Raw genomic sequence first — 57299 nt, 5'->3', positions numbered from 1 at the left:
GGAGTAACGAATCGGTCTCGGCGCGAGACCGCTTTGCCCGCCGGATTTGCGCGGACCGTAATCACCCGGAATAGCGAGCATGCATCGATGGCCGCGCGAAACCGGCTGTGCGACCTGATGATTCGAGATGGAAGCGTCGCCCCGAATTACAGGGAGGCGAGCGCGTCCACCTCACGGGCGAAGTGCGGCGCCCGGATTCCGATGTGCAGTAGACCGGCCGCCTTCAATGCGTGATAGCCGCCGACCAGATCGGTCGCCCGATGCAGCCCGAGTTGCTGCAGCGCGGCTGCGGCAAGACTGGACGTATAGCCCTCGGAGCAGGCGATGATCCATTCCACATCATGATCGGTGGCCAGCGCCAAACGGGCCGAACTGGTCGGATCGAGCCGCCATTCCAGCACATTCCGCTCGATCACCAGCGCACCGGGCAGCGCGCCTTCGCGCACGCGCTGGGCCTGCGGGCGGATGTCCACCAGAATCGCGCCCCTGGCGAGTGCCGCCGGCAATTCGAAGGCATAGATCCGGTTCAGCTGGGCGCGCGCGTTGTCCAGCATCTGGTCGATGGTCAAACGTTCGCTCATTACATATCACCTTCGGGCTGGTCGGTGAGAACGGTTCGGGTGCGCCGCAGGGTGCCGTGGCCGGTGACCTCGTAATAGGACATGGCGGTGAGCGGCGGAGAATAGGCGTGCACGCTGAGCGTGGGTTCGAGCAGTGCGGGGTCCAATGGGGAGTCGGTGGCGCTGTCGGCCACCGAATGCGCCGGGGCGCGCATCACGTCGTGCACCCAGCCGATCGGGAACGACGCTTGATCGCCCGCACCGAGCACGCGGCGGCGCAGTTCGGTTCCGTTCCAGCGGAATTCGGAGAGCGCGCCGCTGAGGACGGTCAGCGCGCCGAGCGAGCCCGCGTGGTCGTGCAATTCGGTCGATTTCCCCGGTGTCCAGCTGATCAGCCAGACATCCACTTCGTCGTCGGTGAGCAGGCGAGCCGCCCAGCGTTCATCGCAGGGCCAGATGCCATCGGCCGGGAGCAGGTGGTCGTAGCGTCCGGCCAGCACATCCTCGGCACCTTCGTCGGTCAGCCGCAATAAATCGGCGGGACGCAGACGCGTCGGCAATGCGGAGGCCACGGCACGGTCCAGCGGCGGGGCAGCCGAATAGGCATCCCGGGCCGAGGAAAGGGAGAGAACAGAAGAACGCATGAGCGAATCTCCAGGAGGTTGCGAACGGTCGAGGGCGATAGTCAGCCTCGATCGGTCGAGGCCAGGTCAGCCTCGACAACACTCCTGGGTGCGCACGCGGAAATACACAGCGGTGAGTGTAGCAGCATCCCGCGCGGGAGCGACAAGCACGATCAGACGCCGCCCTTGCGGCGCTGGTTTCGCTCGTAGACGAGACGCAGGCCGGTGAGGGTGAGGTACGGGTCGTGATCGTCGATGGTCTCCGATTCCGGGACGATCAGCGCCGCGCTCGGGCCCGTCGCGACCACCGCGACGTCACTGCCGGCGAACGCCTCGAATTCATCGCGAATCCGATCGATCAGCCCGTCCACCATCCCGGCGAAACCGAAAACCGCGCCGGACTGCATGGCTTCCATACTGTTCTTACCGAGCACCGAACGCGGCCTCGCCAGCTCGACGCGGCGCAGCGCGCTGCGCTCCACCAGGGCCTCGGTCGATATCTCCACGCCGGGGGCGATGATGCCGCCGAGGAACTCGCCTTTGGCCGAAACCAGGTCGACACAGATCGCGGTACCGAAATCGATAACGATCGCAGGCGAGGAATAGTGCTGATAGGCGGCGAGGCAGTTCACGATCCGGTCCGCGCCCACCTCTTTCGGGTTATCCACCAGCAGCGGAATACCCGTGCGCACGCCCGGCTCCACCAGTACGTGCGGCACATTGCCCCAATACTGGGTCAGCATCGTGCGCAGTTCGCGCAGCACCGGCGGCACCGTGGCCAGCGCGGAGACTCCGATCACCTCGTCGAGTTGCGCGCCGATCAGGCCACGCACCTGCATGGCGAATTCGTCGGCGGTCAGCAGCGGATTGGTGTGGATCCGCCAGTGCCGCACCAGTTTCGAATGCGCGCCGCTGCCCGAGAACAGGCCGAGCACGATACTGGTATTGCGGACGTCGATGGTCAGCAGCATGTCCGGCGCGCCCGCTCAGGCGAGCGTCAGGGAACGCGGCGAGGTCAGCCCGGAACCCTCGGGAGCGTGCGCCGGATCGGAACCGAGTTCGACCGGGCGATTGCGCTCGTCCACGAAAACGACCTTCGGGGCGTATTCCGCGATTTCCTGCTCGTTCAGCTGGCCATAGGCGATAAGGATGACCAGATCGCCGGGGTGGACCAAATGAGCGGCGGCGCCGTTGATACCGATCACGCCCGATCCGCGTTCGCCCGCGATGACATAGGTTTCCAGGCGAGCGCCGTTGTCGATATCGACGATGCAGACCTGCTCGCCTTCCAGCAGATCGGCGGCGTCGAGCAGATCCTGGTCCACCGTCACCGAGCCGACATAGTGCAGGTCGGCGTGGGTCACCGTGGCGCGGTGGATCTTCGACGTCATCATGGTGCGCAGCATTGCGTCGGCCTTTCGTTGGTGAGTCGCCTAGGCAGGCTGAGAGATCCGCTCGGCGGAGACGTTGGGGTGGCCGTCGATCGGCGCGCCGAGGGTGACGGCGACGTTGTCGATCAGCCGGGTCGAGCCGACCCTGGCGGCGACGAGCAGCCGGGCATTGCCGGTCGCCGGGGCGGGTTCGAGGGTGGTGGAACGCAATTCGAGATAGTCGAGGTCGAGGCCGGGCACCTCGGCGAGCACCTGGCGGGCCGCGGCGAGCACCGCGTCCGGGCCGAGACCGCCCGCGTGCCTGCCCGCCGCCAGCGCCGCCGACAGACCGAGCGCCGATTCACGCTGCTCCGCATCGAGAAACCGGTTGCGCGAAGACATGGCCAGGCCGTCGTGCTCGCGCACGGTGGCCACCGCCTTGACCTTCACGTCGAAGTTCAGATCACGGACCATCTGCCGGATCAGCGTGAGCTGCTGGTAGTCCTTCTCGCCGAAGTACACCTCGGTCGGCCGCGCGATCTGCAGCAGCTTCGCGACCACGGTCAACATGCCCGCGAAATGCGTCGGCCTGCTGGCGCCCTCGAGCTCGGCGCCGATCGGGCCAGGCTGCACCGTGGTGCGCGGGCCGTCCGGGTACATCTCGGCCACGCTGGGCGCGAACACCAGCCCGACCCCCTCCGCGCGCAGCAATTCGACGTCGGCGTCGAGGGTGCGCGGATATTTGTCGAGGTCCTCGTTCGCGCCGAACTGCAAAGGATTCACGAAGATCGAGACGATGACGACCTGGTTGTTCTTCTTGGCCAGCCGCACGATCTCCAGATGGCCCTCGTGCAGCGCGCCCATCGTCGGCACCAGCGCGACGGTGCGGCCGACGCCGCGCAATGCGGTGGAGACCTGGGTGAGCACGGCGGGATCGTGGTGCACGGTCAACTCGCCGGGCTTATACGCGCCGCGCAATTTCGGGTCGAACATCAGCGCCCTTTCAACAGTTCGATGACGGCGGGATCGGTGCCCGCCCGTTCGGCGGTCCGCAGCGACAGCGCGCGATAGCCCTCGGCCAGGCGCGAATCGACGGCCGCCAGTGCGGTCAGGTGAGCGGCGACGGCGTCCGCGTCACCGCGGGCCACCGGGCCGGTCAGCGCGGACTGCCCGCGCCGCAGCGCGTTGTCCAGCGCGGCGGAGGCGAGCGGCGCGAGCAGTCGTTCGGCCAGCCCGTTCGGCTGATCGTCGACGATCTGCTGCCCGAGCAGCCCTGGCCCGTCCAGCGCGACCCGCAGTGCGGCAACGGCATCCACGATCAGCGTGACCAGGTGGTTGCTGCCGTGCGCGAGCGCGGCGTGATAGAGCGCGCGGTTGTGCTCCTGCACCCGCACCGGCTCGCCGCCCATCTCGATCACCAGCGCCTGCGCGATGGCGTAGCCGATCTCGTCGGCGGCGGTGATGCCGAAGCAAGCGTTGCTCAACCGGGTGATGTCTTCGTTGTGACCGGTGAAGGTCATCGCCGGATGAATGGCCAGCGGCATGGCGCCGACCTCGGCGAGCGGGGCGAGCACGCCGACGCCATTGGCGCCGGAGGTGTGCGCGACGATCGTGCCGGGCCGGACCACCTTCGCGCCGGCCAGGCCGCGGGCCAAGCCGGCGAGCTCGGTATCGGGCACGGCGAGCACCAGCAGCTCGCTGCGCGCGGCCACGTCCTCGACCGGCAGAATCTCCGAATCGGGCAGGCGGCTGCGGGCGCGCCGCACCGAGGCATCGGAGATCGCGGCGACACCGAACACCACGTGTCCGGCGCGCTCGAGTGCCGCGCCGAGGGCGGAGCCGACGCGGCCCGCCGAGACGATGCCCACCGTCAGGCGGGCGGGTGCTGGGTCGCCGTTCGCCACCGATTGCGGGTCGTTCGACACGGGGAAGCCCGAAGGCGCGTCGTCAGGATTCACGCTTCTCGAGGTCAACAGTGTCCTCTCGATTTCGTTCCAGTCCCGCCGTGCGGGTACCGGACGTACGTCATCGAGAATATCGGCCCGATGTTTGCCAGTGCCACGGCCCTGGGCAGTGATTTACAAGACACCCATCAGCGCCGGTCGCGGCTCTGCTCCTCCGATTGCAGATTGGCCATGATCTCGGCCACCGACAACCTGCGCTCGGGCATGTCGGAGTTCGCCTCGGCCTCGGCGCGCCGCCGCCTGCGCGAGCTGGCGGTGCCGACGGTCGGGCCCTCGGTCGTCGGCCAGGCCGAGGGCCGGGTCGTCTGATAGGACGGGGCAGGCCTCGAGGTGGGCTTGGGCGCGGGAGTCGGCTGGATCACCGGGCCCTCGGTGAAGGCATCCGACCAGCCGGACTGCTCCGCGCCGTCGGTGCCCCGATCGGGCGCGTGCACCTCCGTGCTGTCGACCTTGGAGACCTCGGCGACCTCGGCGTCGTCCGCGTCGTCGACGGAGACCGCGGAGGTCTCGGCGGTGACCGGATCGTCGAAGGGACTGGCGAACTGCGGCGGCTCCGGATGATCGGGGACGAAGACCGGGGTGACACTGCTGCGCGGTTGCTGGTTCGCCGGTACGGACCAGGGTCCGGCATTCGCCGAGCTATTGTTCGCCGGGTCGCCGACCGTGCTGGTCAGCTCCTGAATCCGGGTCGCGTCGGCGCGCAGGGCGGGGCGATCCATCGGCAGATCGCCGTCGAACAGCCGCTGCAGACTGGTCCGGAGCACGGTGAGTTCGGCGCGCAGCGCGGCCAGCTCGGTGGCGTCGGCGCCGACCTCCTCGCGCACCCTCGCCTCGATACCGAGCTCGAATTCGCGTCTGGCGGTGACCTCACGCTCGAGCTGCAACTCGTAAACCGTCTGAAGATCGCGAACCTTGGCCTTGTCGATCGTCGCTTCCTTGCGATATCTCGTCGCAGCTAATGCGCCGATGACCGCCGCCCACAGGGCCGCGACAAGACCGATCCGGACGAACTGCAAGCTGTTGCTGAAGACCAGGAAAACGCTGGCAACCAGACCGAGCACAATCAATACGCCGATGAACAATTTTCCCGCGTCGTCCCGCCGTCGACGGGAAGTGCTGGTACGGGAGGGTGAAACCATGCAAGCCAGGGTAGCTTGATCGTCTCGTCGCGCCCACAACTCGGTGCGGCAATTCCGAACCGATAATTTGCTAAGTGGTTGCCGGATCGTCCGTCGGGTCGTCGGGAGCCCGGCAGCAATACTCGAGCCACAGCGCCGCAGCAACCAAAGCAACCCCCGCCAGCATCCCGACGATCGCGCCGGGACTGTCCGCCGCGGCCGCACCCGAGGTGCCGCGTTGCGGGAACACCCAACAGAGGAAGCCGAGCCACACGCCCGCGGCGATCGAACCGACTTGCAGCGACGCCTTGGCCAGCGCGACCGCACGCGCCGCGGTGATCGGATGCAGCTGGTGCCTGCCGTTGCCGAGCTGGTTGTCGTTCACCCTGGCCCGGATCACGAACGCCAGCACCGCCTCGATGGCCGCGACCGGATACAGCGACGCGCCCGCGAAGGTCGAGATCGGCGGAAAACTGTGGTAGGCCATCCGCGTCGCGACCCATGCGACGAGAGCGGCGATGATCACGTTCGCCGCCAAGTCCAGGATTCGGGTGGGTTTCAACTGCACGAGGCCGATCCTCCGGCACCGGACAACAGCGAAAGCTCGGTGCGCCGCACGCCGGTACGCTCGGCGACCGGCAGCTCATCGAGCAGGTCCGTGACCGCCTGGGCGCGGCCATCGACCTCGAGCACCGCGTCCGGCGCCACATCCAGCCACGGCACCAGGACGAACGCGCGACGATGCGCCTGTGGATGCGGCAACGTCAGCTCCGGATCGGTGCTGCGGACCGCGACGAACCCGTCGCCCACCCGCTCCGCGCACCAGACCACGTCGACGTCGAGTGTCCGTGCGCCCCAGCGCACTTCGCGGACCCGATCGGCGGCCTGCTCGAGCCGCTGGCCGCGGCGCAGCCACTCGGTGCAGTCGAGCTCCGGATCGTCCACCACGACAATGGCATTGAGGTAGTCGTCCTGTTCGACGCCGCCCCACGGCGGGGTCGAGTACACCGGCGACACCGCGACGACCCGGTCGCCGAAACCGTCCACCACACTGCGCAGATGGGCGAGCCGGTCCCCCATGTTGGAACCGATGGACAGGACGGCGCGTGTCACGAGCCCGCCTCGGCTCGCCCGTTCACGCGAGCTCCCCGCGATGACGCGAGGCGACCACGCGCACGTCGGCGAAGGTGTGTGGGATCGGGGCGGACGGCTTGTGCACCACCACCTCGACCGAACTGATGCGCGGATCGGTCATCACGTCGTCGGCGATCTCGGAGACCACGGTCTCGATGAGATTGCGCGGTGGTCCCTCGATGATCCGCACGGCGTTGCCGGCGAGCAGGCCGTAATCGACGGTGGCGACCAGGTCGTCGGAGGCGGCGGCGACGGCGAAGTCCACCCAGACGGTCAGATCGACGATGAACTCCTGACCGTCCCGGCGTTCGTGGTCGAACACGCCGTGGTGGCCGAACGCCCGCAGCCCGCGTAACTCGATGCGGTCGGCGCCGCGCCGGATCTCCTGTGCCGCGGCGGGCGCGACGTCGGCGGGGGTCGGATTCATCGGTGTGCTCCTTGCGAGCTGTGGCGGGTGGGTGCGGTGCGGGCGGCGGCCTGCCAGGCCTCGGTGACGGCGATGGCATCCAGCGAGGCGCGCACATCGTGCACGCGAACGCCCCAGGCGCCGTGCAAGGCGGCCAGCGCCGAGACGGTCGCGGTGGCGGTTTCCCTGCCGTCGGGCGGTCGCGGGCCCGCGTCGTCGGCGAGCAGCGCGCCGAGGAAACGTTTGCGGGACGCGCCGATGAGGATCGGCAGGCCGTTGCCGACCAACTCGGGCAGCGCACCGAGCAACGCCCAGTTGTGTTCGGCGTTCTTGGCGAAGCCGAGACCTGGATCGAGAATCAGCCGCGCCGGGTCGACACCGGCGGCGACGGCCAGGTCCACCTGGGCGGTGAGCTCGGCGAGCACCTCGGCGACCACGTCGTCGTAGTGGTCGGCCGGGCCGGTGTGGCGGTAGTCCGCGCCCGCGCGCCAGTGCATGAGGATCCACGGGACACCGGCGGCGGCGACGACTTTCACCATGTCGGGATCGGCACGACCGCCGGAGACGTCGTTCACCACCGAGACGCCCGCCGCGAGCGCGGCCTCGGCGACGCGGGCCCGCATCGTGTCGACGCTGGTCGGCACACCTGCGGCAACCAAGCCGCGGATCACCGGGACGACCCTGGCCGCCTCGGTGTCGGAGTCGATCCGCACCGCGCCCGGCCTGGTCGATTCGCCGCCGACGTCGATGATGTCGGCACCCGTCGCGTACAACTCGATGCCGTGCGCGACGGCGACCTCGGGATCGAGGTAGCGACCGCCGTCGGAGAACGAGTCACTGGTGACGTTGACAACGCCCATCACCACACAGGAGCGACCGCCGCGCGCGAAGCTGCTCCCACCTGCGGTCATCGGATCCTCGTTCACTTCCGCAGAATGAGATCGAGCGCCTCGGAGCGCGAGGACGGGCTGGACTGGAGCAGACCGCGCACGGCCGAGGTGGTGGTGCTCGCGCCCGGCTTGCGGATGCCGCGCATGGCCATACACAGGTGCTCGGCCTCGATTACCACGATGGCGCCGCGCGGGTCCAGCTTGCGCATCACCGCGTCGGCGACCTGGCTGGTCAGCCGTTCCTGCACCTGGGGGCGTTTGGCGTACAGGTCGACCAGGCGGGCCAGCTTGGACAGCCCGGTGACCCGGCCGTGCTTGCCGGGGATGTAGCCGACGTGCGCGACCCCGTGGAACGACACCAGGTGATGTTCACAGGTGGAGTACATGGGGATGTCGCGGACCAGCACCAGTTCCTGGTGGCCCTCGTCGAACGTGGTGTTCAGCACCGCGTCCGGTTCGACGTAGAGCCCGGCGAACATCTCCCGGTAGGCGCGGGCGACGCGAGCGGGGGTGTCGACCAAACCGGGCCGGTCGGGATTCTCACCGACAGCGAGCAGCAATTCCCGGATCGCGGCTTCGGCTCTGTCCTGGTCGAACACTCGACCGGTCTCCAGAGCGACGAGCTCCGGCCTGATTACGCCGTTGCCGGAGCCGTTCTCGTCAACACCGTCCGAATCGGCGAGCACGTGGCCGCCGACGTGATTGTTGGCCGACAATCGAGGACACCTCCAAAAATCTCGGGTCCCGGCAATTACTCGGCACCCCGATGGTCGAGCCTAATCGGCACTGCGCGCGGCGCGAGCAATAGGCCCGGAGGCGGCGGCTCGCGCGACCGCTGAGGTCACGCGAGCGCCGCCCTACTTCAGTGCCTGCCGTTGTTCGGTCCATCCCATTCGTTTTTGTCGCCCTCACCATTCGGGCTCGGGTGACCCGGCTCTTCGTAACCGGGGTGCTCGTCGTAGTTGCCTCGGTCGTAGCCGCCGTCCTGGGTACCGCCCTGCGGGCCCCAGGCCGGCTGGTAACCCTGGCGCTGCTGCGGCTCGGTCCAGCCGGTGGGCTGGCCGGGCTGCTGCTCGTCCCGCGGCGGCCAGCCGGGGGCCGACCAACCGGCGGGCGCGCCGTAGTCCGGACGCGAGCCGTGCGTGCCGCCGCGCTGCGGGTAGCCGCCCTGCGCGGGGTCCTGCGGCGTCGGGTAGCCGGTCGCGGGCGGCGCCGGGTAGCCGTACTGCGGCTGCGGGTGGTAGCCGCTGTCACCGGGGTAACCGTTGGCGGGCTGGTTCTCCCTGGCCACGCCCGCGGGCAGCGGTGCGGGGATCTGCTCCTGCGGCGGCCACGGCTCACCGCGCTCGAGCGCCAGCTCGCCCGGCGTCTTCACCGGCGGCTTGGTCGACGGAACGCGGTCACCGAAGTCGTTGAACGCGGTGATCCTCGGCCGCTTCTGCACCGAGGCCAGCAGACCCTCGAGTTCCTTGCGGTGCAACGTCTCCCGCTCGAGCAGCGCCGTCGCCAGCACGTCGAGCACGTCGCGGTACTCGTTGAGGATGGCCCACGCCTCGGTGTGCGCGGCCTCGATCAGGTTGCGCACCTCCTCGTCGATGGCACCGGCGACCTCGTGCGAGTAGTCCGAGCTCTGGCCCATCGAGCGGCCGAGGAACGGATCGCCCGCCTCCTGGCCGTAGCGCACCGCGCCGAGGCGCGAGCTCATGCCGTACTCGGTCACCATCGCGCGAGCGATCTTGGTGGCCTGGTCGATATCCGAGGACGCGCCGGTGGTCGGCTCGTGGAACACCAGTTCCTCGGCCGCGCGGCCGCCCATCGCCATCACCAGGCGGGCGATCATCTCCGAGCGGGTCATCAGACCCTTGTCGTCCTCGGGCACCGTCATGGCGTGGCCGCCGGTGCGGCCGCGGGCCAGGATGGTCACCTTGTAGATCGGCTCGATATCCGGCATCGCCCAGGCGGCCAGGGTGTGGCCGCCCTCGTGGTAGGCGGTGATCTTCTTCTCGTGCTCGCTGATGATGCGGCTCTTGCGGCGCGGTCCACCGACCACCCGGTCCACCGACTCCTCGAGTGCGTCGCCGGTGATGACGGCGCCGTTCTCGCGCGCGGTGAGCAGGGCGGCCTCGTTGATCACGTTGGCCAGGTCGGCACCGGACATGCCGACGGTGCGCTTGGCCAGGCCGTCCAGGTCGGCCTCCGGCGAGATCGGCTTGCCCTGGGAGTGCACCCGCAGGATGGCGCGGCGACCCGCCAGGTCGGGGTTGCCGACCGGGATCTGCCGGTCGAACCGGCCGGGGCGCAGCAGCGCGGGGTCAAGGATGTCGGGGCGGTTGGTCGCCGCGATCAGGATGACGCCGGTGCGGTCACCGAAGCCGTCCATCTCGACGAGCAGCTGGTTCAGCGTCTGCTCACGCTCGTCGTGGCCACCGCCGAGGCCGGCGCCGCGCTGGCGGCCCACCGCGTCGATCTCGTCCACGAAGATGATGCAGGGGCTGTTCTGCTTGGCCTGTTCGAACAGGTCACGCACGCGCGACGCGCCGACACCGACGAACATTTCGACGAAGTCCGAGCCGGAGATGGTGAAGAACGGCACGCCCGCCTCGCCTGCCACGGCGCGCGCGAGCAGCGTCTTACCGGTGCCGGGCGGGCCGTACAGCAGCACGCCCTTCGGGATCTTGGCGCCGAGAGCCTGGTAGCGGACCGGGTTCTGCAGGAAGTCCTTGATCTCGTAGAGCTCTTCGACGGCCTCGTCGGCGCCGGCCACATCGGCGAACGTGGTCTTGGGCATGTCCTTGGACAGCTGCTTGGCCTTGGACTTACCGAAGCCCATCATGCCGCCGCGACCACCGCCCTGCATGCGGGCCATGACGAAGACGAACAAGCCGAGCAGGATGATCATCGGCAACACGAACAGCAGGATCTGGGTGAGCCAGCTCTCCTGCTTGACCACGGTGTTGTACGGGGCGCCGGAGTTCTTCACGGCGTCGAAGACCTGCCCGGCGCTGGCGCTGCCGCCGGGGTACTTGGCGATGATCTTGCTCTGCCCGCTGGTCGCGTCGTTGCCGTTCTTCAGCTCGATGCGCAGCTGCTGTTCACGATCATCGATCTGAACGTTCTTGACGTTGTTCTTGTCGGTCAGCTGGCTCAACGCGACGGACGTATCGACGCTCTTCCAGCCGCGCGTGTCATCTCCGAAGTAGCTGAACGCATAGATCACGAGCAAGATGCCCGAGACTATGGCCAGGGTGCGAAACACAGTCTTGCGGTTCATAGAGCGTCGGCCGGTCCGGCCAGTCCTTTCCGGTGTCTCCGGTTCGTGCTAGCGATGCGTCGGGCGCGTCCGGCTCCGGGAGGGTTCGGATGCGGACATGCCACGTTACCGCGTACGGTCTAGTCGATACATCGCGCAGTTCGGCTGCTGGTGCAGTTAAAGAGGTAAACGGTCGAGGGACCTCGGTGGTTCCCGAAGACCCCGGTCCGGGTTACTCCAAGTGGTCACAATCATGGCATGTTCGGCCTATCGTGAGCGACGACACAACACCGCAGGGCGAGTAACAGGCACGAAGGCGGTCGCTAGCCTAACCACCGGAGTGCCCCGCGAGCACTGTGAATCCGAAGGCATGGGGCGAGCGACGAGCCCGGAGGAGGCAGCGAAGCATCACCCCGCACAGCACGGCGAGGACCCGCGAACGCAACCCGGCGGTGTGCCCGACGAGCTGGAGGAGGCAGCAAGCGTAACCACGGAGGCACCGTGAATACCGCAAAATCCAACAGAGCGCAGGGGGTATGGACATAGTTGAGCTACGGACACCCACAGCGATAGTGCGTCACGGGCGCGGACGATTGATCGTCCTGCGCCCTGGCTCCGATGGCGAGCGGGTGCTCGACGTACCGGTCACCGACCTGTTGAAGGTCCGGTTGAATCGACGCGCCGACGACGCCGTTGTCATCGAGATCTACCTGCGATACCCCACACCCGTGCTGACCGGCGTGCCCGCCGACCGCACCCCACTGCCCGTGTTGATCGCCGAGCACGACGTGCCTGCGGCCACCGAGATCGTGGACCGGATCAACGGCCAGATCCTGGCGACCCAGCGCATCGACGTGGCCGCCCCCGACTTGAACCCGCCGGCCCCCACCTGGGGCAAATCCGGCCCGACCCGGGCCGACGTGGACCGGGCCGTGCGCAGGATGGCTCCGCACCGCGAGGCGAAACCCGCCATCGCCGCGCTGCACCGCTACGTCACGCCCGACGAGTACGTGCTGGAGACCGCGATCGCGACCGCGCGTCCGCCCGCGGGCACCGGCCCCGGCCTGCTCGCCGCGACGACCGGGCGGCTGCTGTTCATCTCCATCGGCACCGGGGAGCGCTACGCGCACGAGCTACCCATCCCCGCCGTGCTGTGGGCCCGCAATACCGACGGCACACCCGCGATGGCGGGCGAGATCGGCGCGGCGCGCGGTGAGACGGGGATGGATGTGCACGACGGCAACATCACCCTGCACTTCACCGGTACCGACCGAGCCGACACCGAACGCGTCACCCTCGCGGTGAACTTCGCCGTGCGGCGCGACTCCGCCGACGGTGGCGCAGGCCCCGCCGATCCCGGTGTGGCCCAGCTGTACTCGGAGTGGGAGCTGCTCGTCGAGCGGCACTCGCTCGGCATGGTGGACGACGCGCAGTTCCAACGCTACGGCCGCGGCATCCTCCGCTCGCTGCCCGACGGGCTCTGACGGCTCAGGGTTGCACCACGGGCGGCACGGTCAAACTGATCCGCCGCCACGGGCTGGTCGGCCGAATCCACAGTCGCAGCAGCTCCATTCGGCGGTCCACTCCGCCGTTCTTCAGTTCGGCGAGGTCTTCGCACGCCTGCCAGTAGGTCCAGCCGGTCAGGTAGGCGTCGCCGAACTGGCGCCAGTTGCGGTACTTGGCCTGCGCGATGGGCAGCGCGCGGGCCAGGTAGTCCCAGGCCAGGTCGGCGTCGAGGTAGCCCGCGGTGAAGGCCATCCTGGCGACCGCGACCACCCGCGCCAGGTCCCACGCGTGGATGTCGCTTGGCAGCGGGCGGGCCAGGTGATCGGTGAAGCCGATCTTGATGGCCTGCGACCAGATGTCGTAGTCGCGGACCAGCGCCTCCGGGTTGTCCATGCCGCGGAACGAGCCGACCTGGCGCAGAAACGCCCGGTGTCGATCGGCGCGCTCGCCGAACCGGTCCCGCTCGCTGGCGTTGATCGAGGCCATCACCAGCGGATGGACCAGCGCGTACAGCGGCGCGTGCATGCCGTCCAGCAACTGCTCCATGGAGGCCTGGGCCTCGGTGGCGTCGGTGATGCCCCAGGCACCGGTGAGCGTGTCGATGGCGAGCTCGCGGCGGTCGCCCAGCGGATGCTCGCGCTCGGGGCCGAGCAGCAGCGCGTCGTGGAAGGCATCCCAGCGCGCGGAGTAGAACGCGCCGAGCGCCAGCGCGCGCAGTTCGTCATCGGCTACGGCGGCGCCGGACCAGTGGTCCTCTTCGCGCTGATCCAGCTCCTCGTACGGGAAGGTCGTCAACGTGGGTACACCGCGGGCAGGCATGACCCCGATTGTTCCCCATAGATCTTGGAAGAGCCTGTGTAATGGGACGAATTCTGCGTGTCTGTGCTGGCGCGCCGGAGTTTGCCCGCTCATGCCCGAGCCCCGGACGCGGCGCCACACACCTGGGCGGGCCGCGCGATTTTCGGTCCGGGTGATTTCTTGCTCTGCCGCGCAGCGTGCGCGAGAGCTACTGTGCTCGCATGAGTAGTAACATCACCCTCCTTCGCGGCCTGGAACCTGCCCCGACCGAGCAGGAAATCTATGCTGCCGCACTGCAGTACGTGCGCACGGTCGGTGGTGTGTCCGGCCTGAGCTCGACCACCAAGGCGGCCGTCGACAAGGCCGTCACGGCCATCGCCGCGGCCACCACCCAACTGCTTGCCGACCTACCCGATCGCCCGGCCGTAGCGCCCGCCGATCCGCCGCTGCGCCGGGTCGCCGCGGGCGAGGCGACGGCCGACTGATCGCTGATTCAGGGCAGCGCGGCCACCCCGTATGCGGCGACGCAGGCGAGGGCGAGCTCCAACGGCAGGCTGCGCTGCTCGATCGGATAGCCGAGCAGTTCCTCGATGCGCTGGATCCGGTAGCGAACCGTGTTCTTGTGCACTCCGAGCAGTTTCGCCGTGGCCTCCGGGCTGCGATGACTCTTCAGGTAGGCGTGCAGCGTCTCACGTAGCCGCGCCGCGTTCGGGTCGGTACCGGACAGCGCGCGCAATTCCCGCCCGATCAGACCGCGCATCGCCGCGTCGTCGGCGCCGGCCAGATAGGCCACCTCCACCTCGCGATAGCCGATCACCCGTGGCGTGCCCGCCGGACCGCGCTCGGTCACCTGCCTGGCGGCCACCGCCTCGCGATGGCTCTGCCGGAATCCGGCGACCTGTCCGGCCGGCACGCCGAAGGCGACCCGGACCGGGGCTTCGACCAGCCCGGCGGCGAGGCGCTCCAGCGCGCCGGACTCCTGGTCGATCCGGTCCGCATCGGGGAGGTCGTCGAGCCCGGCCCACGCCCACATGCCGCTCGACCCGGACGCCACGGTGAGCAACCGGCCGTTGCCGATCCCGGCCGCCACCCTGGTCGCCACCCGCTCCAGCACACCGATGACTTCGCCGTCCCCGCTGCCGGATTCACTCTCGTCGGTCCACAACACGAACGCGACGTGCCGCTGCGTGAGCCGGTAGCCGAGCCGGACCGCGGCCTGGTCCATGTCCAGCTCGTCCCCGGCCAGCAGCGCCCGGATGGTCTCGGTACGCCGATTGAGCGCGGCCCGCAGGACCCGCTCGCGCTCCTCCATGTAGGTGTCGGTGAGCAACTCGACCGACAGGCTGACCCACTTCGTCGCCCGCTCGAACATCCGCAGCATCACCGCTCGCTCGATCTCCTGCGGTGCCTGCCGCTCGTCGACGGCCTCGGTCATGTAGTCGAGCACCGCCTCCATGCCGACGTGGTAGGTCCGCAGCAGCATGCGCAGCTCGAAGCCGCGCCGGGCGATCGTGCGCGCGAACGCGTGCGCCTCTTCGGGCAGCGTGTATTCGAAAGTGTCGCTGGTGATTCCGCTCAGCACGACCCTGGCGTGCGCGCGGGTGCTCGCGGCGAGGTCGCGGCGCACGTCCCGGTCGGCGAGTTCCGGAACGCGCGCGATGATGGCACTGTCGAGGCGGGCGACGATCTGCTCGAGCGTCTCGGTGCGCATTGTCTCGATGACGTAGTCCGCCAGCCAGTCGCGGACCACTTCGCTGTTCGGTCCGATCCGGTCCGGTGATGCGGCCGGCACAGCGCCTCCTACTTGTTCCCTGAGCACAAATCGACTCGCGACAATTGACAAACTGGGCCAAGAATCTCCCCTCACATTGTGTCACGCTCATAGATCAGTGGCCTGGCTCACTCCCTCCGCGCATGCCTTCGCGCAGCGCCGTTGGACAGTCGGCCCGATGTGAGTGACGTGAAAGCCGCCGACAGTTCAATGGGAGAACAGCGTGACCAATACCGAACCGGCGCCAGGAGCGGCCGAAAAAGCACCTGCGGCCGAGGCCGCGGGACCCGCCGTCATCGAGGTGCGTAACCCCGGCACCGGCGCGGTGGTCGGGACGGTGCCCGAGATGAGCGCCGACGAGGTGGCGGCCAAGGTCCGTGAGCTGCGGCTGTTCCAGCCGGAATGGGAAGCCATCGGCCCGAACGGCCGCAAGGAATGGCTGCTCAAACTGCAGGACTGGCTGATCGACAACACCGACACGATCGCCGACGTGGTGCAGTCCGAGACCGGTAAGCCGCGCGTCGACTCGCTGATCGATCCCGCGTTCGCCACCGATCTGCTCGGCTACTACGCGCGTCGCGCCGCCAAATTCCTGGCCGACGATCACCCGTCCCCGCACAGCCCGCTGGCGCGCGTCAAGAAGCTGACGACCGCGTACAAACCGTATCCGGTCGTCGGCGTCATCACACCGTGGAACTTCCCCCTCGCCATGCCCGCGCTCGATGTGTTCCCCGCGCTGGCCGCGGGTGCCGCCGTGATACTGAAGCCGTCCGAGGTGACGCCGCTGTCCGCGCTCGAAATGGCAAGGGGCTGGGCCGAAATCGGCGCCCCGCCGGTGTTCGCGGTGGTCACCGGCGCGGCCGCGACCGGCGCTGCCGTCATCGAGAACGCGGACTACATCCAGTTCACCGGCTCCACCGCGACCGGGCGCAAGATCGCCGTGGCCTGCGCCGAGCGGATGGTCCCGTACAGCCTGGAGCTCGGCGGCAAGGATCCGGCCATCGTGCTGGCCGACGCGGATGTGGATCGGGCCGCGCACGGCATCGCGTTCGGCGGCATGTTCAACTCCGGTCAGGTGTGTATCTCGGTGGAGCGGGTGTATGTCGAGGCGCCGGTCTACGACGAGTTCGTGGCCAAGCTGACCGCGAACGTCAAGGCGCTGCGCCAGGGCATCGACGGCCGCGAGTCCAAGCACGAGGTCGGCGCGCTGGCCAACGAGAACCAGACCTCCATCGTGCAGCGACACGTCGACGAGGCCGTCGCGGCCGGAGCGAAGGTGCTCACCGGCGGCAAGCGGGCCGGGTTCGGCACCGCGTTCGAGCCGACGGTGCTCGTCGACGTCGACCACACCATGTCCTGCGTCACCGAGGAGACCTTCGGCCCGACACTGCCGGTGATGAAGGTGGCCGACGAGGCGGAGGCCGTTCGGCTGGCCAATGATTCGATCTACGGGCTGTCCGCGTCGGTGTGGACCGGCGACAAGGAGCGCGGCGAGCGGATCGCCCGCCAGCTGAACGCGGGCGCGGTGAACATCAACGACGTCTTCGTCAACCTGTTCAGTTTCGCCCTCCCGATGGGCGGCTGGGGCCAGTCCGGCGTCGGCGCGCGCTGGGGCGGTGCCAACGGTGTGCGCAAGTACTGCCGCCAGCAGGCGATCACCGCCCCGCTGCTGCCGACCCAGGAAAAGGAACTGTTCTGGTTCCCCTATCAGATGCCCAAATTGCTGTTCGCCGTCGCCGCGATGCGCGCCGCCGGGGCGCGTGGGCTGCGCCGGATCGACATTCCCGCTGTCCTGAAGCTCAAGGGAGACAACAAGTGACCGACGTTTCGAAGATCCGCGGCAAGGTCGTCGTCATCACCGGCGGCGCCCGCGGTATCGGGCTGGCCACCGCGACCGCGCTGCAGGCGCTCGGCGCCAAGGTCGCGATCGGCGATATCGACGAGGCCACCGTGAAGGAGTCCGGCACCGCCCGCGGCTTCGAGCTGTACGGCAAGCTCGACGTCACCGACGCCACCTCGTTCGAGAGCTTCCTGGACGAGGTCGAGCGCACCGTCGGCCCGATCGACGTGCTGGTCAACAACGCGGGCATCATGCCGACCGGCAAGCTGGTGGACGAGCCGGACCAGATCACCCGGCGGATCCTGGACATCAATGTCTACGGCGTAATCCTGGGCTCCAAGCTGGGTCTGGCCCGGATGCTGCCGCGGGGCAGCGGCCACATCATCAATATCGCCTCGCTCGCCGGCGAGACGCACATCCCCGGCCTGGCCACCTACAACGCGAGCAAGCACGCGGTGCTCGGCTTCACCGACACGCTGCGCGAGGAGTACCGCGAATCCGGCGTGCGCTTCTCCTCGGTGCTGCCGACGCTGACCAACACCGAGCTCGGTGCGGGCGTCACCGCGCCGAAGTTGCTGCGCCCGGCCGAGCCGGAGGAGATCGCCGACGCCATCGTCGGGCTGATCGTCGCGCCGAAGTCGAAGGTCAGGGTGACCGCGGTGGCTGGCTTCATCTCGCAGGTGGTCGGCCTGCTGCCGGACGCGGTCGGCGACGGCATCGCCAGGGCGCTCGGTGCGGGGCACGCGTTCCTCGACGACGTCGACGCCGAGAAGCGCAAGGCCTACGAGGATCGGGCCCGCAGCGTCTGACGCTCGGTGTGCAGCAGCGTCGCGGTCGCGGATTCGTCCGGGCCGCGGCGCTTTTGCATGCGTAGCGAAGGTCCGAAATGCGAGCCTTGCAGCAATACAAACTAAAATGTGACGAAAGTCACTATAGAGGGGGCAAATGACCGCAGGTCGACCAGATAGGGGTGTCCAGCCGCCGACCGGCAATCACACAGACCGCCAGTTCCAGCTTGCTCGACATACCCCGAGCGAGCATCATTGCTGGTCAAGCGCCCAGATGCGGTTCGCCGCCGAGACGAGCGGTTGCGTGCCCAGAATTCGCGGAGTCGATGGTGCATCACACCATCACAAGCAATATGCTGTCCCTAACAAACCTGTCGAATGTTTTGGTACCCGTATCCGAACTTTCTGGCCTGATAAGGCTGGAAATTCAGGACTGATTCTGATAGCAAGGGGCTATGGACCCGCATTTGCGCGACCTGCGGTATTTCGTCGCCGTCGCTGAGGAACTGCACTTCACCAACGCCGCTCAGCGGCTGCACATCGCTCAACCCACCCTGTCGCGTCAGATCCGACAGCTGGAACGTCAGCTCGACGTGGTCCTGTTCGACCGCAACCAGCGCAGCGTCGCCCTGACCGTGGCGGGCAAGGAACTGCTCGAGGGCGCGCGCAAGATCCTGGAGCTGTGGGAGGTCACCAACGTCTCGCTGCAGGAGGCGGGCGAGGTGCTGCGCGTCGGCATCCAGTCCGCGCTCGGCCGCGGGCTGCTGAACGACCTGGAGAGCGCCAGCGGCCACCGGCTCGCACTGCACGCGGCCTCATGGACCGACCCGTCCAGCGGCCTGGCCGGCCGGCAAGCCGACCTGTCGCTGGTGTGGCTGCCGCTGCCCGACCCGAACCGCTACCGCTGGCAGGTGCTGCGCACCGAGCCGCGCTGGGTGCTGCTGCCGGAGAACCACCCGCTGGCCGATCGGGAAACCATCGAGTTCACCGACCTGCTCGACGAGCCGTTCATCGCGCTGCCCACCGAAGCCGGTGCGGTGCGCGACTTCTGGCTCGGCAACGACGCGCGCAACGGACGTCAGCCCAAGATCGGCGCCGAGGCGGCAACCCCCGAAGACAAGCTGGAGGCCGTGAGCCTCGGCCTCGGCGTCTGCCTGCTCGCCGAGAACAACGTGCCGATGTACCGCTGGCCGGGCCTCACCGCGCGACCGGTGGCCGGCCTCGCGCCGTGCGAGCTGGCCGTGGCGTGGCGCGCCGACGACCAGCGGCCGACCATTCTGGAGTTCGCCGGACGCGCCGTCGACGGCGGATTCTCGGTGCAGCAGCCGCAACCCGCCGTCAGCGCTTGATCAGTTGATGGTGCGCCGCCACGGGTGCAGCGATTCCAATTGCGCGGACAGCCGCAGCAGGGTGGATTCGCTCCCCGGCGGACCGGCGAGCTGAGCGGCCACCGGCGTGCCGACGTCGGCGTGCATGCCCATCGGGATGGACGCGGCGGGCCAGCCGACCAGGTTCCAGAGCGGGGTGAAGGGGGAAAACCGCGAGCTGGCAAGCACATTGGCCAGCCAGCCGCGCTGGTGCCAGGCCCGCGCCTTGGGCGGCGGACCGGCGAGCGTGGGTGTGATCACCACGTCGTAGCGTTCGAAGTACTCGAGTAGCCGGGCCTCGACCCGGTCGACCTGCGCCGGGCGGACCAGGCGTAGTCGCTGCACCAGGCGCCCGAGCGCCAGGTGCCTGCGCGTACGCGGTTGCAGGCGTTCGGGATTCGGTAGCACGGCGGAGTCCCGGGAACCGAAGGCCAACCAGCGCAAGAAGATCGAGATCAGCGCGTCGCCGTAGGGCAGCGTGGTCGGTTCGACGAGATGGCCTGCCGCCGCGGCCACCGAGGCGGCGGTGCGTGCGGCATTGGTCCACTGCCGGTCGACGCGGAAGAAGCGGTAGGGCGCGGCCACGGCTAGGCCGATGCGTAGTCGGCCCGGTGGATCGACCTCGGCTAGGTCCGGCCGGGCGGCCAGCACCGATAGCGCGAGCGCCGCGTCGCCGACTGTCGTTGCGAGCACACCGTTTTCGATCATTCCGGACCAGGAGTCCACGCCGATCTCCGCGGGCACCGTGTAGCGCCCCGGTTTGATGCCGAACACTCCGCAGCAGGCCGCGGGGATGCGCAGCGAGCCGAGCCCGTCGTTGCCGTGCGCGATCGGCACCAGCCCCGCGGCGACCGCGGCGGCCGCACCGCCGGACGAGCCGCCCGCGCTGCGCGCGACATTCCATGGATTGCTGGTGATCCGGTCCGGGGTATCGGTGGTGCCCCACAACCCGAGCTCCGGCACGGTGGTGAGCCCGACGATCACCGCGCCCGCGGCGCGCAGCCTGCGCACCACCGCGTGATCATCGGCGACCGGGCGGGCATCGGTGGCCGCCGAACCCGATCGCATCGTCTCGCCCGCCACCGCGATGTTGTGCTTGATCGCGATCGGCACACCGGCCAGCGGCAGCACGTCCAGATCCGCGCGCTGCTCCAGCGCCGCCGCCTCGGACCTGGCCCTCTCGGTCCGAATGACGCTGAACGCATTGGTGTTCCGGTGTTCGGCGACGATCCGGGCGACGGTGGCCTCGACCACCTCGGTCGCGGTCAGCGAGCCGTCGCGGACACCGGCCGCGACGGCCGTCGCCGGACCGCGGGTGAGGTCATGGCCGACCGCGATTTGGTCGTTCGCACCCAGCGGACTATCTTGAGCGGGCGCGCTCGCCTCGACGTCGGATCGGGTAACCGGTGACTCTGCGACGGCCACCTGGGTGAGCGCCGATCGTTTCGGATTGACGTGCGCGACCGCCGGGTGTTCGGCCGGTGATTGCGCGGGTGTTTCCGTGCCGGAAGTTTCGGTGTCCGCCGAACCATCCGCCACCGCTGTGGCCTTGATCTGCATGTGCTGGTCGTCCCCCGTCGCATCGTTGTCGAATTCGGGTGATCGCTCTCAAGCCGCAAGTTATCATTCCGAATACTGCTCGGGGGATGATGGCGGCGGGTGTGGCGGAATTTCTCCGCGATATCTAACCGACCGACCAGTGCGGATTCTCCGGTATCCGCCGAGCCACTAGGTCCGAGAATGAGTGCCAACGCCGATAGAAGTTCCGATTCCACCGCGGGTTTCGCGGCGCGCGCTGGTTTCGGTAACCACCCGCTGCGCACCGAATTCAACGCCGTCGCCGCCTTCGCCGCGGCCTGGGAAGATACCGCCGCCGCCCGCCCGCCCGAGATCGCCGAGTACCTGCCGGACGCGCAGACGCTGCGCACCGAGGCGCTGCTCGAGCTGATCCGCGTCGACCTGCGGCACCGCTGGTTGCGCAAGTCCGTGCAAGACACCGCCGCGCCTGAACAGCCACGCCCACAGACCCGCAAACGTCTCGCCGAATACTGCGCCGAATTTCCCGAACTGGAACCGGGCAGTATCCCGGCCGGGCTGGTGTACGAGGAGTTCGTCATCCGCCGCCACAGCGGCGAACGGGTCGATCCGCGCGAATGCCTGCGCGAATATCCGCACCAGGCGAGCGAACTGCGCGCCATGTTGAACGCCGATGACGACGATCAGAGCACCCGGCGGGCGGCGGTCGAGGATTCCACCCGGACCGCGCTCGCCCGGACCAGGGCCGCCTTTCTCGACAGCGAATTGAACCGAAACACCGAGTCCGTCCGTAGTTCAGAAGTGACCCGAGCAACCCCCGATCTGACCGGAACGGCGACCGCCGTGCCGACCACGGTCGGCACCGGGCCTGGCCACCTCGACGCGCTCGACCGGATCGAAATCGGCCAGCGGATCGATGATTTCGACCTGTTGACCGGCCTGGGCAGCGGCGCGTTCGCCCGCGTCTTCCTGGCCAGGCAGCGGTCCTTGCAGCGGCTGGTCGCGGTGAAGATCTCCGCCGACCACGGCACCGAGCCGCAGACGCTGGCCCAGCTCGACCACGACTACATCGTGCGCGTGTTCGACCAGCGGCTGCTCGACGACGCCGAGGCCGGTGCCGCGCGCAGGCTGCGGCTGCTCTACATGCAGTTCCTGCCCGGCGGCACGCTGCTCGGCGTGCTGCGCTGGGTGCGCGCCACCCCACCGGCCGAACGCAGCGGGCAGCTGCTGCTCGACGCCGTCGACGCGGCCATGGAGGAGAAGGGCGAGATCCGGCCCACCGACTCCAGCGTGCGCGCCGAGATCGCCTCGCTCAGTTGGCCGGAGACGGTGGCGTGGCTGGGCCGCAGGCTGGCCGAGGCGCTGGACTACGCCTCGGCGCACGGCGTGCTGCACCGTGACGTGAAACCGGCCAATGTGCTGCTGACCGCCGAGGCGGTGCCGAAGCTGGCCGACTTCAACATCAGCTTCAGCCGCAACGTCGAGGGCACCAGTCCGGTCGCCTATTTCGGTGGTTCGCTGGCGTACATGTCGCCCGAGCAGCTGGAGGCCTGTCATCCCGGGTTCGAGCGCAGCGCCGCGGACCTGGATACCAGGGCCGACATCTACTCCCTCGGGGTGGTGCTGTGGGAATTGCTCACCGGGGCAAAGCCGTTCGACGACAGCACCGCGGGCGCCGACGGCTACGGCGACGACACGACACTGGAGGCCATGCTCGAGCGGCGCACCGCGGGCGTGGACGCGGCCGCGCTGGCACGGGTGCCCGCCGATTGCCCGGCGGCGTTGCGCCGGGTGCTGCTGAGCTGTCTCTCACCCGACCGGTCCATGCGCTGGGCCAACGGCTGTGTGCTGGCCAGGCAGCTGGAACTCTGCCTGGACGAGCGGGCCCGTGAGCTCGTCGACCCGGCCCCCAACAGTTGGCGGCTGCGGTTGCGGCCGTGGATGGTGCTGGTCACGCTGCTGTCGGTCGGACTGCCGAATGTGCTTGCCTCGCTGTACAACATCCAGCACAACCAGCACCTGATCATCAGCAGGCTGACCGAGGAGGCCCAGCACAGCTTCGTCATCATCACCGGTGTGGTGAACGCGGTGTTCTTTCCGGTGGGCATCGCGATCGTGGTGTACATGTCCCGATCGCTGCTGACGGTGCCGCGCGGGCTACGCAAGGGTCGGCGCTACGACCCGGACACCCTCTGTCACGCCAGACGCGACGCCCTACTGCTCGGCGATCGCGCGGTGGCCGTGGCCTTTTCGCTGTGGGTGCTGTCCGGCTTCACCTTCCCGCTCACGCTGCAACTGGTGACCGGCGACCTGCCCGCGCGGGCGATCGTGCACTTCCTGGCGTCGCTGGTGGTGTGCGGTGCCATCGCCGTCGCCTACCCGTTCTTCCTGCTGACCTTCTACATGGTGCGCTGCATCTATCCGCTGTTCCTCCGGCACGGCGACATCAGCCCGGCGGACGCGGGCTGGCTGCGCGGACTGGACCGGCGGTGCAACGGATGCCTCGCGGTGGCCGCGTCGGTGCCGTTGCTCGCGGTGGCCGGGGTGACGTTCCTGCCGCCGTCCGACATACCGATGGTGATCTTCGCGGTGCGCGTGCTGTGCGCGGGCGGCATCATCGCCTTCGTGGTGTCGTACTTGCTGTTCCGGGCGTTGGAAGCCGACCTGCGCGCGCTGGAGCGGGTGGTCGCGCCGGAGTCGGCAGGCGGGCAGGCCGGTGCGGGCGACCGCGCGCAGGACGCGGCGGTCGGGGAGACCCGCACGTGACGTCGTCGCGCGCCGACGCCGTCGCGCGGTTCGCCGCCGATTGGCAGCGCAGCCTCCGGGCTGAGCAGGTCACGCCGCCGTTGCTCGCGGACTACGTGCCCGACGGCAGCCAGGCGCGGCTCGCGGTGCTGACCGATCTGCTGCGCATCGATCTGCGCGAGCGCTGGGGCCGCGCCGCCGACCTCGGCAAGCGGATCGCCGAGTACCGCAAGGAGTTTCCTGAGGTCGAGCACAGTCCCGAGCTGGCCGACCTGGTCTGCGAGGAGTTCCTGGCCCGGCGCCGCCATGGGCCGCTGGCCGTGGCGGAGTTCCTCAGCGAGTATCCGGAGCTCGCCGACGCGGTGCGCGAACGGCTGGCCGAGTTCGACATCGACGACTTCGGCACCGCGGAGACCACCGAAGCCATCGCCGCACTGGCCGAGCTGAGCCCCGGCCGGCGCGTCGACGACTTCGACCTGATCACCGACCTCGGCAGCGGCCTGCTCGGCCGGGTCTTCCTGGCCAGGCAGCGATCCATGCAACGCCTTGTCGCGGTGCGTCTTTCGGCAGGGCGCGCCGCCGCACCGCACACCATGGCCCAGCTCGACCATGCGCACATCGTCCGAGTCTTCGATCAGCGGGTGCTGAGCGCCGACACCACCCGGCTCGGCGCCGCCGCACCGCGGCTGGTCTACATGCAGTACCTGCCCGGCGGCACCGCGGTCGGCGTGCTCGATCAGCGGCGCACCGGCCCCGAGTCCGACGGTGGCGCATTGCTGCTGCGCGCCGTCGACACGGCGATGGCCGCGAAAGGCGAGATCCGGCCGTCGGATTCGAGTGTGCGGGCCGAGATCGCGGCGCTGAGCTGGCCGGAGACGGTGGCCTGGGTGGGCAGGCGGCTGGCCGACGCGCTGGATTACGCGGAGCACCACGGCGTGCTGCACCACGACATCAAACCGGCGAACGTCCTGTTCACCGCCGAGGGCATTCCGAAGTTGGCCGATTTCGCGTTGCGCGAGTCGGGTCCACGTCCCACGGCGAATCCGGCTGCACAAGAGGCTGATTCGCTGCGATATCAGTCGCCGGAGCAGCTGGCCCGGCTGCTCGATCCGGCCGCACCCGCACCGGACGCCCGCAGCGACCTCTACTCGCTGGGTGTGTTGCTGTGGGAAATGCTCGCGGGCGCAAGCCCGTTCGATGACGCACCGCGGACAGATGAATCATCTGCCGAGACCTATACCCGCATGCTCGCCCTCCGTCGCGCCGGGGTCACCGAGGCGGCACTGTCCCAGCTGCCCGCGGACACCCCGGCGGCACTGCGCCGCGTGCTGCTGGACTGCCTGCACGCCGACCCGAAACGGCGCTGGCGCACCGGCTTCGAGCTGGCCGGCCAGCTCGACCTGTGCCTCGACGCCCGCGCGCGTAACCTGGCCGACCCGCCGCCGACCAGCCTGGCCTACCGGGGCCGGGGCTGGCTGATCCCGATCGCGGCAGTCTGTATCGGCGTGCCGAACGCGCTCGCGAGCTGGTACAACATCCAGTTGAACCAGTCGCTGATCGTCGACCGGATGTCGGCGGCCGACCAGGACCGCTTCGCCACGGTCGGCTTGCTCAACAACCTCATCGCCTTCCCGGTCGCGGCACTGCTGTTGATCTTCCTGACCCGCAGGCCGCTGACCATCGGCTTCCGGTTGGCGCGCGGCCGGGCGTACTCCGCGCGCACGCTCGCCAAGGCCCGCCGCGACACGTTGCTGATGGCCGACTGGGCGGTGCTGGTGCCGTTCGGCTTCTGGCTCGTCGCCGGCGTGATCTGGCCGCTCGGCCTGGCCATGTCCGGCGTCGAGCTGCCGCCGAAGACGTTCCTGCATTTCTTTGCCGCACAGGTGGTTTGCGCGGCCATCGCGCTGGCGTATCCGTTCTTCCCGATCGCGGTCTACGCGGTCCGCTCGGTGTATCCACAGTTGCTGGTGCGCGGCGGGATCGGGCCAGGCGACGAGCGCCAGCTGCGAAAGCTGGCCCGGCGCGGCAACTTCTACCTCGGCGTCGCGGCGTCGGTGCCGCTGCTCGGGGTGGCGGGCGCGACGTTCGTCGACGCCGAAGATCTGGAGTTGGTGATCGTTCCGGTCCGCATGCTCAGCGTGGGTGGCATTCTGGCTTTCGTGGTTACCTACCGGTTGTTCCGCTGGCTAGAGGCCGATCTGCTCGCGCTGGCGCGGGCCATCCCGCAGCGGAAACGATGACCTCGCCGCGGCCGCTCGGGCGGCTGGTGAGCCTGTCGCATGTGCACGATCCGGCCACCACGCCGCTGTATCCGGACGATCCGGAGTTCCGCACCGACATCGTGGCGACGGTCGCCAACGACGGCTACTACCTGCGCTACATCCAGCAGGGCGAACACACCGGAACCCATTGGGGCGCACCGATTCACTTCCACTCCGACGGACTCGGCGCCGACGAGCTCGAGCTGGACGATCTGCTGCTGCCCGCGGTGAAGGTCGATGTGCGGGAGCGGTGCGCCCGCGACCGGGACTACGCGATCACCGTCGCGGATCTGAAGCAGTGGGAGGGGCGGCACGGGCGCATTCCGAACGGCGCGGCGGTGATCGCCTGGACGGGCTGGGATGCCAAGTGGGGCACCGCGGAGTTCCTCGGCACGGCCGAATCCGCGCACCATCAGCCGGGTTTCGCGGTCGAGGCCATCGAATGGTTGCTGCGCACCGGGCGGCTCGGCCATCGCGGGGCCCTCGGCATCGATACCTTCGGTCCCGACCTGGGCACCGACGACACCTACGCCGTCTCCAAGCTCCTCTACGGCGACCACCGCATCAGCCTGGAATGCCTGGCCAACCTGGCCGCCATCCCCGCCACCGGCGCCTGGATCCTGGTCGGCGGGCCGCTCTACCGTCGCGGCTCCGGCTCCCCTGCAACGATTTTCGGCATCCTGCCCGACCGCTGACCGAGCTAGGAGTAGACCTTCGGGTCGAGGGTGCCGATGTAGGGCAGGTCGCGGTAGCGCTCCGCGTAGTCGAGGCCGTAGCCGACGACGAATTCGTTCGGGATGTCGAAACCGACGTGGGCGACGTCGACGTGGGTGCGTAACGCGTCCGGCTTGCGTAACAGCGTGACCACCTCGAGCGAGGCCGGATTGCGGGTGGATAGGTTGCGCTTGAGCCAGGACAGCGTCAGGCCCGAGTCGATGATGTCCTCGACGATCAGCACATTGCGGCCCGCGATGTCCTTGTCCAGGTCCTTCATGATGCGGACCACGCCGGAGGAGGAGGTGGACGACCCGTAGGACGAGACGGCCATGAACTCCATCTGGGTCGGGATCGGCAACGCCTTGGCGAGGTCGGTCATGAAGAAGATCGCGCCCTTGAGCACGCCGACCAGCAGCAGGTCGCCCTCGGGGGCGTCCGCGGGATAGCGCTTGGCGATCAGCTCGGCCAGCTCTTTCGTCTTGCCTGCGATCTCTTCCTGGGTGATCAGAACAGACGCGATGTCGTCCCCGTACACGTCAGCTGTTCCCTTCTGGTTCTCGCTCCCGGACGGCCGACCCATTATGTGTCATCAGCCGCTGCGCAGACGCAGTAAACATTGGCGGCGTTCCCTGGCCCTGCGTGGTCACGCTTTCGCTACCGCCTCCGGGCCTGACGCTCACGCCGCAGTGTCAGCCTGCCATGTTCGCGCGCCGCGACCAACCTGCTACCTGCCGAGCCGCCGCCGACGGCGACGCCGCCCTGCCCGCGCCAATCGGTGATCAGCTCGTCCACCGCGTGTAAATGCTTGCCGGTCAGCGCTTTCGCGCCGCCCGCGAGCAGCCAGGCCCGGATCGCCCGGCGGCGCAGGGCGGCGGGGGCAGTGGCGAGCGTCTCGATCGACAGCGTCGCGCCATCATTGGCGGTGTGCAGCAGCTCGCCCGCAAGCGCGTCGAGCACCGCGCCGTCGGCGCGCAACTGTTCGGCGGTGCGCGCGAGCGCGGCGGCGACGCCACCGCCGAGCACGTCCTCCAGCAACGGCAGCACCTCGGTGCGCAGACGCACCCTGGTGAACTCGGCGGACGAGTTGTGCGGATCCTCGTACGGGGTGAGCGCCGCGTCCACGCACAGCTGCCGGGTCAGCGCGCGCCGCACCCCGAGCAGCGGCCTGCCCCAGGGCTCGGCCCAGCCCGCCATGCCTTGAATGGAGCGCCCGCCGGACCCGCGTGCCAACCCGAGCAGCACGGTCTCCGCCTGATCATCGAGGGTGTGTCCGAGCAGCACGGGCAGTCCGTTGCGCGCTTCGTCGAGGGCCGCGTACCGAGCTCGCCGCGCTGCGGCCTCCATGCCGCCGTCGCCGCTGACCTCGACCGCGAGCACTCGTGCCGATCGGCAGCCGAGCGCGAGCGCGGTCGCCGCGGCATCGGCCGCGACCACGTCGGAGCCCGGCTGCAATTGGTGGTCGATCACCAGCGCATCGACTGCGTCCGCCTCGACGACCGCGGCCGCGGTGAGCGCCAACGAGTCCGCCCCGCCGGACAGCGCAACGGCGACACCGTCCGACGCGTACTCCCCCAGCCAACCTCGGACGGCCCGCCGAACCTCCAGCACCGCCGCCGTCTCGGGTAGCCGTGCACCGGGTACCGCGGGCTCGACCCCTGCGGATGTTCCGGGCACACGACTCATAACCGGAGCGTACCGAGCCGCCGCACGCCCGGCGGGGGTCCACCGTCGGTATCCGCACGGCCGCGGTGTGGACGCCTCTGTGCACAGGACGCACGTCAGGTGTGCGCTGCCGGAACGGCCGGTGGTCAGCCCAGGACGCGGCTGACCCAGCGTTCCGGGTGCTCGATTTCGTCGGTGCGGGGCAGGGTTTCGCCGTCGGTCCAGATGGTGTTGAACCGTTCCATGCCGACCCGGCCGACCACATCGTCCACGAACGCCTTGCCGCGCACGTACTGCGCGACCTTGGCGTCCACCCCGAGCAGCGCGCGCATGATCCGCTGCAGCGGGTTGGTCGGGCGCTTGCGGCGCTGGTCGAAGGCGGACCGGATCTGTTCGACCGAGGGCACGACGGCGGGGCCGACGGCGTCCATCACGTGATCGGCGTGCCCTTCCAGCAGAGTGCCGAGCATGAGCAGGCGGTCGAGGGCCTCGCGCTGCGGCGGCGCCTGGGTGGCGCGCAGCAGGCCGACGATGCCGCGGGCGGCGGGATCGTCGGGGGTGCCGCCGCGGCGGCGGTCGCGCACCTCCTCGGCCAGGCGCGACAGCATCTGGTTGAGCGGTTCGTCGCCGACCTCGCCGAGTATCTCGACATTGGCGCGCATGTAGTCGGCCAGCCAGGGCGCGGAGGAGAACTGCACCCGGTGGGTCACCTCGTGCAGGCAGACCCAGAGCCGGAAGTCGCTCGGCGAGACGCCGAGTGCGCGCTCGACCGCCATGATGTTCGGCGCGACCAGCAGCAGTGTGCCGTCCGGCCCGGTGAACGGGTCGTACTGGCCGAGGATCGCGGTGGACAGGAAGGCGAGCATCGCGCCTGCCTGCACGCCCGCCGGCTTGCCTTGCAGCAGTCCGCGCTCGCCGGTCTCGGCACCGGCGCCGGTGAGCTGGGACATCGAGTCGGCGGCCGCGCTGATCCAGCCGGGCCGGTCGACGATCCGGGCGGCGGGCACCGGCTGGTCGTCGAGCAACCCGCTCACCTCCCGGACCGGGCCTTCGGCGCGCACCGACGCGGTGGCCAGTTCGGCGACGACCTGCTCGGCCGAGTAGCGCGAGGTGCGCGGGCCGGACGGCACCAGCGCGGCGCCGGTCTTCGCCGCCAGCTTCCAGTCGACGGCACCGGAGAACCCCGACCGGCCGGTGGACCGGTCGACCGCGCCCTCGGCGGCAGGCAACACGGAACTGCCCGTGCCTGCCTCAGCTGGGTCGGAATTTTCTCCGTGCATTGTCAACCACCCGTCACGAACATCCACAGTTGCGTAGCGTGCCTGCGATCGCGTCCAAGGCGGGCCTGCTCACCTCCGGCGGTCGATCGTTCGACATCAACGCGAAGGTCAGCACCCGCCCATCGGCGTCCAGCACATACCCGACCAACGCGCTGGACACCGACAGAGTTCCGGTCTTGGCCCGCACCCAGCCGGCGGCGTTACGGTCACGCACGACGTAGCGGCTGGTCAGCGAGCCGGTCGCGCCCGCGATCGGCAGGGCGTCCAGCAGCGGCGCCAAAGTCGTGGCGAGCTGGTCGTTTTCGGGCCTTGCCATGGTGTTCGACGGCTGGATCGCGGTGAACGCGGTCGGCTTGGCCGCGGTGGCCACGATCCGGTCGAGCAGTCGCGCCGGAATCCGGTCGTCGACCGACAAGCCGCTGTTGTCGTGCATGTCCACCCCGGACACGTCGAATCCGGCCTTGCTCAGCGCGGCGTTCACCGCGTTGACCGCGCCGGTGAACGACGCCTCGCCGCCGGTGGCGACCGAGATCTCCCGCCCGACCGTCTCGGCGAGCACGTTGTCGGAGTAGACCATCAGGTCGCGCAGCCGGTCCCGCAGCGGCGCCGAGCGCACGCTCGCCACCTCGGCCGCGCCAGGCGCCGCGGTGCCGAGCCGCACCTTGGCCGGGTCGAGGCCGAGGTCGGTGGCCAGTCGGCGCCCGGCATCCAAGCCCGGCGTCGCGGTGCGCGGCGAGTATTCGACCAGCGGGCGGAGCCTGCCGCCGTCGATCATCACCGGATCGATCGGCGCGATCGATCCGTCGCCGATGTCGATCGGGTCCCAGCCCTTGGCCATGGACGGACCGGTGTAGGCGGAGGTGTCCACCAGGATCGTGTCGGCGGCCCGGCCGGAGCTCTTGATCTGGCTCACCAGATCGGACAGGCGCGGCCCGTTCGGGTAGTAACCCTTGCCCTCCGGCTCCGCGGTCAGCGTCGGGTCACCGCCGCCGACGAGCACCAGCTCGTTGGGCGCGGCGCCGGCCACCACCTTGGTGGTCACCCGGTGGTCCGCGGGCAGCGTGAGCAGGGCGGCGGCCGTGAGCAGGATCTTCGCGGTGGACGACGGGATCATCGGCCGGTTCGGGTCGCCGCTCCACAGCACCGTCGCGCTGTCGGCGTCGGTGACCTGCCCGGCGAACGCGCCGAGATCGGGGTTGCCGATGATCGGCGCGAGCGCGGCGGCCACCCCGGCCGGGCTCGGCGCGGGGGCGTTCGACGGCGCGGGGGCGACCTGCGGGAAGGGGCGGACCGGCGCGGGCGGGGCGGCCGTGGTCAGCCCGCCGTGCCGGAATTCGTCGGTCCACGGCTTGACCGTGAGCAGCACCCCGGCGCCCGCCGCGAGCACAACGGCCAGCGTGAGACCGAACCCGATCCAGAGATTGCGGCGCCGCCGGGCAGCCAAGCCACCGATGTTCTTACCAACCACAGCCCGCAGCTCTCCTCGACTGATTTCCGCAGCAGCCGCCTGCCGCACCCATGTCCCCGCCGACCACACTATCCTCGTTGCGCAACCGTTCCCCCGAACAACCTGGCGAGTCGGCAGTCGTTACTGCTCATGCTCATAGATGCACCGAAGGAGATGGCGTGGAGTTCGACGTCACCATCGAGATCCCCAAGGGCTCTCGGAACAAGTACGAGGTCGATCACGAGACCGGACGGGTCCGGCTCGACCGGCACCTCTACACCTCCATGGTCTACCCCGCCGACTACGGCTACATCGAGAACACCCTCGGCGAGGACGGTGACCCGCTGGACGCGCTGGTCCTGCTGCCCGAGTCGGTGTTCCCCGGCTGCCTCATCGAGGTGCGCCCGGTGGCGATGTACAAGATGGTCGACGAGGCAGGCGGCGACGACAAGGTGCTGTGCGTGCCCGCCGGTGATCCGCGCTGGGACCACATCCAGGACCTGAAGGATGTGCCGGAGTTCGAGCTGGCCGCGATCAAGCACTTCTTCGAGCGCTACAAGGATCTCGAGCCGGGCAAGTACGTCAAGGGCTCGGAGTGGGTCGGCCGTGCCGACGCCGAGGCCGAGGTTTCCGCCTCGATCCAGCGGCTGAAGGACAACGGCGGCCACTGACGCAGGCACGACGAAGCGGGAAGTCCGTTCGGGCTTCCCGCTTTTCCTGTTCCGGCGCTACCCGGCGGCCCGATCGCGCCGTTGCTTGCGTTCGGCGATCACCTCGTCCAGGTGCTCGCGGAGCAACTGCAGGATCGGCGCCTCCACCTCGCTGTCGAGCCGCTCGTGGGTGAAGTGCGCGTCCTCCATCGGCGCGAAAGCCTCTGCCGCCGAACGGTATGCGCAGTAGGCCTGATGGGTCCGGCCGAGCGCCTGCAGGATGAGCCCGTGCATCACCAGCACCCTGGCCCTGGTCAGTGGTCCGATCGCGCGGTTGAGCATCCGGATCGCCGCGTCCGCGATCGGCTCGGCCTGGGTCAGCTGACCGGCCATCATGTGCACGTGCGCCAAGCGCGCCAGCGCCCAGCCTTCGCGCAGTTCCACCCCGCTGAGCCGGGCCAGCCGGACCGCCTCGCGGCACAGCTCGATCGCGTGGGCGTGCTCGCCCTGGAAGCCGCGGCTCACGCCGAGTTCGTGCGTCGCCATCGCCTCCAGCGCGGCGTTGCCGATTTTGGCCGCGAGGGTCTTCGCCTCCGTCGCCCTGGCCTCCGCGGCGGCGAATTGCCCACCGTCGGACAGGGTTTTGGCGATGTGCACCAGGCTGGCGCACTCGACCGCCGGATCCTCGACCCGGCGGGCCAGCCGGATCGCGCGTTCGGCGTGCGCGAGCGAGGCCGCCGTCTCGGTGCCCATTCTGGTCGACGAGGCGAGCAGCTGCCCGGCGAACGCGATCAGCCGTACGTCGCTGGCCGAGCTCGGGTTCAGCGAGAGCGCGATGCGCTGGTGGTCGCGGCCCTGGCGCAGCGTGCCGAGCGAGTAGCTGTAGTTCGCACCGAGGGTCACCCTGATCCGGCACTCGACGCGCCGGTCACCCACCCGCAACGCCGCGGCGAGCAGTTTGTCGAGCGCGCGGGACAGCTCCTGGCAGTGCGGGCCGCCGTCGATCAATTCCGCGGTGGCCCAGGCGATGTCGGCCGCGGGAGCGAGTGCGGGACCACCCACCCGCGCGGTCTGCTCGTACAGCGAGATCAGGTTGGGTCGCTCGACATCGAGCCAGTATTGCGCGGCTATGCTGTCGGTGAACGTCAGACCGTCGGCCACGGTCTCGCCCAAGTGTTCCGACAATCGCGATCCCGGATTGCACACCGCCATCAGGTTTTTCATGGTGGCCAGGTAGAAGTCCAGCAGCCGGGCCAGCGCACCGGATGTCGGCTCGTCGGCCTCGGGACCGAGGTGGAGTTCGCGCGCGAACAAGCGCGGCAGATCGTGATAGGTGTAGCGCCCGGACGAACTGGTCTCCATCAGGTTCAGGTCGACGAGCGATTCACACAGCTCCTCGACCAGCATCCGGTCCGCGCCGAGGATGGCGGCCGCGCCGTCGAGTGAGATCTCCGCGACCTCCGGCACAGCCAGCATCCGAAAAGCCCTGGCCTGCGCGCAATCGAGCTGGTCGTAGCTGAGCCGGAAGGCCGCCTCGACCGCGAGGTCGCCGCTGCGCAGCGTGCCGAGCCGCTGCTGCTCGTCGGCCAGCCGCTCGGCCAGGCTGCCGATGGTCCAGCTGGGCCGCGCCGCCAGCCGGGCGCCGACGATCCGGACGGCCAGCGGTAACCCGCCGCACGCCTCGAGCACGCTGTGCACGGCGGCGGGCTCGGCGGCGACCCGCCGTAGGCCGGCGATCCCCGCGAGCAGGGTGCGCGCCTCCACCGGGGCGAGCACATCGAGTCGCACGCCGAGAACACCCACTACGCAAGGCAATTCGGGCATCGATGAACGACTGGTGATCAGCACCGCCGAGCCGGGCGTGCCGGGAATCAGCGGGGCCACCTGGTCCACATCGCGCGCGTTGTCCAGCACGACGAGCACCCGCTTGCCGTCGAGCAGGCTGCGGAACTGCGCCGAGCGCTCGGCGAGCGTCGGCGCGATCTCGCCCTCCGCCACGCCGAGCGCACGCAGGAAATCGCCGAGGGTGTCCGCCGCCGGCGTGCCTGCCTGGCCACGACCGCGGGACTGCGCGAAACCATGCAGATCGACGTGCAGCTGCCCGTCCGGGAACCGGTCCCGGATGCGATGGCCGACATGCACCGCCAGCGCACTCTTGCCGATACCGCCCATGCCGTTGATCACGCACACCGGCACCGCGAAACCATCTGCGCGGGTGAGCCATTCGCCGATCCGGCGGACGGTCTCGGTGCGGCCGGTGAAGTCGACCACGTCGGCGGGCAGCTGCGCGACCCGCGCCACCGTGCGGCGCGGGGGCCGCACGATCACCGCCGCGTTGCCGGTATCGCGTTGTGGCGCACGCAGATCCCCGCGCAGGATGCGCTGGTGCAGCTCGGCGAGCGGCTGGCCGGGTTCGATGCCGAGCCGTTCGATGAGAACTTTGCGGGTGTCGGCGTACACCGCGAGCGCCTCGGCCTGCCTGCCCGCGTGATACAGCGCGGTCATCAGCAGTCCGCGCAGTTGCTCGCGCATCGGGTGCTCCGCGCACAGCGGCGTCAGCTCCGCGATCACCTCCGGATAGCGACCGAGGCGCAGGTCCAGCTCGATGCGCTGCTCCACTAGCGCGACCCGGCGTTCGATCAGCTGTGTGCGCTGCCGATCGGCGTAGGGGCCGGGCAGCCCCGCCAGCGGCGTGCCCGACCAGAGCCGCAGGGCAGCGTCGAGCCGCTCGCGCACCAGCTCGACCGTGTGCCGCGGGTCCGTGCCGATGCGCTCCGGTTGCACATCGACCAGCAGATCGTCGACCAGCTCCACATCCACCGCGCCGGGGGCCAGTCGCAGTGCGTAGCCACCACCGAATCCGACGAGCACGGTGGCGGGCGCACCGGACAGGCGCTCCGGCTCCAGGGCCCGGCGCAGATGCAGGATGTGGTTGCGGAGCGCGCCGATCGCGCTCGGCGTCGGATGCTCGCCCCAGACGCCGTCGATGAGTTCGGGCACCGTGGCCGACCGTCCGCTGCGCAGCAACAGGGCGGCCAGCAAGGCTCGGCGCTGTTTGGAGCCGAGATCGACCTCCAGCTCGTCGCGCCACGCACGAACCTCGCCGAGCACAGCGAACTTCAGCATTCGGTCCCCTCTCTCACCATCGGACCTCCAGCTATGAACGTAGACAATCGTCCGACGTCTTCGTCGGCCTCGCTCCGCGAAGTCACCGATGAGCCACTGTTGATCTGACGTCATCGTTACAGACATCCAACCAATGAATCCCTGAGATTTCGGTGACGACCAACTGACGTGGTGGTGCCAGCACTACCGCGGCACGCCAGCAGACAGTACCCAGCATTCGGGTGCGCGCAGCATGGGCGTGCGGGCTCCCGATTCCTAGGCTCGAATCGTCGGGGACGCACCCATGCCTTCCGGCTCGAACAGGAGGAAGACACTGCTCATGAACCCATTTCGGCGCAACTCCGGTAAGGCAACCCTTTCGGTCGTAGTGGCGGGCGCGGTGCTCGCCGCGGCCGCGTGCGGTGGTGAGACGTCGGTGGGCGCACCGGACGAGGCGGCGAAGACGCCACCGCCCGCCGTGGCCGCCGCGATGGACAAGGTGGTGCGCCAGGGATATCCCGGTGTGCAGGTGGTGATCGACGGACCCGCCGGACATCGGACGTTCACCGCGGGGGTCGGCGACCTGACCACCCGCGCTCCGTTCCCGGACGACGCGCGCGTCCGGATCGGCAGCAACACCAAGACCTACGTGGCGACGGTGATCATGCAGCTGGTCGCCGAGGGCAAGGTCGACCTGGACGCGTCGATCGAGCGCTACCTGCCCGGCGTGGTGCAGGGCAACGGCAACGACGGCAACCGGATCACGGTGCGCCAGGTGCTGCAGCACACCAGCGGCATACCGGATTACCTCGGTAAGGGCTCCGGCGACGGCATCACCACCCAGAACTCCGAACAGATCGACCCGGACGATGAAGCCTTGCGGTGGCAGCACTTCGAGATGGCCGAGTTGGTCCGCCGGGCGATGACGGCACCGCCGCAGTTCGAACCGGGCGCGAAATCCGTTTATACGAACACCAATTACCTGCTGGCCGGCCTGCTCATCGAGAAGGTGACCGGCAATCCGGCCGCCGACGAGATCGGGCGCCGGATTCTCGAGCCGCTGGGCCTGCGCGACACCTATGTGCCCGCGTCCCGTGAAACCGGCATCCGCGGCCCGCACGCCCGTGGGTACCACCGAATCGACGGCAAGCAAGTCGATTTCACCGACTTGGACCCGTCCTGGGGCGCCACCGCGGGCGACATGATCGCCACCTCGACCGACATGAACCGGTTCTTCACCGCGCTGCTGGCCGGAAAGCTCGTGCCGCCCGCGCAATTGGCCGAGATGCAGCGCACCGTCCCGTTCGACCGCATGCCCGGCGCGGACTACGGCCTCGCCCTGATCCACCGAACCGCGCCGTGCGGCAAACAGGTTTGGGGGCACGGCGGCAGCATTCCCGGTTTCGAGACCCGCAACGGCGTGACGGCCGAAGGCACCGCGGTGACCGTCACGGTCAACCAGCTGCCTGCCACCGAGGAGGAGGCGGATGCGGTCACCGGTGTGCTGGACGCCGCTCTGTGCGCCTCGTGATCGCCCCGCCAACCAGTAACCACGACCCCCACATCGGCTGCCGCCGAACAACTTTCGAGGAGCAACAGTGAAACGCGCGAAAGGGCTGACGGTCGCCTTGACCAGCCTGGTCGCCTGCGCCGGACTGATCGGCTGTGCCGGTCCCGAGGCCGAGGCGAAGCCGCCGACCCCGGTGCCGGACCGGTTCACCAGTCAACAGCTGGACTGGAAAGCCTGCGGGGTTCCGAAACTGGACGAGGCCGGGGCGCAGTGCGCCGACGTCACCGTGCCGGTGAATTACGCCGACCCGCAAGGGCCGACGCTCACCGTGGCGATCTCCCGGATCGCGGGCACCGACCCCGCACCGCAACGCGGCGTCATGCTGTCCAACTCCGGCGGTCCCGGCGGCGAGGGTCTGGACTTCATGGTCGACGTCGGCAAGGCGATGACACCCGAGGTGCGGGCCCGCTACGACCTGATCGGCATGGACCCGCGCGGCGTCGGACGCTCGTCCGCCGTCGACTGCCGGTGGCCGGTCGGCTTCGGGCTGCAGTCGGCGGGCCTCGACGCGGCCGGGTTCGCGGAGTCCGTTGCGGCACAGGGCGATCTGGCCGCCCGGTGCGCCGCCACCGAGGGTGCCCGGCTGCCCTACATCACCACCCGCAACACCGCGCGGGACATGGACGTCATCCGCGGCATCCTCGGCGCGGAGAAGATCAGCTACTTCGGCACCTCGTACGGCACCTACCTCGGCGCGGTGTACATGCAGATGTTCCCCGAGCGCAGCGACCGGATGGTGCTGGACAGCGCGGCCGACCCGGACGCGTACGGGACGGTCGGCATGATGCAGGCCATGGGCCCGGCCAACGAGGCCGCGCTCGACCTGTGGGCGGATTGGGTCGCGGCGCGCGACGGCGAATACCACTTCGGCACCAGCCGGGCCCAGGTCCGCGGCGCCGTCCAGGATCTGATCAAACAGGCTGCGGACAAGCCGATTCGGTTGGGCGAGTATGAGATCGACGAACATTGGCTGCCGGTGGTGCTGTTCGTCGGGCTGGACAGCCCGGACCAGTACGAGATGCTGGCCGGTCAAATGCGTACCATCGCCGACGCCGCCGCGGGCAAGCCCGCCCAGCCCGACGAAACGTTGGACGCCACCCTCGGGTTCTCCTTGAAGGCCCGGCCGAAAAACAACTCGTCGCAGATGGCCATCATGTGCGGTGACGTCGCCGCGCCGCGGGATCCTGGCTTCTATTGGCGCAACATCGAGGCCGCCCGCGCCACCCAACCGGTGTTCGCCGGGTTCACCAACAACATCACCCCGTGCGCGTTCTGGGCCCCGCCCGCCGAACCCGCCACGGTGGTGCGCAATGCGGTGCCCGCGCTGATCGTGCAGTCCACCGGAGACACCAGGACCGCGTACGACGGAGCGGTCGCCATGCACAACGATCTGAGCGCGTCGCGCATGGTCACCCTGCAGGACGTGCCGATCCACTGGATCTTCGGGCGCTACCCGAACTCCTGCGTGTACTCGGCGGTGAACACCTACTTCCGCGACGGCACGCTGCCCGCCGCCGATATGACCTGTCGAGCCGACTGACCGGAGCCGTGAAGCCCTGAACCCCAACGGGTTCAGGGCTTCACGCGTTCAAGTAGGTGAGCACGGCGAGCACCCGGCGATGGCCGACATCCTCGGTGGAGAGCCCGAGCTTGGCGAAAATGCTCCGAATGTGTTTGTGCACAGCGCCTTCGCTCACCACCAGCCGCTCGGCGATGGTCGCGTTGTTGTGCCCCTCGGCCATCAGCGCGAGCACCTCGCGCTCGCGGGCGGTCAGCGCGGCCATCGGGTCGTCGGCCTTGCGCCGCACCAGCAGTTGCGAGATCACCTCGGGGTCCATCGCGGTGCCGCCCGCGGCGACCCGGCGCAGCGAATCGAGGAAGCGGTCCACCTTGCCGACCCGCTCCTTGAGCAGATAACCGACACCGCCCATGCCGTCACCGAGCAGCTCCGCGGCGTAGCTGTCCTCCACCCAGGACGACAGCACCAGCACCGGCAGGCCGGGGTGCAGCTTGCGCGCGCTGACCGCCGCGCGTAAACCGTCATCGGTGAACGTCGGCGGCAGGCGCACATCGACGACGACCGCGTCCGGCCGATCCGCGGCCACCGCCGCGAGGAAGTCCTCCGCGTTGTCCACAGCGGCCACCACCTCGATGCCCGCGGTACTCAACAGCAGCACCAGCCCCTCCCGCAGCAGGGCATTGTCCTCGGCGATCATGACCCGCACGGCAACTCCACCCGCAATACAGTAGGGCCACCGGGTGGACTGGTCAGCGTCATCCGGCCGTCGAGCGCCTCGGCCCTGCGCCGGATGCCGGCCAGTCCGCCGCCGTAGGTCTCCACCGCGCCGCCTACCCCGTCGTCGCGGACCTCGATCGTCAGCAGTTCGGGCGCACCGCCGAGCACCAGCGAGATGCCCGCGGCGCCGGAGTGCTTGGTGGCGTTGGTGAGTGCCTCGGTGATGACGAAGTACGCCGCCGCCTCCACCGCGGCGGGTCGCCTGCCGACCTCGCGCAGATCGAGCACACAGGGGATCGGGTTGCGGGCGGCCACCGCCGAGATGGCGCTCGCCAGTCCGCGATCGGTGAGCACCGGCGGATACACGTTGCGCACCACGTCCCGCAGTTCGGCCAGCGCGGCCGTCGCGGTGTCCTGCGCCTTGCGCACCAGACCCTGCGCCGTCTCCGGATCCTGGTCGCGCAGTTGATCGGCCAGCCCGAGCTGCATGATCACCGCCGCCAGCCGGGCCTGCGCGCCGTCGTGCAGGTCGCGCTCGATCCGGCGCAGCTCGGCGCCGTGCGCGTCCAGCGCGGCGGCCCTGGTCGCGGTGAGCGCCGCGACCCGGTCGGCCAGCATGGCGCCCTCGGTCGGTTTCAGCAGCGCGTGGGTGGCCATGGCCTGCCAGCGCGCGGCCACCGGAAGTTGCAGGGTGACCAGGGCGACGGGGAATGCGAGAAAGAAGCTGAGGATCGCCTTCGGCCACGAGTCGACCACGAAACCGAAACTGGCAAACTGCTCCCCCGGCGGCATCAGCTGCCAGAATTCCGGGATCGCCAGCTGACCGAGGGTGCTCAGCGGCAGCGCGATGGCGAAGACCGCGAGATAGATACCGGTCAGCGCGTGCGCGACCAGCCAGCCGAAGTCGCGGCGGTTCGCCGGATCGGTGAACACCGTCGCGACCCGCTGCCGCAGCCCGCCGGTGAACGGCTGATAGGCATCCGCCGCCGATTCGCCGAGATACCGTGCGGCCCTGCGCCGATCGAACGACACCAGCGGCCGGACCAACCGAATCGCCTCGGGCAGCGCCGGTATCCCCACGCCGATGAGGCAGAACGCACCGACGATCAGCAAGGCGACCACCGCGAACAACGCCAGCAGCGCGGTGACACCGCCGACCGCCAGGTACCAGACCGCACCCGGCAGCCGCCGTGCTTTGTCTCGCGCCGAGCGCAGGGCGTTGATCACGTTCGTCATGCTGTCAGAGCAGGACGCGACCGCGCACGCCCGGTGCCCACCGTGCCCGAGGCCGCCTCGACCCCGGGCCCGGCTTCGCTCACGCCGATCCGGACCCGCCCGCCGGTCTGCCCGCGCCGCGATCACCCGGGTCACCGCCGTCGCGCGGGTGCACCGCGCCGCCACCGCCGAGCACCAGCCCCGCCTGATCGACCACGCGCGACTCGGCGTCGAGTGCCGAGTTCGACTCCTCGGCCTCGGCACGGGCCGCCTGCAGACCGCCGACCATTCGCAGCGGCACCTCGCGCCAGAACAACACGAGGATCAGCGCGAGCAACGCGACACCGGTCGCCGACAGGAACACTGTCGACATGGAGTCCGCGAAGCCGACCTTGAACGGCCGGGCCAGCTCCGGGCTCAGCTGCTGAATGATCGAGCTGTCCTTGAGCACCTCGCCTGCCGCCGAAGTATCTTGCGCGAGCAGGCCCTTCGCCAGCGCGGCATCGACGGGGTTGCTGCTGCGGGCACCCTCGACCACCGCGTGCTGGAACTGCGGATCCGCAGCGGCACTGCGCATCTCCTCGGAGATGTTCGGGGTCAGCTGCGCGAACAGGATGGACAGGAACACCGCGACACCGAGCGTGCCGCCGATCTGCCGGAAGAAGGTCGCGGCCGCGGTGGAAACGCCCATGTCCTTGGGCGGCAACGCGTTCTGCAGCGCCAGGGTGAGCGGCTGCATCAGGTTGCCGAGCCCGAAACCGGTGCACGCCATGAAGATCATCGCCAGCCACAGTGGGCTGTCGGCGGTCAGGAAGTGCAGCAGGAACAGGCCGAGCGTCAGCATGGTCGCGCCGATGATGGTGAAGGTGCGGTAGCGGCCGGTCCGCGAGATCAGCTGGCCCGACACCACCGAACCGGTCATCAGGCCGAGCACCATCGGCAGCATCTGCAGACCCGCCAGCGTCGGGCTCGCCCCGCGCACCACCTGTAGGTACTGCGGTAGCAGCGAGATACCGCCGAACATGCCCGCGCCGACCACGAACGAGATCACCACGCCCAGTGCGAAAGTCCGGTTCTTGAAGATGCGCAGCGGGATGAGCGCGGCGTCGCGCAGCGCCTTCTCCACGAAGACGAACCCGATGATGCCCGCCACTCCGATCACGTAGCAGGCGACGGCACGTCCACTGTCCCAGCCCCATTCGCGGCCCTGCTCGGCGACGATGAGCAGCGGTACCAGACCGATCGCCAGCGCGAGCACGCCCCACCAATCCACCCGATCGGTGGAGTGCGGGCGCTTCGGCAGCTTCAGCACCCGATACACCACCGCGAGTGCGATCAGGCCGATCGGCACGTTCACCAGGAACACCCAGCGCCAGCCGCTCACCCCGAGGATCGTCTCCTGCCCGGCGAGCACGCCGCCGAGCACCGGGCCGATCACACTGGAGGTACCGAACACGGCCAGGAAGTACCCCTGGTACTTGGCGCGTTCGCGCGGCCCGACGATATCGCCGAGGATGGTCAGCGCCAGCGACATCAGCCCGCCCGCGCCGACACCCTGCACGGCGCGGAAGGCCGCGAGCTGGTACATCGACTGCGACATCGTGCACAGCAGCGAGCCGACGATGAAGATCGCGATCGCGAGCATGAAGAACTGCTTGCGGCCGAACATGTCGGACAACTTGCCGTACAGCGGGGTCGCCAGCGTCGCGGTGATCAGGTAGGCGGTGGTCGCCCACGCCTGCATCGAGTAACCGTTGAGGTCGTCGGCGATGGTGCGGATCGCGGTGGACACGATCGTCTGGTCGAGCGCGGCCAGCAGCATCCCCAGCATCAAGCCGCTCAGGATCACCAGGATCTGGCGATGGGTGAACTCGGGCGGCGACTCCACCTTCTCAGCCGTTGTCACGACTGCGCCTCGCTGACGCTCGGCTCCGTCGCGCCAACAGGCGCTGTAATCTCGGTTCGCTCGCTTCGCTCGCTCACGTCTCGTTCTCCGTCCCAGTAAAGGTCTCGTCCCAGTTGCGGCGCATCGCGGCGATCATCTCGGGCCTGGTGCGCTCGAAGTCGTCCACGAACTGTTCGAGCAGTCCGGCGAAGTCGGCCCGAGCCTGCGGCGTCCATTCGGCCATCACCCGGGTCAGGTTCTCGTTGCGACGCCTGCGGATCTCCTCGGCGACGGCACGACCACGCTCGGTGACGACGAGCACGGTGGCTCTACCGTCGTCCGGGTCGGCCTGCCGCTCGACCAATTTCTTGCCGACGAGCTGAGCTACCTGACGACTCACCGTCGAGGCGTCCGAGTGCAGCGCGCCGGCCAGCGCGCCCGAACGCATCGGCCCGTCACAGCACAGGCGGATCAGCGCGCCGAAGGCGGCCGGATCCAGTCCATCCTTGGTCCACGTGCTGAGCTGGGCCGCGGTGCGGTCGCGAATTCGCTGCAATCGGGTGAGTTGCATCGCGATCGTGTCGATCGTCCGGTCGTCCACACCTCATCCTTGCTTGCATCAATCAATTAGTTGCGCAATGCAAGTATGCGGACGACCGGCCTACTGGGGCAAGCGATATACGGCGCTTTACTCGCCCTTGAACTCCGGTGCCCGCTTCTCGAACACCGCCTTGATCGCCTCGGTGAGGTCCTGCGACGGCAGGAACGCGGAGTTCCACGCGGACACATAGCGCAGCCCGGCCGCCACCTCGTCCTTGCGCCGCTGATCAAGCACGTCCTTCACACCCTGCACCACCAGCGGCGGGTTCACCGCGATCTCGCGTGCCGTGGCGTGTGCGGCGTCCAGTGCCGCGGCCTGATCCGCGAACACCTCGTTGACCAGGCCGATCTTCTCCGCCCGCGCCGCGTCGATGTCCTTGCCGGTGTAGGCCAGCTCGCGCAGCTGGCCCTCGCCGATGATGCCGGGCAGCCGTTGCAGCGAACCGATGTCGGCCACGATGGCGACCTTCGCCTCACGCAGGCTGAACTTCGCGTCCGCGCTCGCGTAGCGGATATCGACGGCGGCGATCAGGTCGAGGCCGCCGCCGATGCACCAGCCGGAGACGGCCGCGATCACCGGCTTGCGGCAGTCCGCCACCGCGGTCACCGCACCCTGCATCTTGCGCAGCTCCACCAGGAACTCGGTGCGCGGCGCGGCCAGCGCCCGATCGGCCATCAGCGGGCCGAACATGCCGCTCATCGCGGGCAGATCGAGGCCGTAGGAGAAGTGCTTGCCCGAACCGGTGAGCACGATCGCGCGCACCTCGGGGTCGGCGTCGAGCGCCCCGAATATCTCCGGCAGCTCCCGCCAGAAATCCGGGCCCATCGCATTGCCCTTGCCGGGACCCGTCAACGTGACCTGCGCGACGTGGTCCTTCGTCTCAACGGTAAAAGCCTGCCAGTCAGTCATTTGTACAGCGTATCGAGGACAGCGCGGCTCAATACTGCGCATCCCGAAATGGGCATGTACCAGTGCTGCCCCTCCCCACCCGACCCAGCCACCACAGCGCGAGTTCTGCGAGCGCCGTTCGCGGCCCGTCTCGCGTCCGAGCGGCCGAAGCGCATGCGACGAAGTCGCGAGTCTCGGCCGCTCGGACGCGAGACACCCGGGGGCCGCGAACACGCCGCGCCCGCGCGGCAGAAAAATACTGTAAAACCTGGGCAAAATTGGTGTGGGGCACTGGTTCACGCCTGGCCGCCGGGCGGATCATGGATGGTGTCAGCAAACCTCGATACTGGATTCGGAGGCCATCATGCTGATGCATCAGGGAATCGGCCTCGAGCGGTTCAACCAAATCTCGCGTGCGCGTGCGATACACGCGTTGTTCGCCTGCTGCTGCAATGTCACCTGGGCCGCCACCCTCGCCGATGCCCGGCCCTATCCGAACAGGGACGCGCTGCTGGCCATGGCCGATGTCGAGTTACTCGCGCTGTCCCAGGACGATCTGGATCGGGCACTCGAAGCAGTTGTGCACGAACAGGTCTCGGGCGGCAGTATGGCCGAGCTCGCGCAGATCACCCAGGCGCGCATCACCAGGATGCTCGGGCCGAGCGAGGGCTATCCGGAATACTGACGCATTCGCCGAGTAGCCCGGCGCACCACCCGCAATCGCTCTACTCTGGTGGCATGCGCAGGTCGACATTGCCACCGATCGCCTGCCGAGTCGCGGACACCCTCATCGCCCGAGGCCATCACGGTGTCATCGTGACCCAGCCGGCCCCCACCCCCACCGTTGCGGATGCCGCGCGCACGCTCGGCGTCGACGTGGGCGCCATCACCAGCTCCCTGGTCTTCCTGCTGGACGAGGACCCGGTACTGCTCCTGGTCTCCGGCGCACACGAGGTAGATCTCGAGTCCACCGGAAAACGCTTGGAGGGCACCCTGACTCACGCCCCCGCCGATATGGTCCGCCAAGTCACCGGCCAGCCGATCGGCGGCGTGGCCCCGGTAGGCCACCCCACCAACCTGCCCACCTGGGTGGACACCGCCCTGTCGAACCACCGCGAGGTCTGGGCCGCGGGCGGCCACCCGAACACGGTGTTCCGCACCTCTTTCCACGAGCTGGTCCGCATCACCGCAGGGCTGCCCATAGACGTCGTCGACTGACTCTCCGAAGTCAACCCGTCTTTCGGTTCCTTGGATGCTGGTCAACGGCTCTTTGCGTGCCCGATCCCACTGATCCCGCGAGTACCCGGGTAACGCACCGGGCACGGGCTGATCCAACCCCCGCCACCCCGCAGGCCACCGACGGCACTACTCTCGAAAAGGAGTTTTGCCTGAATACCCGGAGAGGCGGCACAGTGACCGAAGCTGAACGGCCCGCCGCGGATTTCCAGATCCCCGATGATCTGAGCGGGATCACCGCCGAGCAATTCCGCGCCTCGATGCGCCACTATCCGGCGGGCGTCACCGTCGTGACGCTGAACTCGCCGAAGGGCCCGATCGGTTTCACCGCGACGTCCTTCGCCTCGCTGTCGCTGGCCCCGCCGCTCGTCTCGTTCAATATCGCGCACACCTCGTCGAGCCTGGCCGCGCTGCTGGACGCCGACTCGGTCGTCATCCATTTCCTCGGCGAACACCAGCACCACCTGGCCCAGCGTTTCGCCCGCACCGCCGAGGATCGCTTCAGCGACCGCTCGCTCTGGACCACCCTCGACACCGGCGAGCCGGTCCTGCACGGCACCCCCATCTGGCTGCGCGCGACCATCCACCAGCTCATCCCGCTGGGTGACCACACCCTGGTCGTCGGCCTGGTGACCCGGGTGCACGACAACACCAACGAGACCCCCGCCGCCGCGCCCCTGCTCTACTACAACGGCCGCTACCACCGGCCCACCAAACTCGGCGACTGAGCGACGTTTTTCGACCATGGCCGTCCGGCGTAGTGCCGGGCGCCCACTTTCTATCGGCTACCCGGTGAGGCAGGGGGCGGCGCCGGTCGGGGCCTGCGAGGTGAAGGGGCGGGTCTCCGGAGTGGGGTTCCAGAGGTTGTTCGTGGTGGCGTAGTTCCAGCTCGGGCCTTGGTGCACGAGCGTGGCTACGGCATCGATGAGCCGGTCGATGTCGGCGGCCGTCGTGCCGAGGCCGATGCTGGCACGGAGGGCGCCGTCGAGTTCGAGGCGGGCGAGCAGCGGATGCGCGCAGAAGCGGCCGTCGCGGACGCCGATGCCGTGTTCGGCGGAGAGATACGCGGCGACGTGGCCGGGGACGAAACCGTCCAGGGTGAAGGCGACGATGCCGACGGTGTCGGGGGCGTCGGTCCAGATGCGCAGCAAATTCACGCCGGGGATCGCGGCGAGGCCGTCGCGGAGTCGATCGGCGAGGTGGTGTTCGTGGGCGGCGAGGGTTTCCGCGTCGATCTCACAGAGCGCGTCACAGGCGGCGGCCAGGGCGGCGGCGCCCAGCACATTGGGTGACCCACCCTCGTGGCGCTGCGGGGCCTGCGCCCATTCGGTGCCCGCGGTGGTGACCTCGCGGACCGCGCCACCACCGGCGAGGTAGGGCTCGGCGTTGTCGAGCCAGTCGCGGCGGCCGACGAGCACGCCTGCGCCGAACGGCGCGTACAGCTTGTGGCCGGAGAACGCGACATAGTCGATGCCGGTGTCGCGCAAACTGATTCGCCGGTGCGGCGCGAGCTGGGCGGCATCGACGAGGATGCGGGCACCGCACTGATGAGCGATGGTGGCCAGCCGCTCCAGCGGCAGCACCTCGCCGGTGACATTGGACGCGCCGGTCACCGCGAGCAGCGCGGCGGGCTTGCTGCACAGCTCGGCCACCAGCCTGCCGACGGTCTCCTCGACGGTGGCGCCTGCCTGCACCACGCGGCGGCCGTGCCTGGTCCATGGCAGGAAGTTCGCGTGATGCTCGATGTCGAGCACCACGGTGTCGCCGGGCACGCAGGAGGCGAGCAGATTCAGCGAGTCGGTGGTGTTGCGGGTGAACACCACCACCTGGTCGTCGGCCGCGTCGAGGAACCGGGTGACCGAACCGCGAGCCGCCTCGTAGCACTCGGTGGAGATCCGCGAGGCGTAGCCCGCGCCGCGGTGCACGCTCGCGTAGAACGGCAGCAGCTGCTGCACCCGGTCGGTGACCTGCGCCAATGCGGGAGCGCTCGCGGCGTAATCGAAGTTGGCGTAGGTGGTCGTCCCGCCTTGGACCAGCGGCACCCGCAGGTCGTCGCCGGAAACCCGGGCGAGGGGGGCACAGTTCTGGGTTGCCACAGCAGTCATCACGAAAATCCCATCGGCTCTGGAACCCGCAATCAGGTGATTCGTCGAGTCCGCGCTTGCCGCACCCGGTCGGGCGTCGGCCTGGTCGTCACCCGGAGCACCCCACCGCGGAGGAGGGTTGCCGACCAGCAAGCCGGGGCTGAACGCTGGTACTCATGACCTGACCCGAGATTGGCAGACCGGAACCCGCGCTGTCAAGTGTCCTCGGCGGCGTGGCCACGGCGCTCGCACACGCACGTGCAGGGGTGGTAGGCGGGGAAATGCGTTGCTTATCGGACGGTATTGGGTTCACATCAGTGGATGTCGCTTTCCCTGCTGCTGAGCTTTATCGGCCTGTGCGTTCTGCTGTCGCTCACTCCCGGCCCTGACTCGTTCCTGGTGCTGCGGTTCTCGCTGGTGGACGCGCGACCCGGGATCGCCGCGGCGATCGGGTCGGCGCTCGGTGGGATCGTGTGGGCGGTGGTGGTCGCGGCCGGTGTCGCGGCGCTGCTCGAGCAGTCGGCGACCGCGTACCGCGCGTTGAAGGTGATCGGCGGAATCTACTTGGTGTACTTGGGCGTTCGCGCGTTGCTCGACCAGCGGCGGCAGCGCAGGGCCGCGCGGGACGCCGAGGGCGCCGGGGGTCTGGCGGACCACGCGCCTGGCACCAGGACGTCGGTTCGCTCGGCGTTCACCGCGGGTGTCGTCTCGTGCATGTTCAACCCGAAGGTCGGCCTGTTCTATCTCGCGGTGCTGCCCCAGTTCCTCACCGAGGTCACCTTCGTCAACACCCTCGCCCTCGGCGCCATCGAGTCGGTGATCGCCGCGGTAGAGATGGTGCTCCTGGCCTTGGTCGCCTCCCGCGCGGTCGCGCTGCTGGGCCGCCCGAAGATCCGGGAGCGGCTCGAACAGGCCAGCGCCGCCATCCTGGCGACTCTCGGCATCGGAACCGCCGCCTCCGCGGCCTGACCGCTGCGGCGCGAAACGCGCTGAGCTGCAAGATCACCAGCGGGATGAGGGGAATCACAGCGGCCTGCGCGCGATGCCCAGCGACCGCCCGGCGAACCCACCGGGTAACCCGCCCACCAGGCGTTGCTTCGGCGCGTCCGACAGAAACCGCCACGACCTGCAACAACCTCGCCCACGGCGGTCCGCGCGGCAACCGCGGCGGTGAACAACAAACGTCGACAACCCCGAGTACCGTGGACAACTGGTCACCATGGTGTTTGCCCATTGGTAACCCAGCTATGACACAACAACACCAGGGAAGCGCGAGGCAGGTCGAATGGGAGGTGGGCAGGGCGTCATGCTCCAGCCACAGGTTGACGCGACGGTACACCCGCTACAACGGACCGCGCACACGCCACCGGCCCGCACCCTCGTCGACATCCTGACCGCTACCGCACTGACCCATCCCGACGCACCCGCCATCGACGACGGCGATACGGTGCTCAGCTACCTCGAACTCGTGGTGGAGATCGAGAAGACGATGGCCCGCCTCGCCACGGCAGGCGTGCGACCGGGCGACCGGGTCGGCGTGCGGATGCCGTCGGGTTCCCGGGAGCTCTACCTCACCATCCTGGCCGTCCTGTACGCGGGCGCCGCCTACGTGCCGGTGGACGCCGACGACCCGGACGAGCGCGCCCAGCTGGTCTTCGGCGAAGCGCAGGTCACCGCGATCGTCACCGCGGCGGGCATCGAGACGACCCCCGCGGGAATCCGTGCGGCGGCGGACAATCCGGCCGACGCCGCAGCGAGCACCCTGCCCACGCCCGCCGACGACGCCTGGATCATCTTCACCTCGGGCTCCACCGGAACGCCGAAAGGTGTTGCGGTGACTCATCGCAACGCCGCGGCGTTCGTGGACGCCGAGGCCAGGCTCTTCCTGCCGGACGCCCCGATCGGCCCCGGCGACCGGGTGCTCGCCGGACTCTCGGTCGCCTTCGACGCCTCCTGCGAGGAGATGTGGCTGGCCTGGCGCAACGGCGCCTGCCTCGTCCCCGCCCCGCGCGACCTGGTCCGCACCGGCGCCGACCTCGGGCCATGGTTGGTGCGCCGGGAGATCAGCATCGTCTCCACCGTGCCGACGCTGGCCGCGACCTGGCCCGCCGAGGCGTTGGACGCGGTCCGGCTGCTGATCTTCGGCGGCGAGGCTGTGCCGCCCGAACTCGCGGAACGTCTTGCCGGAAACGGTGATACGGAGCGCGAGGTCTGGAACACCTACGGCCCCACCGAGGCCACCGTGGTCGCCTGCGCCGCGCTGCTCGACGGCGCGTGGCCCATCCGGATCGGGCTCCCGCTCGACGGCTGGGATCTCGTGGTGATCGACGCGGCCGGAAACCCGGTGGGCGAGGGCGAATCCGGCGAGTTGGTGATCGGCGGCGTCGGCCTGGCCCGCTACCTCGACCCCGCGAAGGACGCCGAGAAGTACGCGCCGCTGCCCTCGGTCGGCTGGGACCGCGCCTACCGCAGCGGCGATCTGGTTCGCAACGACAGCGCGGGCCTGGTCTTCCTCGGCCGCGCCGACGACCAGATCAAGCTCGGCGGCCGCCGCATTGAGCTCGGCGAGATCGACAACGCGCTGCAACACCTGCCCGGTGTCACCGGCGCCGCCGCCGCGATCCGAACAACAAAGGCGGGCAACAAGATCCTGGTCGGCTACCTGACCGGGCCGGGCCCTGATTTCGATCTCAAGGCGGCCAGAACTCAACTCGCCGAACACCTTCCGGCTCCCCTGGTCCCGCGCCTCGCGGTGGTCGACGAACTGCCGACCCGCACCTCGGGCAAGGTCGACCGCAACGCACTGCCATGGCCGCTGCCCAACAGCGCCGACGACGAGGCCGACAACGACCTCACCGGTACCGCGCAGTGGGTTGCCGGACTGTGGGATTCGATCCTCGGCGGCGAGGTGCTCGACCTCGACGCCGACTTCTTCGACCTCGGCGGCGGCTCGCTGGCGGCAGCCCAGTTGGTGACCGCGCTGCGCGCCCGCTATCCCCAGATCACCGTCGCCGACCTGTACGACCATCCGCGGCTCGGCGCGCTGGTGGAGCTGCTGGAGCAGAGCACCCCGGCCGTCGCGGTCGAGGAGCGCGTGGTGCGCCCGACACCGCGGCGCGCCCAGTGGACCCAGGTGCTCGCCACCATCCCGCTCACCACGCTCACCGGCCTGCAGTGGCTCACCTGGCTGGCCATCGTCGGCAATATCGCGGCCTGGTCCGGTTCGCTGCCGTGGCTGCCGCAGCTGTCCTGGTGGTGGACGCTGGTGGCGTTCCTGCTCTTCATCTCCCCGCCCGGCCGGATGGCCATCTGCGTGGTCGGTGCCCGCCTGCTGCTGCGCGGCGTCGAACCAGGCAGGCATCCACGCGGCGGCTCGGTCCACCTGCGGCTGTGGGCGGCGGTGCGCCTGTCCGAGGCCAGCGGTGCCGAGAACCTCTCCGGCGCACCGTGGATGGTGCCGTTCGCGCGGGCGCTCGGCGCCAAGATCGGCAAGGGCGTCGACCTGCACACCCTGCCGCCGGTGACCGGCATGCTCGAACTCGGCGACGGGTGCAGCGTGGAACCCGAGGTCGACCTGTCCGGCTACTGGATCGACGGCGACGTCGTCCACATCGGCCCGGTGACCGTCGGCGCAGGCGCGGTGGTCGGCTCACGATCGATCCTGTTGCCTGGCACCAAGATCGGCAAGAACGCCGAGGTCGCGCCCGGCTCCGCCGTCTCCGGCAAGGTCAAGGCCGAGCAGGAGTGGGCGGGCTCGCCCGCCGCGAAAATCGGTAAGGCGCATCATCGCTGGCCCGCGCACACGCCCGATCGCGCGGCGCACTGGGTGGCGATCTTCGGCGTCACCTCGATGGCACTTGCCGCGGTACCCATCCTCGGCCTCGGCGCAGGCGGGGTGTTCATCGCCTGGTTCATCCGCGACACCCGCACCCTCGCGGGCGGTTTGGGTCGCGCGTTCGCCATCCTGCCGGTCGCGACGCTGCTCAGCCTCGCGGTGTACGCGGCGATCACCATCATCGCGGTGCGGCTGCTCAGCTTCCGGCTGCGCGAGGGCTACCACCCGGTGCGCAGCCGCACCGGCTGGCAGGTGTGGTCCACCGAGCGCCTGCTCGATTCGGCGCGCACCTTCCTGTTCCCGCTGTACGCGAGCCTGCTCACGCCGATCTGGCTGCGGCTGCTCGGCGCGAACATCGGCAAGGGCGTCGAAGCGTCGACGGTGCTGCTGCTGCCCAAATTCACCACGGTCGCCGACGGCGCGTTCCTCGCCGACGACACCATGATCGCCAGCTACGAACTCGGCGGCGGCTGGCTGCGCATCGGCGAGGCGAAGGTCGGCAAGCGCGCGTTCCTCGGCAACTCGGGCATGACCGCACCGGGTCGGCGCGTACCGAAGAATGGTCTCGTCGCGGTCCTTTCGGCCGCACCGTCGAAGTCGAAGGCAGGCTCGTCCTGGCTGGGCAGCCCGCCGGTTCGGCTGCGCCGCGCACCCGAGAGCTCGGACACCGCACGCACCTTCGATCCGCCGCCGAAGCTGCGGATCGCTCGCGGCATCGTCGAAACCTGCCGTTTGTTCCCGGTACTGGTGACCTTCGCCATCGGGCTCGGCGTGCTGTTCACCCTGGCCTGGCTCGCGCGAACCCTCGGTCATCTGCCCACCGCACTGCTCAGCGGGCTGGTGCTGCTGGCCGCGGGCGCGGTGGCCGGTGCGAGCTCGGTGGCCGCGAAGTGGTTGCTGATCGGGCGGATTCGCGCCGAAGAACATCCGCTGTGGAGTTCGTTCGTGTGGCGCAACGAGGTGTCGGACACCTTCGTGGAAACCGTTGCGGCGCCGTGGTTCGCGCGCGCCGCGACGGGTACCCCGGTGCTGAACCTGTGGCTTCGTGGGCTCGGCGCCCGGATCGGCCGCGGGGTATGGTGCGAGTCCTATTGGCTACCGGAGGCAGACCTGGTGACACTCGGTGACGGCGCGACCGTGGAACGGGGCTGCGTCGTGCAGACCCACCTGTTCCACGACCGCATCATGTCCATGGACACGGTCACCCTCGGCGCGGGCGCCACCCTCGGCCCGCACTGCGTCGCGCTGCCCGCCTCTACCATCGGCGAGGGCGCGACCATCGGCCCAGCCTCGCTGGTCATGCGCGGCGACACCGTTCCCCCGTCCACTCGCTGGTGGGGCAACCCGATCGCGCCTTGGTTCGGAGGCGACCCGGGGGCGGCCCGCTGATGCCGGGCAAGTTCTACGAGGCACCCATCGACGAATACCTGCCGCAGAACGGAAATCGGGGCTACCGGGTATCGCGGTACGAGCTGGACCTCGTCTACAAGGTGGCCAGCAACCGGTTGGCGGGCCGGGCCGAGATCACCGCGGTGACCACCGTGGTGCAGCCGCGGTTCTCGCTCGATCTGTCCCAGGCGCTCACCGTATCCAAGGTGTTCGTCAACGGCGCCAAGGCCGCCAAATACTCGCACCAGCGCGGCAAACTGGTGATCACGCCGCAGCAGCGCATTCCGGCGGGCGGTGTGCTCTCGCTGGTCGTCCAGTACGGCGGCGTCCCGCGCCCGGTGCGCGGACCGTGGGGCGCGGTCGGCTGGGAGGAACTCACCGAGGGCGCGCTGGTGGCCAGCCAGCCGAACGGCGCCGCGTCCTGGTTCCCCTGCGACGATCACCCGAGTTCCAAAGCCAGCTACCGGATTTCGATCACCACCGACAGCCCGTACTACGCGCTGGCCAACGGCACACTGCTGCGCAAGCAGGTCAAGGCCAGCCAGACCACCTGGGTCTACGAGCAGGCCGAACCCATGGCGACCTACCTGGCGACAATTCAGATCGGGCCGTACCAAAAGCATCGCATCGTCTCCCCGCCCAGTTCGGTGCCCATGCACGCGGTCGCCCCGCCCCGGCTGCGCGCCAACTTCGAGCACGACTTCGCGCGGCAGCCGCAGATGATGGAGCTGTTCACCGAACGGTTCGGGCCCTACCCGTTCGAGGCGTACACCGTGGTCGTCACCGACGACGATCTGGAGATTCCGATCGAGGCCCAGGGCATCTCCATCTTCGGCGCCAACCACTGCGACGGCAGGCGCGGCGCCGAACGGCTGGTCGCCCACGAACTGGCGCACCAGTGGTTCGGCAACAGCCTCACCATCGGGCAGTGGCGCGACATCTGGCTACACGAGGGCTTCGCCTGCTACGCCGAGTGGATCTGGTCCGAGGCGGCGGGCGGCCCCACCGCGGACCAGCTCGCCCGCGCGGCCAGGCACAACCTGTCCAGGCAGCCGCAGGATATCGCGGTCGGCGATCCGGGACCGCAGCACATGTTCGACGATCGCGTCTACAAGCGCGGCGCGCTCACCCTGCACGCGTTGCGGCTGGAACTGGGCGATCAGGCCTTCTTCGATCTGTTGCGGGAGTGGACGATTCGCTACCGCCACGGTTCGGTGCGTACCGAGGAGTTCACCGATCTGGCCGGGCATTACAGCCGGGTTCCACTGCGGCCGCTGTGGGACAGCTGGTTGGCGGGCAAGCCGCTGCCGCAGCTACCGCCCTCGGCGGCGTAGGTCAGAACACCAGGTAGCGGGAGGCGAGTTCCTCTACCAGCGGATCGTCGTCGGAGACGCTGTTGAGGGCCTCGAGGTCGGATTCGACCGAGACCTGCCGCGGGTCGTCATGTTCGGCGTCGGGGCCGCCGTCTTCGGCGAGTTGCCGCAGTAGCTTCGCCCTGATGCGGTCTTTCAGTGAATCACTCATGGTTTCAGCTTGCCCGGTTCGCGCCGCGCGAATCGCCGGGCGCGCCGGATGGGTCTAGACCGGGGCGAGCCAGGTTCCCCACGGCGTATTGCGCAGCACGGTGTACACCGCCAGGAAGGCGAAGAAAGTCCACATCGTCACGGAGCCGATCGAGGGCAGGCGCATGCGCTGGCCACGCCAGGCACGCAGGCTCCAGTCGGTTATCCACAGCACGAAGGCGAGCACCAGTGGAATCGCAAGCAGGTTGCTGTGCAACGAATCCAGCACCTGGCCGTCGGTGAGGTTGTTGATGGCCCGCATGCCGCCGCAGCCCGGACACCACCAGCCGGTCAGCGCGTAGACCGGGCACACACCGTAGGAGCCCTCGACGTGCGGGTCGCGCACGTGCAGCAGCACGCCGATCCCCAGGCCGACTCCCGCCACGAGTAGCGGAACACCGATGCCACGCCAACCGGACTTGGCCGGATCCTGCTGCGCCGTCGATTCCGGTGCCACGTGCGTGCTGTCCACAGCACCAACGGTAACTGTGGCGTGCCCGCCGCCGCCACAGGATGGCCGTGGGCGCTATTCGGGCTGGGCGAAGCGCAGGGTGTTGCCGAACGGGTCGGCCAGCTCGAATCCGGGGCCGCCCGGGCCGTCTTCAGGGCAGCCCGGTTTGGCGAAGCGGTACTCCTTGCCCGCCAGCTCGGTGTGCCACGCTTGGATGTCGTCCACGGCGATCCACACGACGGTGCCCGGAGTTCCGTCACCGTGGTGCTCGCTGAGGTGTAGTTGGGCCGCGCCGCGCGACACCTGCGCGTACAGCGGGAAGTCGGCACCGAATCGGTGTTCCCAGTCGAGCGTGAAACCCAAGTATTCACAGTAGAACTCGTACGCCTTGGCGACGTCGAACATGCGGAGAACCGGGATGGGTGCTGCGAAGCCGATCTCATCGGAAGCCACGCCCACGATCATCGCACCGGGGTACGACATTTCGTGGTTCGTCCATGCGCGACGCCTACCCGGACGACCAGGTGCCCACTACCGCGTGATCGGTGCCTGTGGAGATCGGACGGGATCGTTGCGGTCCGGCTGCGATCAGGCAAAACCGTTACTGGATCGCCGCTTTCGCGCGCTAACGCAACAAGACGGGCCAGACGATGAAGTCGACAAAGTAGCTCCGCCATGATTTTTTTGTGAACAGAGACAGTGTCACTGCACCGAATTACGGGTATTCCTTCCTTCGAGCCAGAAGTTCCGTTGCGGTGCGCTTGCACTAGCAAGCACCCAGCTTGCACTGTACTGTGGCGGCAGACACAAAGGAGTGCCCGATGCTGGTGAAGTCGATGAAGACTTTGGCGGACGCGCGCAATGGCGCCCTGACCGCCGCTTATCGTGCCGGACTGCGATCACGCACCTTCCGGACCGCGTCGTTGAACGCTCCTACCGCTCCCCTCGAGGTCATCCCGGTCACCACCGTGGACGGCGCCCGCCTGCGGGTGCACGCCTACGGCCCGGCCGACGGCGAGGTCATCGTGCTGATCCACGGCTGGAGCTGCAGCATCGAGTACTGGAACCCGCAGATCAACGCCTTCGCCGACCGGTATCGCGTGGTCTGCTACGACCAGCGCGGCCACGGCGAGAGCCAGCTCGGCCGCCTGCTGCCCAGCCGGGAAACCCTCGCCGACGACCTGTCCGCCGTGCTCGACGCCACCCTGCGGCCCGGTCAGCGCGCCGTGCTGGCCGGCCACAGCATGGGTGGAATCACCCTGCAGGCGTGGGCCGCGCGCTACCCCGAGCAGGTCCGGCGCCGGGCCGCCGCGGCCATCCTGCTGAACACCACCTCGGGCAATATCCGCTACGACACCGACCTGCTCCCGCTGCTGAACAAGCAGCTCACGGTGCAGAACAAGCCGATCACCCTGCTCGGCGCCCCCGTCCGTCTGCCGAACTTCGTCTCCGAGACAGTGCTGACCACTCCCGTCCCGCTGCCCGGCGGCTGGCTGGTCAGCGCGGTATTGAAAGACCGAGTGATGAACAAGCGAGCGACCGTCGACGAGGTGAACTTCGCCCTAGGCATCGTCCGCTCCTGCCGCCCGCTGACCCGTGGCCGCCACGCCGCCGCCCTGGCCGACCTCGACGTCACCGACGGCGCGGCACACCTCACCGTGCCGACCACGGTCATCGCAGGCCGCCACGACCGGCTGCTGCCGGAACGGATGGCCCGCCGGATCGCCGACACCCTGACACGCACCGGCCACCTCGCTGCATACCACTGCTGGCCGACCGGCCACCTCGGCAATATCGAGGCCGCCGAGCGCTTCAACGCCGAACTCGCGCACGTCGCCGAGCAGGCGACACTGCGGACAGCCGCCGCGGGCTGACCCCTCAACTGTTCTCCCGGGTTGGTCAACGGCGCCCGACCCGGGAGCAACACCCCGCGCCGACGATTTCATCGACCACGCCTCGTCCTTACTGCTGAGAACGCAATCACCCCTCGGCAGAAGAGGTTCCACCTGTGTTGATCATCGCCGGTTACGCCGAAGTCGACCCCGACCGGCGCGACGCCTACGTCAGCGCCTTCCACGACCTGCTTCGCCGCTGCCGGGCAGCCCCCGGTTGCCTCGACTGCGCCATCACCGCCGACCCCGTCGACCCGGCGCGGGTGAACGTCTTCGAACTCTGGGATACCGCGGCGCACATGGAAGCCTGGCGATCCGTCGCCAACGCGCCGGACCCCGGCATCGCCATCAAGAACAACCACGTGCTGAAGTACACCGTCACCGACGCCCGCCCACCGTTCGACTGATCGGTTGCGGCTCAGCACTTTTCGGGCGAATGAGGCGTACCGATAGCGCACCGCCGTGCCCGGATCCGCCGCGCCACCGGGATGGTGTCCGCTGAACAGCGGATATTCGGCAACCTCTCCCGGTGGCATCGTGTTCAACGGACGTTCCCCAACCATTTGTGAAGGAATTACGTTGAACACCAAAGGAATTCGCTATTTTGGCATGCGCACTGCGACGGCAGCGATATTGGCAGGCGCGACAACCCTCGCAGTAGCCGCCGGCGTCTCCGCGGCACCTCCCTCAGGAAGCAGTGGCAGCGGGACCGGCAGCAGCGGAAGCGGGAGCGGCAGTGGCAGCGGACCGGCCGCACCACCCACCCAGCAGTGCAACCAGTCGACCAAGTCCGGTGGCGCAGGCGTCACCGAAACCACGCATCACCTCGGCCGACCCGGCCCCACCTCATTCGTCCTGTCCTACGAGACCTTCGCCATCCCCGACCAGATCGAGGTCTTCTACCAGGGCGGCCGAGTCCACAACACCGGCTACATCGGCGACAACATCAACCAAGGCACCGGCTCAGCCGTAATCAACCTCCCCGCAGGCACCGCAACAACCGTATCGGTCCGCGTCACCGGCCCAGGCGGCACCGACTGGAACTACACAGTCCACTGCCCCCGCTGACCTGGCCCTGATCCTGATCGACACCAATCCGCGTGCGGCTCGGCGGCGGTCTATCTGCAACGTCGCCAGCCTCCGGGTTGCCAGCGACCGTCGCACACAGGCACGCGTCGACCGCGGCCGCGTACAACCGCGCCATGCAGAAGATCAAACAAGCCGAAAAGTACGATGGCGACCGCAACAAGCAGAAGCGCGGACGCAAGTAGCAGTTGAGTCGAACCGGAGGGAACCAACCATGACATCCACCGAATACACGACGCTGCACTTCTCCCAAGCCAATCCCGCCGGCCCCGGCCAAGCAGAGGTATCCACCCTGTTGCGCTCCGTAGCATCAACGATCGAGGAGCTCGGGCCGGTGATCGTCGCGGATCTGATCCTGCATAACGAGGTCACAGCAGACGGACACTGGCCGTCGATCACTGTCTACTACAGCAAGAGCGACAGGGAGTAACGCGCCGTTGTCGTATCGAGGGGCCGATCCGTTTTCGCCGGGTCGGCCCCGTCGTAGTTGCGGCAACGGTCAGCGGGGATGCCTCGAACCTCACAGTGAGCAACCCCGACTGACCAGACGGCGCGTAGGGTGACTTTGCGGGGACTTAGTT

Annotated in this window: 51 protein-coding genes and 1 riboswitch; of the genes, 21 read left to right on the top strand and 30 right to left on the bottom strand. The window is 69.0% G+C overall.

The window, feature by feature from the left end:
• Positions 1 to 146 precede the first annotated feature (146 nt).
• The 13 genes from ACIHA7_RS27715 to ftsH form a co-directional block, all read right to left on the bottom strand.
• The gene (locus tag ACIHA7_RS27715; protein WP_397293883.1) at positions 147 to 569 is read right to left on the bottom strand and encodes a rhodanese-like domain-containing protein; all 423 of its coding nucleotides are present in this window, start codon (positions 567 to 569) and stop codon (positions 147 to 149) included.
• An 11-nt stretch (positions 570 to 580) separates the two neighbouring features.
• Positions 581 to 1204: a cysteine dioxygenase gene (locus ACIHA7_RS27710; protein WP_397293827.1), complete on the bottom strand. Its 624-nt coding sequence runs from the start codon at positions 1202 to 1204 to the stop codon at positions 581 to 583.
• Between the two features lie 152 nt (positions 1205 to 1356).
• Positions 1357 to 2154, bottom strand: a complete 798-nt coding sequence (locus tag ACIHA7_RS27705) for a type III pantothenate kinase (RefSeq protein ID WP_107653836.1) — start codon at positions 2152 to 2154, stop codon at positions 1357 to 1359.
• Positions 2155 to 2169: 15 nt separating this feature from the next.
• Positions 2170 to 2589 (bottom strand): aspartate 1-decarboxylase, encoded by a 420-nt coding sequence (gene panD / locus ACIHA7_RS27700; protein ID WP_397293826.1) that lies wholly within the window; start codon positions 2587 to 2589, stop codon positions 2170 to 2172.
• 27 nt (positions 2590 to 2616) lie between these two features.
• On the bottom strand, positions 2617 to 3546 hold the full coding sequence (gene panC, locus ACIHA7_RS27695; RefSeq protein WP_397293825.1) for a pantoate--beta-alanine ligase: 930 nt from the start codon (positions 3544 to 3546) through the stop codon (positions 2617 to 2619).
• On the bottom strand, positions 3546 to 4478 hold the full coding sequence (locus ACIHA7_RS27690) for a Rossmann-like and DUF2520 domain-containing protein (protein ID WP_397293882.1): 933 nt from the start codon (positions 4476 to 4478) through the stop codon (positions 3546 to 3548). Before ACIHA7_RS27690 ends, panC begins: the two co-directional genes overlap by 1 nt.
• 167 nt (positions 4479 to 4645) lie before the next feature.
• The gene (locus ACIHA7_RS27685) at positions 4646 to 5656 is read right to left on the bottom strand and encodes a DUF6779 domain-containing protein (RefSeq protein ID WP_397293824.1); all 1011 of its coding nucleotides are present in this window, start codon (positions 5654 to 5656) and stop codon (positions 4646 to 4648) included.
• Positions 5657 to 5726: 70 nt separating this feature from the next.
• Positions 5727 to 6197: a DUF3180 domain-containing protein gene (locus ACIHA7_RS27680; protein ID WP_397293881.1), complete on the bottom strand. Its 471-nt coding sequence runs from the start codon at positions 6195 to 6197 to the stop codon at positions 5727 to 5729.
• Positions 6194 to 6748 (bottom strand): 2-amino-4-hydroxy-6-hydroxymethyldihydropteridine diphosphokinase, encoded by a 555-nt coding sequence (gene folK / locus ACIHA7_RS27675; protein WP_397293823.1) that lies wholly within the window; start codon positions 6746 to 6748, stop codon positions 6194 to 6196. The genes ACIHA7_RS27680 and folK overlap by 4 nt, the downstream gene beginning before the upstream one ends.
• Positions 6749 to 6770: 22 nt before the next feature.
• The gene (gene folB / locus ACIHA7_RS27670; protein WP_397293822.1) at positions 6771 to 7196 is read right to left on the bottom strand and encodes a dihydroneopterin aldolase; all 426 of its coding nucleotides are present in this window, start codon (positions 7194 to 7196) and stop codon (positions 6771 to 6773) included.
• Positions 7193 to 8086: a dihydropteroate synthase gene (gene folP / locus ACIHA7_RS27665; protein ID WP_397293821.1), complete on the bottom strand. Its 894-nt coding sequence runs from the start codon at positions 8084 to 8086 to the stop codon at positions 7193 to 7195. The genes folB and folP overlap by 4 nt, the downstream gene beginning before the upstream one ends.
• A gap of 11 nt (positions 8087 to 8097) precedes the next feature.
• Complete coding sequence (gene folE, locus ACIHA7_RS27660) at positions 8098 to 8700, bottom strand: GTP cyclohydrolase I FolE (RefSeq protein WP_397293880.1); 603 nt, start codon at positions 8698 to 8700, stop codon at positions 8098 to 8100.
• Between the two features lie 227 nt (positions 8701 to 8927).
• Positions 8928 to 11336, bottom strand: coding sequence for an ATP-dependent zinc metalloprotease FtsH (ftsH, locus tag ACIHA7_RS27655; RefSeq protein ID WP_397293820.1), 2409 nt, complete (start codon positions 11334 to 11336; stop codon positions 8928 to 8930).
• Positions 11337 to 11944: 608 nt separating this feature from the next.
• On the opposite strand from ftsH, the gene ACIHA7_RS27650 reads away from it, so the two are divergent.
• Positions 11945 to 12799 carry a hypothetical protein gene (locus ACIHA7_RS27650; protein ID WP_234390686.1) on the top strand — a complete coding sequence of 285 codons (855 nt, stop codon included), beginning with the start codon at positions 11945 to 11947 and terminating at the stop codon, positions 12797 to 12799.
• Positions 12800 to 12803: 4 nt separating this feature from the next.
• Here ACIHA7_RS27650 and ACIHA7_RS27645 read toward each other — a convergent pair whose 3' ends face one another.
• Positions 12804 to 13640, bottom strand: coding sequence for a DUF1266 domain-containing protein (locus ACIHA7_RS27645; protein ID WP_107653827.1), 837 nt, complete (start codon positions 13638 to 13640; stop codon positions 12804 to 12806).
• A gap of 200 nt (positions 13641 to 13840) precedes the next feature.
• Between ACIHA7_RS27645 and ACIHA7_RS27640 the strand changes: the two genes are divergently transcribed.
• On the top strand, positions 13841 to 14104 hold the full coding sequence (locus ACIHA7_RS27640) for a DUF2277 domain-containing protein (RefSeq protein ID WP_135234482.1): 264 nt from the start codon (positions 13841 to 13843) through the stop codon (positions 14102 to 14104).
• Positions 14105 to 14112: 8 nt separating this feature from the next.
• Here ACIHA7_RS27640 and ACIHA7_RS27635 read toward each other — a convergent pair whose 3' ends face one another.
• Positions 14113 to 15411: a PucR family transcriptional regulator gene (locus tag ACIHA7_RS27635; RefSeq protein WP_397293819.1), complete on the bottom strand. Its 1299-nt coding sequence runs from the start codon at positions 15409 to 15411 to the stop codon at positions 14113 to 14115.
• A 202-nt stretch (positions 15412 to 15613) separates the two neighbouring features.
• Here ACIHA7_RS27635 and ACIHA7_RS27630 point away from each other — a divergent pair, with 202 nt between their 5' ends.
• The 3 genes from ACIHA7_RS27630 (at position 15614) to ACIHA7_RS27620 (ending at position 19367) form a co-directional block, all read left to right on the top strand.
• The gene (locus ACIHA7_RS27630; protein WP_397293818.1) at positions 15614 to 17209 is read left to right on the top strand and encodes an aldehyde dehydrogenase family protein; all 1596 of its coding nucleotides are present in this window, start codon (positions 15614 to 15616) and stop codon (positions 17207 to 17209) included.
• Positions 17206 to 18039: an SDR family oxidoreductase gene (locus ACIHA7_RS27625; protein ID WP_397293817.1), complete on the top strand. Its 834-nt coding sequence runs from the start codon at positions 17206 to 17208 to the stop codon at positions 18037 to 18039. The genes ACIHA7_RS27630 and ACIHA7_RS27625 overlap by 4 nt, the downstream gene beginning before the upstream one ends.
• A gap of 434 nt (positions 18040 to 18473) precedes the next feature.
• Positions 18474 to 19367 (top strand): LysR substrate-binding domain-containing protein, encoded by an 894-nt coding sequence (locus tag ACIHA7_RS27620; RefSeq protein ID WP_107653822.1) that lies wholly within the window; start codon positions 18474 to 18476, stop codon positions 19365 to 19367.
• Here ACIHA7_RS27620 and ACIHA7_RS27615 read toward each other — a convergent pair whose 3' ends face one another.
• On the bottom strand, positions 19368 to 20945 hold the full coding sequence (locus tag ACIHA7_RS27615) for an amidase (RefSeq protein ID WP_397293816.1): 1578 nt from the start codon (positions 20943 to 20945) through the stop codon (positions 19368 to 19370). It abuts the gene before it with no gap.
• A 180-nt stretch (positions 20946 to 21125) separates the two neighbouring features.
• On the opposite strand from ACIHA7_RS27615, the gene ACIHA7_RS27610 reads away from it, so the two are divergent.
• The 3 genes from ACIHA7_RS27610 to ACIHA7_RS27600 are packed head-to-tail and all read left to right on the top strand — an operon-like array spanning position 21126 to position 26622.
• Positions 21126 to 23687, top strand: a complete 2562-nt coding sequence (locus ACIHA7_RS27610; RefSeq protein WP_397293815.1) for a serine/threonine-protein kinase — start codon at positions 21126 to 21128, stop codon at positions 23685 to 23687.
• Positions 23684 to 25906: a protein kinase gene (locus ACIHA7_RS27605; protein WP_397293814.1), complete on the top strand. Its 2223-nt coding sequence runs from the start codon at positions 23684 to 23686 to the stop codon at positions 25904 to 25906. Before ACIHA7_RS27610 ends, ACIHA7_RS27605 begins: the two co-directional genes overlap by 4 nt.
• On the top strand, positions 25903 to 26622 hold the full coding sequence (locus ACIHA7_RS27600; protein ID WP_397293813.1) for a cyclase family protein: 720 nt from the start codon (positions 25903 to 25905) through the stop codon (positions 26620 to 26622). The genes ACIHA7_RS27605 and ACIHA7_RS27600 overlap by 4 nt, the downstream gene beginning before the upstream one ends.
• A 5-nt stretch (positions 26623 to 26627) precedes the next feature.
• Here ACIHA7_RS27600 and hpt read toward each other — a convergent pair whose 3' ends face one another.
• The 4 genes from hpt to dacB all read right to left on the bottom strand — a co-directional run bounded on the left by hpt (position 26628) and on the right by dacB (position 31054).
• Entirely contained in the window at positions 26628 to 27179 is a 552-nt protein-coding gene (hpt, locus tag ACIHA7_RS27595) for a hypoxanthine phosphoribosyltransferase (protein ID WP_107653817.1), read from the bottom strand.
• 119 nt (positions 27180 to 27298) lie between these two features.
• On the bottom strand, positions 27299 to 28327 hold the full coding sequence (gene tilS, locus ACIHA7_RS27590) for a tRNA lysidine(34) synthetase TilS (RefSeq protein ID WP_397293812.1): 1029 nt from the start codon (positions 28325 to 28327) through the stop codon (positions 27299 to 27301).
• A gap of 125 nt (positions 28328 to 28452) precedes the next feature.
• Positions 28453 to 29586, bottom strand: coding sequence for a zinc-dependent metalloprotease (locus tag ACIHA7_RS27585; protein WP_397293811.1), 1134 nt, complete (start codon positions 29584 to 29586; stop codon positions 28453 to 28455).
• 13 nt (positions 29587 to 29599) lie between these two features.
• Positions 29600 to 31054, bottom strand: coding sequence for a D-alanyl-D-alanine carboxypeptidase/D-alanyl-D-alanine-endopeptidase (gene dacB / locus ACIHA7_RS27580; protein WP_397293810.1), 1455 nt, complete (start codon positions 31052 to 31054; stop codon positions 29600 to 29602).
• 158 nt (positions 31055 to 31212) lie between these two features.
• Here dacB and ACIHA7_RS27575 point away from each other — a divergent pair, with 158 nt between their 5' ends.
• Positions 31213 to 31704: an inorganic diphosphatase gene (locus ACIHA7_RS27575; protein WP_397293809.1), complete on the top strand. Its 492-nt coding sequence runs from the start codon at positions 31213 to 31215 to the stop codon at positions 31702 to 31704.
• 57 nt (positions 31705 to 31761) lie between these two features.
• On the opposite strand, the gene ACIHA7_RS27570 is transcribed toward ACIHA7_RS27575, so the two are convergent.
• On the bottom strand, positions 31762 to 34809 hold the full coding sequence (locus tag ACIHA7_RS27570; RefSeq protein WP_397293808.1) for an AfsR/SARP family transcriptional regulator: 3048 nt from the start codon (positions 34807 to 34809) through the stop codon (positions 31762 to 31764).
• A gap of 319 nt (positions 34810 to 35128) precedes the next feature.
• Between ACIHA7_RS27570 and ACIHA7_RS27565 the strand changes: the two genes are divergently transcribed.
• Together ACIHA7_RS27565 and ACIHA7_RS27560 are read left to right on the top strand one after the other, a co-directional pair.
• Positions 35129 to 36319, top strand: a complete 1191-nt coding sequence (locus ACIHA7_RS27565) for a serine hydrolase domain-containing protein (RefSeq protein WP_397293807.1) — start codon at positions 35129 to 35131, stop codon at positions 36317 to 36319.
• A gap of 67 nt (positions 36320 to 36386) precedes the next feature.
• Positions 36387 to 37898, top strand: coding sequence for an alpha/beta fold hydrolase (locus tag ACIHA7_RS27560; RefSeq protein ID WP_397293806.1), 1512 nt, complete (start codon positions 36387 to 36389; stop codon positions 37896 to 37898).
• Positions 37899 to 37938: 40 nt separating this feature from the next.
• Here ACIHA7_RS27560 and ACIHA7_RS27555 read toward each other — a convergent pair whose 3' ends face one another.
• The 5 genes from ACIHA7_RS27555 to ACIHA7_RS27535 form a co-directional block, all read right to left on the bottom strand.
• Entirely contained in the window at positions 37939 to 38583 is a 645-nt protein-coding gene (locus ACIHA7_RS27555; RefSeq protein ID WP_397293805.1) for a response regulator, read from the bottom strand.
• On the bottom strand, positions 38571 to 39830 hold the full coding sequence (locus ACIHA7_RS27550; RefSeq protein WP_397293804.1) for a sensor histidine kinase: 1260 nt from the start codon (positions 39828 to 39830) through the stop codon (positions 38571 to 38573). Before ACIHA7_RS27550 ends, ACIHA7_RS27555 begins: the two co-directional genes overlap by 13 nt.
• 79 nt (positions 39831 to 39909) lie before the next feature.
• Entirely contained in the window at positions 39910 to 41715 is a 1806-nt protein-coding gene (locus ACIHA7_RS27545; protein ID WP_397293803.1) for an MDR family MFS transporter, read from the bottom strand.
• A 73-nt stretch (positions 41716 to 41788) separates the two neighbouring features.
• Positions 41789 to 42295, bottom strand: a complete 507-nt coding sequence (locus ACIHA7_RS27540; protein ID WP_397293802.1) for a MarR family winged helix-turn-helix transcriptional regulator — start codon at positions 42293 to 42295, stop codon at positions 41789 to 41791.
• Between the two features lie 87 nt (positions 42296 to 42382).
• Positions 42383 to 43204 (bottom strand): crotonase/enoyl-CoA hydratase family protein, encoded by an 822-nt coding sequence (locus ACIHA7_RS27535; protein ID WP_397293801.1) that lies wholly within the window; start codon positions 43202 to 43204, stop codon positions 42383 to 42385.
• Positions 43205 to 43547: 343 nt separating this feature from the next.
• Here ACIHA7_RS27535 and ACIHA7_RS27530 point away from each other — a divergent pair, with 343 nt between their 5' ends.
• The 3 genes from ACIHA7_RS27530 (at position 43548) to ACIHA7_RS27520 (ending at position 45147) form a co-directional block, all read left to right on the top strand.
• Positions 43548 to 43868 (top strand): 2-oxo-4-hydroxy-4-carboxy-5-ureidoimidazoline decarboxylase, encoded by a 321-nt coding sequence (locus ACIHA7_RS27530; RefSeq protein WP_147129503.1) that lies wholly within the window; start codon positions 43548 to 43550, stop codon positions 43866 to 43868.
• A 53-nt stretch (positions 43869 to 43921) separates the two neighbouring features.
• On the top strand, positions 43922 to 44401 hold the full coding sequence (locus ACIHA7_RS27525; RefSeq protein WP_397293800.1) for a YbaK/EbsC family protein: 480 nt from the start codon (positions 43922 to 43924) through the stop codon (positions 44399 to 44401).
• A gap of 194 nt (positions 44402 to 44595) precedes the next feature.
• Positions 44596 to 45147, top strand: a complete 552-nt coding sequence (locus tag ACIHA7_RS27520; RefSeq protein WP_387725745.1) for a flavin reductase family protein — start codon at positions 44596 to 44598, stop codon at positions 45145 to 45147.
• A gap of 57 nt (positions 45148 to 45204) precedes the next feature.
• On the opposite strand, the gene ACIHA7_RS27515 is transcribed toward ACIHA7_RS27520, so the two are convergent.
• Positions 45205 to 46524: an aminotransferase class V-fold PLP-dependent enzyme gene (locus ACIHA7_RS27515; protein ID WP_397293799.1), complete on the bottom strand. Its 1320-nt coding sequence runs from the start codon at positions 46522 to 46524 to the stop codon at positions 45205 to 45207.
• Positions 46525 to 46571: 47 nt separating this feature from the next.
• Positions 46572 to 46685, bottom strand: a riboswitch (SAM riboswitch).
• Positions 46686 to 46824: 139 nt separating this feature from the next.
• Here ACIHA7_RS27515 and ACIHA7_RS27510 point away from each other — a divergent pair.
• From ACIHA7_RS27510 to ACIHA7_RS27500, 3 genes are all read left to right on the top strand, one after another.
• Positions 46825 to 47472, top strand: a complete 648-nt coding sequence (locus tag ACIHA7_RS27510) for a LysE family translocator (RefSeq protein ID WP_397293798.1) — start codon at positions 46825 to 46827, stop codon at positions 47470 to 47472.
• Between the two features lie 337 nt (positions 47473 to 47809).
• Positions 47810 to 51727 (top strand): Pls/PosA family non-ribosomal peptide synthetase, encoded by a 3918-nt coding sequence (locus ACIHA7_RS27505; protein WP_397293797.1) that lies wholly within the window; start codon positions 47810 to 47812, stop codon positions 51725 to 51727.
• On the top strand, positions 51727 to 53061 hold the full coding sequence (locus ACIHA7_RS27500; protein WP_397293796.1) for a M1 family metallopeptidase: 1335 nt from the start codon (positions 51727 to 51729) through the stop codon (positions 53059 to 53061). The genes ACIHA7_RS27505 and ACIHA7_RS27500 overlap by 1 nt, the downstream gene beginning before the upstream one ends.
• Position 53062: 1 nt before the next feature.
• Here the strand turns inward: ACIHA7_RS27500 and ACIHA7_RS27495 are convergent, their stop codons facing one another.
• The 3 genes from ACIHA7_RS27495 to ACIHA7_RS27485 are packed head-to-tail and all read right to left on the bottom strand — an operon-like array spanning position 53063 to position 54193.
• Positions 53063 to 53251, bottom strand: coding sequence for a hypothetical protein (locus tag ACIHA7_RS27495; RefSeq protein WP_397293795.1), 189 nt, complete (start codon positions 53249 to 53251; stop codon positions 53063 to 53065).
• Between the two features lie 54 nt (positions 53252 to 53305).
• A complete protein-coding gene (locus ACIHA7_RS27490; RefSeq protein ID WP_397293794.1) occupies positions 53306 to 53761 on the bottom strand; it encodes a DUF2752 domain-containing protein in 456 nt (151 codons plus the stop codon).
• Positions 53762 to 53815: 54 nt separating this feature from the next.
• Positions 53816 to 54193 (bottom strand): glyoxalase superfamily protein, encoded by a 378-nt coding sequence (locus ACIHA7_RS27485; RefSeq protein WP_397293793.1) that lies wholly within the window; start codon positions 54191 to 54193, stop codon positions 53816 to 53818.
• Positions 54194 to 54561: 368 nt separating this feature from the next.
• Between ACIHA7_RS27485 and ACIHA7_RS27480 the strand changes: the two genes are divergently transcribed.
• From ACIHA7_RS27480 to ACIHA7_RS27465, 4 genes are all read left to right on the top strand, one after another.
• Entirely contained in the window at positions 54562 to 55614 is a 1053-nt protein-coding gene (locus ACIHA7_RS27480; RefSeq protein ID WP_397293792.1) for an alpha/beta fold hydrolase, read from the top strand.
• 134 nt (positions 55615 to 55748) lie between these two features.
• Positions 55749 to 56039, top strand: coding sequence for a putative quinol monooxygenase (locus ACIHA7_RS27475; RefSeq protein WP_397293791.1), 291 nt, complete (start codon positions 55749 to 55751; stop codon positions 56037 to 56039).
• A gap of 202 nt (positions 56040 to 56241) precedes the next feature.
• Positions 56242 to 56700, top strand: a complete 459-nt coding sequence (locus ACIHA7_RS27470; protein ID WP_397293790.1) for a hypothetical protein — start codon at positions 56242 to 56244, stop codon at positions 56698 to 56700.
• A gap of 232 nt (positions 56701 to 56932) precedes the next feature.
• On the top strand, positions 56933 to 57148 hold the full coding sequence (locus ACIHA7_RS27465) for a hypothetical protein (RefSeq protein ID WP_397293789.1): 216 nt from the start codon (positions 56933 to 56935) through the stop codon (positions 57146 to 57148).
• Positions 57149 to 57299 lie beyond the last annotated feature (151 nt).

This window comes from Nocardia sp. NPDC052316 (assembly GCF_044547795.1).
In the GTDB taxonomy this organism is placed as follows: Bacteria; Actinomycetota; Actinomycetes; order Mycobacteriales; family Mycobacteriaceae; genus Nocardia.
The sequence above is the reverse complement of the archived record's forward strand: the minus strand, read 5'-3'. Positions and strand labels throughout refer to the sequence as shown.

Excerpts from the sequence above, each read along its gene's own strand:
- ACIHA7_RS27710 (WP_397293827.1), bottom strand. The coding sequence starts at position 1,204 with ATGCGTTCTTCTGTTCTCTCCCTTTCCTCGGCCCGGGATGCCTATTCG.
- ACIHA7_RS27705 (WP_107653836.1), bottom strand. The coding sequence starts at position 2,154 with ATGCTGCTGACCATCGACGTCCGCAATACCAGTATCGTGCTCGGCCTG.
- panD (WP_397293826.1), bottom strand. The coding sequence starts at position 2,589 with ATGCTGCGCACCATGATGACGTCGAAGATCCACCGCGCCACGGTGACC.
- panC (WP_397293825.1), bottom strand. The coding sequence starts at position 3,546 with ATGTTCGACCCGAAATTGCGCGGCGCGTATAAGCCCGGCGAGTTGACC.
- ACIHA7_RS27685 (WP_397293824.1), bottom strand. The coding sequence starts at position 5,656 with ATGGTTTCACCCTCCCGTACCAGCACTTCCCGTCGACGGCGGGACGAC.
- folB (WP_397293822.1), bottom strand. The coding sequence starts at position 7,196 with ATGAATCCGACCCCCGCCGACGTCGCGCCCGCCGCGGCACAGGAGATC.
- folP (WP_397293821.1), bottom strand. The coding sequence starts at position 8,086 with ATGACCGCAGGTGGGAGCAGCTTCGCGCGCGGCGGTCGCTCCTGTGTG.
- ftsH (WP_397293820.1), bottom strand. The coding sequence starts at position 11,336 with ATGAACCGCAAGACTGTGTTTCGCACCCTGGCCATAGTCTCGGGCATC.
- ACIHA7_RS27645 (WP_107653827.1), bottom strand. The coding sequence starts at position 13,640 with ATGCCTGCCCGCGGTGTACCCACGTTGACGACCTTCCCGTACGAGGAG.
- ACIHA7_RS27640 (WP_135234482.1), top strand. The coding sequence starts at position 13,841 with ATGAGTAGTAACATCACCCTCCTTCGCGGCCTGGAACCTGCCCCGACC.
- ACIHA7_RS27620 (WP_107653822.1), top strand. The coding sequence starts at position 18,474 with ATGGACCCGCATTTGCGCGACCTGCGGTATTTCGTCGCCGTCGCTGAG.
- ACIHA7_RS27615 (WP_397293816.1), bottom strand. The coding sequence starts at position 20,945 with ATGCAGATCAAGGCCACAGCGGTGGCGGATGGTTCGGCGGACACCGAA.
- ACIHA7_RS27610 (WP_397293815.1), top strand. The coding sequence starts at position 21,126 with ATGAGTGCCAACGCCGATAGAAGTTCCGATTCCACCGCGGGTTTCGCG.
- ACIHA7_RS27600 (WP_397293813.1), top strand. The coding sequence starts at position 25,903 with ATGACCTCGCCGCGGCCGCTCGGGCGGCTGGTGAGCCTGTCGCATGTG.
- tilS (WP_397293812.1), bottom strand. The coding sequence starts at position 28,327 with ATGAGTCGTGTGCCCGGAACATCCGCAGGGGTCGAGCCCGCGGTACCC.
- ACIHA7_RS27585 (WP_397293811.1), bottom strand. The coding sequence starts at position 29,586 with ATGCACGGAGAAAATTCCGACCCAGCTGAGGCAGGCACGGGCAGTTCC.
- ACIHA7_RS27570 (WP_397293808.1), bottom strand. The coding sequence starts at position 34,809 with ATGCTGAAGTTCGCTGTGCTCGGCGAGGTTCGTGCGTGGCGCGACGAG.
- ACIHA7_RS27565 (WP_397293807.1), top strand. The coding sequence starts at position 35,129 with ATGAACCCATTTCGGCGCAACTCCGGTAAGGCAACCCTTTCGGTCGTA.
- ACIHA7_RS27550 (WP_397293804.1), bottom strand. The coding sequence starts at position 39,830 with ATGACGAACGTGATCAACGCCCTGCGCTCGGCGCGAGACAAAGCACGG.
- ACIHA7_RS27535 (WP_397293801.1), bottom strand. The coding sequence starts at position 43,204 with ATGACTGACTGGCAGGCTTTTACCGTTGAGACGAAGGACCACGTCGCG.
- ACIHA7_RS27530 (WP_147129503.1), top strand. The coding sequence starts at position 43,548 with ATGCTGATGCATCAGGGAATCGGCCTCGAGCGGTTCAACCAAATCTCG.
- ACIHA7_RS27525 (WP_397293800.1), top strand. The coding sequence starts at position 43,922 with ATGCGCAGGTCGACATTGCCACCGATCGCCTGCCGAGTCGCGGACACC.
- ACIHA7_RS27515 (WP_397293799.1), bottom strand. The coding sequence starts at position 46,524 with ATGACTGCTGTGGCAACCCAGAACTGTGCCCCCCTCGCCCGGGTTTCC.
- ACIHA7_RS27510 (WP_397293798.1), top strand. The coding sequence starts at position 46,825 with ATGTCGCTTTCCCTGCTGCTGAGCTTTATCGGCCTGTGCGTTCTGCTG.
- ACIHA7_RS27505 (WP_397293797.1), top strand. The coding sequence starts at position 47,810 with ATGCTCCAGCCACAGGTTGACGCGACGGTACACCCGCTACAACGGACC.
- ACIHA7_RS27500 (WP_397293796.1), top strand. The coding sequence starts at position 51,727 with ATGCCGGGCAAGTTCTACGAGGCACCCATCGACGAATACCTGCCGCAG.
- ACIHA7_RS27495 (WP_397293795.1), bottom strand. The coding sequence starts at position 53,251 with ATGAGTGATTCACTGAAAGACCGCATCAGGGCGAAGCTACTGCGGCAA.
- ACIHA7_RS27480 (WP_397293792.1), top strand. The coding sequence starts at position 54,562 with ATGCTGGTGAAGTCGATGAAGACTTTGGCGGACGCGCGCAATGGCGCC.
- ACIHA7_RS27470 (WP_397293790.1), top strand. The coding sequence starts at position 56,242 with ATGCGCACTGCGACGGCAGCGATATTGGCAGGCGCGACAACCCTCGCA.
- ACIHA7_RS27465 (WP_397293789.1), top strand. The coding sequence starts at position 56,933 with ATGACATCCACCGAATACACGACGCTGCACTTCTCCCAAGCCAATCCC.